A 57671-nucleotide genomic window follows, 5' to 3' on the forward strand; every position below is an offset into this window, starting at 1 on the left:
CTCTATATTTAAGTTAGTATTTGTAGTTCCGTGATTGGCTGCCGAACCTTTCGCAACAACTGCTCTTACAAGATCATTCTGATTGAGAAGAATGGTAAATGGTGCAACAATCACAGATCTGTTTCTGTCTCCTGTTCCTACGCCCCACATTGTACTCGATTTGGCAATCTGTACCCAGGTGACACCGTTGTCGGTAGATCTTTGAACTATAAAATCCAGGGCGGCAACGCAGCTTCCCTCAGTAGCAACTGTAGTACATGTAGTCGAAACCCAGGGATTGTAGCCTACATAACCTGCAATTTCAAAATAGCCTGCAGAAAGAATCCTGAAATTATTGTTGGCAAGCGAAACCTTGTTACCCACATTTACATTCATCGCTCCCGTCGCCGTGCTGCTGAAATTCACAACCTGCGGAGTTCCTGCATTAAAAGCCGCTCTATCCAAAGGCTGGTTACCCGTATTTCCCGTTATAAACATCTGCGGAAAAATTCTCGATCTGATTGTTTCGGAAGTGGCCAGATCCATCCAGCGAACGCCATTCCAAAAATAATAGGTGTTGGCAGTAATTGCAGGATCGGTGGCAGATGCTGTGGTGTTGAAGACCAGCAAACCTGTAGCGGGATTGGCAACCGTAACGATATCTGTGATATTTGATAATGCAACTCTTGGCATCATCATTCCTTTTTTATCATTTGCAGCCCTTGCGCTTACATCAATATCCAGCAAAGCCGAGGCAGCAGGTGTATCAGTTCCGATTCCCACATTTTGTGCGTGCCCAAAAATACTGGCAAGAATAAAAGCGAAGGATACTGTTTTTCTTAAATACATTTTACTGAAGATCATAATCTAATAAAACAATAGTTAAACTTTTCGAAACCGGAACTCTCGCTGCGGTTGTAATTGCAGGGAGCGGGCTACCGGCGGTGTTTTCACCGTGTATTGATGAGGTGTCGTTTACATCAAACGGATTTTGTACCACCATTCTCAATCTTTGTCCGGCAGTAAGATAAACAGGTGTAGAACTTAGAATTGCAGTTTTGAGATTATTGGTCGCCCTTACACCCCAGGCTGTACGGTTTCCGATGATATCAGTCCATGTAGTGCCATTATCGGTTGACCTTTGAAGTTTTAAATTTAAAAAACAACCTCTTTGAGGATTACCAATAGAAGTTCTGTTAGGATTGTAGTTCACAAAACCCGTCACTTCGTAAAGACCTGTAATACTGATTATAAATGCATCGCCTGCTTTTGTGGCAATAGCTCCTGTGTTGGTTACGATATCCCCATCAGCAAAACTTACGGGAATGCCACCGTTGGCAGCACTTGTAGCATTAATGCCTGCATAGGTGAAAGTCTGTGTTGATGTGCTGTTTAAACTTAGAATTCGGTCAGCAAGATAACCGGCAAGTGAAGATGTTACAGAAAGGTCAGTCCAGATGGTTCCGTTCCAGTAGTAGTACTTGTTAGCGATAACATTATTTGGAAATGCACCTGCATCCGCTGTATTGTAAACAAATAATCCTGTAGCCGGAGAAGGAATTGTTGTGGTGTCTCTGTTTCCTGTCAGAGCAACTCTTGGAGGAAGAAAACCTTTTTTATTACCTACGGCAAGATCGTTTGTATTAATTTCCAGAATTGCGGATGGCGCCACCTGACTGGTCTGTATTCCAACCTGCGAAAACAGGGAGGCAGAAAAGAGCGCTGATGAAATAAGGATAAAAATTTTTTTCATAAAAATAAGTTCAAAGAAGCAAACAATATTTCATTAATCAAAAAGCAGGTATCAGTTTTTAATCATAATTTAATTATTGTTAGAGAATCCGTTTTATCATTTTAAGTTAAAAAAAGTAAATTTTCAGCAAGAACTATTCCAAAAGAAACATTATAATTTGTCTGATAAATAAAGAATTAATTCTAAAATCAGTCGTATTTTATGACCATTAAAATGTTTTGAAAACAATTAACAGCGACCATTAAAAACGTAAGTACAAATTTTAATAATAATTAAATATGGATGAAATAATGATAATTCAAAAATAAATTAAGATCTAAGCTCTCTGCGTTCCAACTTTATTATACGAGAAATGTGGCTGTATGGTTTTGACTGTTATTAAAAATAAAATAGTGACCAACAATCTTTATTTTCAGCCAAGAAAATTCAAAATCTAAAAAGCTTTCAGAATAAAAATTCTTAAATTTGTCTGTCTTAAAAATAAAACAATAAACTAACATTATAATGTCAGAAAAATCAACAATCTATTACACACTTACAGATGAGGCTCCAATGCTGGCGACACACTCGTTTTTATCGATTGTAAAAGCGTTTACCAAACCAGCAAATATTGAAATCGCCGTTCCGGATATTTCTTTGGCAGGGAGAATTCTGGCCAACTTTCCAGAGTTTTTGAAAGATGACCAAAAAACCGTTGATGCTTTGGCTCAATTGGGAGAACTGGCAACTCAGCCGGATGCCAACATCATCAAATTACCAAATATTTCTGCTTCTGCACCTCAGTTGGATGCTGCAATCGCTGAATTACAGGCTAAAGGTTTCGCAGTTCCAAATTATCCTGCAGAACCGAAAAATGATGAGGAAAAAGCAATCAAAGCTAAATATGCTAAAGTTTTAGGAAGTGCTGTAAACCCTGTGTTAAGAGAAGGAAATTCTGACAGACGTGCTCCAAAAGCGGTAAAAAACTACGCGAAAGCAAACCCTCACAGAATGGGTAACTGGGCTTCTGACAGCAAAACTGATGTTGCTCACATGAACAGCGGAGATTTCTACGGAACTGAAACTTCGACTACTCTTGAGAATGCTACAAAATATAAAATCGTTTTCAAAGGAAATGACGGCGCTGAAACTTTACTGAAGGATTTCGCAGGTCTTCAGGCTGGAGAAGTGATTGATTCTTCTGTTATGAATTTAAATTCTTTGAAATCTTTCGTACAGGAAGCGATTGAAGAAGCTAAAAACAGAAACGTTCTTCTTTCTGCTCACCTGAAAGCGACGATGATGAAAATCTCTGATCCAATCGTTTTCGGAGCAATCGTTGAGACTTTCTTCAAAGATGTTTTCGCTAAATATGCTGAGACTTTTGATTCATTAGATGTTAATCCAAACAATGGTTTGGCTGACCTTTTTGATAAAATCAAAGGAAATACTCAGGAAGCTGACATTAAAGCTGATATAGAAACTGCTTTGGCAAACGGACCAAGAGTGGCAATGGTAAATTCTGATAAAGGAATTACGAATTTCCACGTTCCTTCAGATATTATTGTTGATGCATCTATGGCTGCTTTGGTAAGAGGCGGCGGTAAAATGTGGAACAAAGAAGGAAACGAAGAAGATACAGTTTGTATTATTCCAGACCGTTCTTACGCAGGTTTCTATCAGTCTGTGATTGATGATATGAAAGCTCACGGAAAACTGGATCCAACTACAATGGGTTCTGTTCCAAACGTTGGTTTGATGGCTCAGAAAGCTGAAGAATACGGATCTCACGATAAAACTTTTCAGGCTACAGCTGAAGGAACAGTTGAAGTTCAGGATGAAAACGGAAATGTTCTCCTTTCGCAAAAAGTGGAGACCGGAGATATTTTCAGAATGTGTCAGACGAAAGATGCTCCGATTCAGGACTGGGTAAAACTTGCTGTAAACAGAGCAAGACTTTCTGATACTCCTGCCATTTTCTGGTTAGATAAAGGAAGAGCGCATGACAGAGAAATGATCAAAAAAGTTGAAAAATATTTAGCTGATCACGATACAAACGGACTTGATATCAAAATTCTTGATGTAAAAGACGCAATGACAGAAACTCTTCAGAGAGCAAGAGAAGGAAAAGACACGATTTCTGTTTCAGGAAACGTATTGAGAGATTATCTTACTGACCTTTTCCCAATTCTTGAACTTGGAACTTCTGCAAAAATGCTTTCTATCGTTCCATTGATGAACGGTGGTGGTTTATTTGAAACAGGTGCAGGAGGTTCTGCTCCAAAGCACGTTGAGCAGTTCATCGAAGAAGGTTATTTAAGATGGGATTCTCTTGGGGAATTCTTAGCATTACAGGCTTCTTTAGAGCATTTGGCACAAACCCAAGGCAATACAAAAGCTCAGGTTTTGGCAGATGCACTGGATGAAGCAAATGCTAAATTCTTAGCGACGGATAAATCTCCTGCAAGAAAAGTCGGACAAATCGATAACAGAGGTTCTCATTTCTATCTGGCAATGTACTGGGCGGAAGCTTTGGCAAACCAAACTGCTGATGCTGAATTGGCTCAACAGTTCGCTCCGGTAGCAGAAGCGATGCAGGAAAGTGAAGATGTAATCAACTCTGAATTGATCGGTGCTCAGGGCAAGCCTCAAAACATCGATGGCTACTTTAAAACTGATACTTATAAAACGTATGAGGCCATGAGACCAAGTACTGTTTTAAATGAAATTATTGACGGGATTTAATTTAATACGAATTATTCGAATTTTATTAAATTTCCCTAAGTATTATAAGACAAAGGAACACGCAGATTTATTTTGCGTGTTCTTTTTATTTTAGAGATAAATTATTTTATTTCTTTACAGTTATCTTTCCTTCTCGTATCAATTAGATACTGAATTTTCCATTCATTATTTACTTTAATCAGTTGAAAACTGTTAGCGCCACAATGTGAAAATTTCCCTTTAATATAAAATGAGTATGGCGTAAAAACACTCGCCAGATTTCCGTCTGTATGAATGCCTTCAACCGAAATTCTTTCATCCAGATCATCTTTTTTCATCTTGGAAATTGATGCAATGAAATCGTTGATGTTTTCAGTTTTCACACCATCTTTTGTAATGGTCTGAAGAACAGCGGTATCTGCAAAAACAGTTTTCAACAATTCAGAATCTGCATTTTTCATGGCTAAAAATAGATTTCTCATTGGTTTTTCTATCTCCGGATTTGAGGTTTGCTGCGCGAATGAGAGGCTTCCAAGAAATAAAGTAAGTGCTAGTATTTTTTTCATTGTGAGTGATTTAAAATTGGTTTAAAATTAATTATTTTTTGATAATGAGAATTAGTCAGAAAATAAGATCTTCAAAAATAAGTTTTGGCTAAAGCCAAATTGATGTATAAAAGTGAAAGCGGGCTAAAGCCCGCTCCTATTGATATTTCTTATGAAATCAAATTGTATTAAATTGTCTTTCTACTTATCAAATTCTTGAAGACGTCATTTTTTTAATATTACAAAAAAAATTATGGTGAGAATATTTACTTGCCCAAAAACATCATAAAATGTTATTTCCCAAATACTTATCTAAATTCACTGGCTCTAAAGTATGCACATCCTTTACTAAAACCCGATGAATTGATTTACTGCTTTTACAAAACTTTTTATGAAAAGAATTGATTAACAACCTTAGCTTAACCTTTGAAATTGGAAGATTTGTAAACTCTTTATAGAACTCTTCACTTTCGCATTTTACATAAATTTTCAGTACAGAATGTTTCTCCTGAAGTCTATAATACAAAATTTCTTTCCAGAAGATTGTTCTTGTATTTGAAAAAGTTATTCCTTTATTGTTCAGAATAATTTCAGGATTTTTTCTGAATTTTCTGGTGAGAAAAATGTTTAATCCAAAACTGAATAATCCTCCAAGAACTATGAATAGAAGAAAGATTGGATTATGATTGCTCTGTTTAAAATACTGCACTCCAACAAACGTTAAAATCGTTGGAATGATAAAGTATTGTGCATAGGAAATCTTACTTTTCTCTACCACCACCTTATCAGGAATATTTGTACGAAAATAATGTCTTGCTATTCTACTGGAATGCCTTTTCTGAAAATAAAAATCTTTTACCATTTCATCACATCCTTCACCACCCCATTTTTTTGAGTGTGTTGCAACAATTCAGATTCAATAAAAGAATTGATCTGTTCTTCTGAACCATCGTTCGGGAAAAGCAAGTGAACATTTGCTCCCGCATCCAAAGTGAAGAATAAAGGCAGATTGGTTTCTCTTCTGAAATTCCAGATTTTGTTGATGACTTCCAAAGTTCCGGTTTTCATTAAAATAAATGCAGGATCGCTCATCATCATCATCGCATGAAGGGTTAAAGCTTCGTGCTCCACCAGTTTGATAAACTCATCCATGTTTCCGGATTTCAAAATTTCTTTCATCGGAACAAAGTTTTCTCTTGCCTCCTGAAATCTTCTTTCTGCGTAAGGATTGGTGTTCATCAAACCATGACCGACCGTTGAAGAAACGCTTTTTACACCTTCATGAATCAGCAGAACCCAATCATTGAAATCTTTAAAGACAGGATGAATTTCGTCATCAGAATATTTCACTGCAAACAGATCTGAACTTCCTTCCACCTCAGCAGATTCACCCCAGACAACCAATCCGTTGTACAAACTTCTGCATGCGCTTCCGCTTCCCAATCTTGCCAAAAATGAAGCTTTTGTAAGGTTGGATGATGGATGCTGGATGCCGGAAGAAAAATGCTCATCTAAACTAATCAGACATTTTGCAATCGCTCCAAAACCTGAAGCTGAACTGGCAATTCCTGAACTGTGAGGAAATGTATTTTCTGTTCTGATGATGTATTTTCCCTTTAAAATCCAGGGCAGATACTGTTCTATATTTTTGAAATATTTTTCGATTTTTTCAGCAAATTTAACTTCTTCATTTCCTGCTAAAAAAGTCTGAACAGAAAATGGTTTGTTTGCGAAAAACTCCATTTCTGTATTGGTTTTACAATGATTTAAAGTAAAACTGATGCTCGGATTGGCCGGAATCTGATCTTTATATTTCCCCCAGTATTTTATCAAAGCAATATTTGACGGACAGCTTTCTGAAACTGTTTTATTCTGTATTTTAAATTCGTTTTTTCCTAAAAAATCGTTTGTTGTCATACCTATTTTTCGTGCTTTTTTATGTAATTATTTAGTGTGGCCTGAATATAAATTACTCCTAAAAAAAATGTCCCGGCCGAATTAATCTCTATTCCTTTCAGTTTTTCGACAATCAGCTTTTGAAGCGAAAAAATGCCCACCAAAAAGCTAACAACATAGCCAATTTGTCCCAGCCAATACATCGTCATCAAAAAATCATCTGGGTTGGAGAATGAGTCGAAAAAATGAATCACACTTACATGTGAACATGAAAGAAAAAAGATCATTAAAATAATCCATACAGTTAGATTACCATTGAATTTAATATTCTTTTTGATAAACCAATACGGAATGTAAAGTCCAAAACTTAGAACTGAATATATGATCAGCAAAAAAATATTTTCTCTTTTGATGTCGTTTTTGAGGATTTCAAATTTTAGAAGATAAGTGATAATTCCATAAAAAATAAGTTTGTAGCCAAACCCTCCCAGCAGACTCATCACCGGATACCATTTTTTTATTCCTGAAGCAGAATCAAAACTGTCATATTGCAATACTAAATATTTGGTTACATAATATTGAAAAACGTGACTTACAACAGTAAAAATCAACCCCAAAAGTAAGAAATGATTTACTTTTTCTTTTGAAATTCTATTGGAAAAATACAGGTAAAAAGCAATAGCAATAAGACTTAAAATAGGAATATAACTCAGTAAATCAGGAAGGATTTTTTGCATCATCAATGATAATTTTAAATTTGATTATAAATTTTAGAATTAAAAACTAATACATCTTTTCAATTATATCCGAGTACTTTTTCATCACAACATTTCTTTTTACCTTCAGAGTTGGTGTAATTTCTCCGCTGCTGATTTCAAATTCTGATGGCAGTAAAGTAAACTTTTTCACTTTTTCATAATCAGAAACCTGATGCTGCAGTTCGTTTATTTTTTCTTTGTAAAAGTCGATAATTTCTTTCTTTTTTACCACTTCTTCCCAATTGGTAAACGGAATATTTTTCTTTTTTAAATAATCCTTCAGAAACTCAAAATTAGGAACAATCAAAGCGGAAACAAACTGTCTTCCTTCTGCAATTAACGTAATCTGACTGATGAAATTATTGTTGGTGAGAAGATTTTCAATCATCTGCGGGGCAATATATTTTCCGTTGGATGTTTTCATTAAATCCTTAATTCTGTCGGTAATGAAAAGATTTCCGTTTTCGTCAAATTTTCCTGCATCACCGGTTTTGAACCAGCCATCCTGCGTGAAAACTTTTGCGGTTTCTTCTGGCCGGTTGTAGTAGCCTTTCATAATTCCGTTTCCTTTAGCCTGAATTTCATCCAGTTCACCAATTCGAAGTTCCACACCTGGCAAAGGTTTTCCGCAACTTCCGTGTTCGAAATTCGCCAGTGGAAAAGCGGTTAAAGTGGCTGTTGTTTCGGTTAATCCGTATCCAACGGTCACATGAATGTCAACCGATTCAAAAAACTGAGTGACCTCCGGCGACAGCGATGCTCCACCACAAGGAATAAACCATAGTCTTCCGCCTAATTTCTCTTTAATTTTACTGAAAACCAACAGATCTGCAACGGTTTCTTTAGCTTTTAAACCAAAAGGAATCGATTTTTCTGTTCTTTTATACTCTGCGGTTTCTTTTCCAACTTCCAAAGCCCAGTTGAAAATTTTCTTTTTTAAAGATGAACCCTCTTCTGCCTTTTCCAAAACTCCAGCATACACTTTCTGTAAAAACCTCGGAACGACGCACATCATCGTAGGTTTTACCTCTGTCAGAGCCTTTGCAATATCTTTCGGATCTTCCAGAAAATACACTCTTGCGCCACCGTACAGACACAGTAAACTCCAGCTTCTTTCAAAAACGTGAGTCAGCGGTAAAAAGGCCAGAGAAACTTCGTCTTCGAAATTTTTAAATTTAAAAAACTCAAAATGAGCATCGCATATTTTAATAAAATTGGCATGGGGTAGCATTACCCCTTTCGGATTTCCCGTGGTTCCGGAGGTGTAAATTATAGTTGCGGTATCGTCCTCATTTTTTTCTGAAAACTCAAATTCGGAAGAAGATTTGGCAATAAAATCTTCCAGATAAAAACTGCTGAATTCTTTTTTAATCCAAACTGCTTTCTTGGATATAATGATGGATTTTAAATCTGTACTTTCTTTCTTTAAAATTTCAAGACAGGAATCATACTGAGCCTGACTGGCAACTAAAACCGATTTGGCCTCAGAATCTTTAAGAATAAATTCCGCCTGCTCGGTATTGTTGGTTGAATAAATCGGAACGGTAATCGCCCCTAACGACAGCACTGCCAGATCAAAAATCATCCATTCTGCAGAATTATCTGCATAAATGGCAACTTTATCATTCTCAGAAATTCCTGATTCTTTTAAAGCATTGGCTGTTTTAAAAATAATTTCGCTGAATTTATTCCAACTCAGTTCTTTCCACTTGCCATCTTTTTTCTTAAAGCCAATTGCCGATTTTAAAGGATGCTTTTCTACATTTTTTTTGATGATTGCCTCTGCAAGATTCATTTATTTTTCAGCTTTTTGTCGTTGATGTAATTGTTGAGATGAAAATCAATACTTTCCGAAACCGGAATAAACTGAAAATCAATCTTTTCTTTAATTTTCTGATTTGAAATGGTAGTGAATGTCGTAATCGACTCAATATTTGTTTTGTTCACAATTTTCAGCGCCGGAATCAGCCATCCAAAAAGAGTATTGACTATTCTACCAAAATTCAGTATTGATTTGGGTAAGATTTTAAGCTCCTTTAAATTTAATTTTGAGCGGATTTGCTTTCCTATTTCGGCGTATCGTTTATTTTCAGAAATTAAAATAAATCTTTGTCCGAAAACTTCTTTATCCATGAGTTCAATGGCGATTTTTGCAACATCTCTTACATCAACATAATTTGCTCCTCCGGAAAACGTAAAATTGTTATTCTCGAAAGTCGGGAAAATATCTCCGCTGCTGTTGCCCCAGTTTCCGCTTCCGATGATCATTCCAGGATTGATGATGATGGTATTTAAACCTTCGGCAGAAGCTCTCCAGACTTCCATTTCGGAAAGGTGTTTTGAGATGGCATAAGCAGAATGTTCGATTTTCGGATTAAAATCTGATTCTTCATCCAGCTCACCTTTTTCGTTAAAACTGTCCAGAACTGCAATCGAACTGACGTGGAGAAATTTCTTCACACCTGAATTTTCGCAGGCGTACAAAAGTTGCTTTGTTCCCTCAATATTTGTATGATAAAGTTCTTTTTCGTCCTGAGGTTTGAAGCTTACTTTCGCAGCACAATGATACACCTCTTCAACATTTTCCAGGGCGGATTGAATTGAGTGAATATCGTTAAAATCTACGTCTACCCATTCAATCTGATCAAAAACAGAATCAGGATTCTCTGTATAAAACTGAAAAGAATGCTTTACTTCACCGATATTGCTCTGAGGTCTTTTGGCTGCACGCACGTTTTTTCCCTTTTTTAAAAGTTCCAAAACGATGACTCTGCCTAAAATTCCTGTTGCTCCTGTTACAAAAACCATGAAACTATATTCCTACTTGATTGTTGACTAAGTTATGATAATATTTTTTACGGTTCAAAAGTTCCTGATGAGTTCCGCTTTCTACAAATTCGCCGTTGTGAAGTACCAGAATCTGGTCTGCATTTTTGATGGTACTCAGGCGGTGCGCAATGATAACCACTGTGCGGCCTTTGAAAAACTCAAAAAGATTCTCCATGATTTCTTTCTCATTTCGGGAATCGAGCGCGCTTGTGGCCTCATCCAGAAGAAAAATATCAGGATTTCTGTAGACAGAGCGGGCAATCAAAATACGCTGCTTCTGCCCTGTGCTTAAGTTTATTCCGTCGTTTCCCACCAAAGTATCAAGACCCTGAGGATACTTCTGTACAAATTTCTGCAAATTTGCAACTTTTACGGCATAAGTCAGCAGATTTTCATCAATATTATCACTTTTAAGCGTGATATTTTTACGGATGGTTTCGGAGAAAATAAAGCCTTCCTGCATCACCGTTCCCGTGGTTTCCCGCCACTCTGAAAGTGGAATCTCTGAGAGATTCTGTTTGCCAAAGATGACTGATCCGCTGTCCGGCTCATAAAACCTCAGCAGAAGTTTGAATAAAGTGGTTTTTCCACTGCCACTTTCGCCAACGACAGCCGTTATTTTACCTTTCGGAATGGTTACATTTAAATTTTTTAAAATCTGAAAATCGCCAAATCCGAAATCTACATTTTCGAGAATAATATCTTCATTGCTCAGCGTTTTTGGGGTTTGTTCAATCGTATCTTCAACAGGTTTGGTGTGCACTTCGGCAATTCTTTCAAGACTTAACTTGGCATCCTGCGTTATCTGAATTACATAAAGAAGCTGGTCGAAAGGTGAATTCATCTGCCCAACGATAAAACTGATGGCCAGCATCATTCCGAGCGTAAGATCACCATCGATCACGGCATAGGCAGAAAATCCGGTGATGAGAATATTTTTGAGCTGAGAAATAAAACCCGATCCAATCATCTGATATTGTGAAAGTTTCAGCGCTTTTTTGTTGCGTTCAAAGAGTTCCTGCTGAATATTTTCCCATTTTGCCTGCTGAAAATTTTCAGACTGATTGATTTTAATTTCAGCCATTCCCAAAACCATTTCATTCAAAATATTCTGATTCTGACTGTTGAGAATAAATTCTTTTTGGTCTAAAACTTTTCTTTTATTTAAAAATATAAAAATCCAGACAACAGAAAGAAAACTGAATGTGAAAAACAGAATCAGGATAATGAGATTGTAAGTCCCCAAAACCACTGAAAAAACCAAAAGGTTGATAAATGAAAAAAGAATCGCCAAAGTGTTGGTAGAGAGAAACGAGCTGATTCTCTGATGATCGAGAATACGCTGCTGAATGTCTCCCACTCTTTTAGACTCAAAATAAGCCACGGGAAGACGGATCAGTTTGGTGATAAAATCGCTGATGAGTCTGATATTTACTTTTGTATTTACTTTCAGCATAATCCAGCTTCGGATAAGATCCATAAAGCTGTTTCCGAGAAAAAGCACAATCTGGGCACCCACAATCATGAGCACAAGATTTTTATCTTTAAATCTAATTGCTTTATCAACAAGATTCTGCGTCAGAAAAGGAAATACAAGCGTTATCACACTGGTAACCAGCAAAGTTAATAACAGAAAAAAAAGGGCTTTGCGGTGAGACTTGAGGTATTGAAACAGAAAACTAAACCCGTTGACCGAACGGTCTTCTTCTTTCTGAAAAAAAGCTTCGGTAGTTTCAAAAAGAAGTGCCTTTCCTTTACCATTTTCCTGAAGCCAGTGTTTTTTAAATTCTTCCTCCGTAAGCTCTGTTTTGCCATATTCGGGGTTGGCAACGGTAATTTTTCCTGAAGATTCCTGCGGCACCAGCACTACGAAATGACTGTTTTCCCAATGAAGGATACAGGGTTTCGGAGCTTCTGACATTAATTGTTCGAAAGTAATTTCCACAGCCAGAGTTTCCAGATGCAGTTCCTCCGACGCTGCCATGAGATCGTGAAAACTCACGCCCGTTCTCGACTGAAATGTGATCAGCCGGAGGTATTCGGGAGAAAAATTTTTACCGAAATATTTGGTTATTATCCTAAGACAGGTCGGGCCGCAGTCCATCGAATCGAGCTGTCTGTAAAAGGTAATTTTTGCCACTTTTTTAGATTAAAACCGCGTTTTCCCTACGCTGAGCTTTGTCACACAGAAGATCAGCTATACTTTTTGAGATAAGATTTCCTTCCGTTAAATTATCAAGCCAAAAAAACTCGCCGGCTGCATTGATTTCGATAAAATAATATTCATCGTCGGGAGAAACAATAATATCGATGGCGCCGTAATCGACGTTGTAAACATCGAGAAGACGGTTGATTTTGGCTTCGATATCAGGTGGCAGGTCGGAAGGCACCCATTTCTGTAAAAGATTGACACCATCTTTCCGCCAGTCTACTTTTGCATCTTCAGATTGCTGAGAATCGATTTCAAAAGTGTAAATATCTTTTCCTACAACAGTTACCCGTAGCTCTTTTTTCTTCTCTATTTTCTTTTGAAACTGCATAGGACAGTAAATCAACCCATCCAGTTCCTCCAAATTATCTTCATTAACAAGATTGGTAAAAACAACGTTTTCCACACCATCTTCGTAGATGGCAAAACCGGTCTGCATCTTGGTAATGACTTCACCGTTTTCTGCGATGAAAGCTCTTGCCTCGTCAGGATTATTGGTAATGCAGGTTTCGGGAATTTTAAAACCTATTTTTGAAGCAATCTTCAGCTGCTCTTCCTTGCTGTCTAATCTTCTGTAAACACTGGGCTTCCCGAGAGAATAACAGTCTAAAGATTCTAAAAACCCAAAAAGTGTATTTCTGATTTCGCCCATAGCTGCACCAAAAAATTTCGTTTCCAGCTCATCTTTCAGGCCATTTCCAATGTTGTAGGCGCGGCGGTACCAAACTGTTGCGATATCATCCAAACGGAATTTTCCGTTGGCATTTTCAAGATATGTTTCCCAGCTTCCATTCTGGTAGATTGTGCTAAGTCTGTTGTTTAAAGGATAAAGATCAACATCGAAACGGATCACTTCAAATCCGTTGGCCTCAATATATTCGGTGACTTTATCAATTGAAAAATTATCTTCTGTGTGAGTTATAATTAAAATTTTATTCTTCATGGTCTTCTATTCTTTTTAAAAGATGGTCAGCAATTGTTTCAGCAATCGGAAATCCCAGTTCTTTCTGCAGCATACCCCATTCTCCCTGCGGATTGACTTCCAGAAAATAATAAAGTCTGTCTGAACTTTTTATCATATCTATAGCGCCAAAATACAATCCCATTTCTTTCATCATCAAAGTCAGTTTCATTTGAATTTCATTGGGAAGCTCATAGACAGACCATACATAATTGTGCTGAGTGATGCGCCAGTCTGTATTTTCACTGTTGTTGATTTTCCCTGCAAAAAACTCACCATCAATATACACAATTCTGAGTTCATACTCTTTTTCAATATACGGCTGAAAAATCATCGGGCTGTAAACGATATCTGAAAGACTTTCAATATTAAAACCGTCGACAATCATCGTGGAAACCATATTTTCGCCAGTCATATTTTTAGACCAAACTCCGTGCAGTTTTGCAATGGCTTTACCGCCGCATTTTTCATTTAAAAACTTCCTGACTTCAGCTTCATCGTTCGAAAAGATCGTTTCCGGAATCTTTAACCCATTTTTTTCTGCTATTTTCAACTGAAGCATTTTGTGGAGATCAATTTTTTTTTCGTTTTCAAAAGGATTGATCCACGGTAAATGTTCGAGAAGTGTAAAAATGTTTGATTTTAAAGTTTCATATTCACTGATAAAAATAGGATGAAAATTTTCATCCAAATCTTCCGGAGGACTTACCTTCCACGATTTCCTGTGCCAGACAGCTTTAATGTCTTGAGAGTGAACGGTATTTCCCAATGAGTCAGTAATAACAAAAGTTTTCGGACTTGTACTGATTTTCTGACTGTGATTGAGCTGGTCAGAATTTAATCTGTAATAAGGAATATTTTTCGACGACAGATAATCAAAAAACAGGTCAACGGTGTAAAAATCCTGAGAGTGTGTGATGCAGAGAATCATAATTGCTGTATTAAAAAGAGGAAACTTAAAGCTAAGTTTCCTCGAATATCAATTTGTCAATATGAATAATATTAAACGGCTTATACCGTAGATTCGTCACCGTCTGAAGGATACTTCATTGTCTGCTGCGTATCGTAAGCAGGTTTAGTAATGCCGTCGCGCAGAGGACTTGTTGCACCTACACTGCTGCTTCCACCTTTTACCTCCTTCGAATCTTTAATCTGATTTTCTAAAAATGAAGCAAAGAACGGTTTTTTTAACTTTTTCTTTTCCATAACACATTTTTTTTATTGATTTGATAAGACTAAGATACAAAAAAATTGTATCGAAAAAGAAAATACAAACAGTTTATGAAAACTTTAACCTAATTTTAAGAAAGGTATATATGTTTAAATTCCTAAAAATTCTTTTATAACCTTGCTGAATTCCAATGGATTATCTGCCTGAACCCAATGCGCTGCATTTTTAATTTTCACAAATTGGGCTTTTGGAAACTGCTGTCTGGTTGAAAATTCATCCTGCGGTAGGATGTAATTGGATTTTTCACCCGCGATAAATAAAGTCTCACCATCAAAAACGCCAAATTTAATAGCGTTGGAGACAAACTGGTTGTATTTTTCTGCCAAAGTTTTCAGATTAAATCTCCAATTGAGTTTTTTTGAATCGCTATTTTCTTCCCAATACAGATTTTTAGCTAAAAACTGAATCGTAGATTTTTCCGGAATGTATTGGCTTAAAACATTTTCCACCTCACCTCTTGATTTAACCTCATCGAAATTTACCGTTTCCAAAGCTTTGATAATTCCCTGATGATGCGGAGGATAGGCTTTTGGTGTAATATCTACAACAATCAGTTTTTCAACTTTTTCAGGATATTTTATAGCGAACTGCATCACGGCTTTTCCGCCCAAAGAGTGTCCTAAAACGTGGGCTTTTTCAATTCCGTAATGATTCATATAGTTGGCAATATCGTCTGCCAAATCATCATGAGACATATTTTCGGAATGAAAACTTCTGCCGTGATTTCTTAAATCGATCAGATGAACAGGTAAAATCTCGCCCAGTTCTTTACCGAAACTTCCCCAGTTATCGAGCATTCCAAATAAACCGTGGAATACTAAAAGCGGTGTTGACGAAAGGTTTTCGCCGAATATTTTTGAATGTAAGATTTGCATATTTAATTTTTTAGGCTGGATGTTGGATGATGTTTGCTGGAAGTTTATCTGAATCCTTAAATAATCAATTTTAAATATTCCTCTTTTATGGTTTTTTTACATTTTTCCCAGTCAAATTCTTTGAAAATCTCAGGACTATTTTGGATATCAGCATCCTCAAAATATGTTAGACTTTTAATCAACATAAAGTGCGAACCGTCCTCATACTTGGTATCATAAAATTTTATCATTTCCTCAAGTGAAAATTCTCTCAGCAAAAAAAACAAATCTATAAAATCTTTTTTGCTTCCCCGACCTGAAATAGCATTGAGCTTCATAGCCGAAATATCTTTTTTAGAAGCCATTCTTACTCCATCTACATCTAAAACATTTTCAAGTAAAGGATATCGGTAGTTTACAAAATCGACTTTGATATTATTGACTGAAACAATTAAAATATTTTTGGTCTTTTGAAGTTTTTCAACCTTACCAAACTTAGTAAGCTCTTCCATAAAAGCATCTTCATCAATAAGGCAATTTCCAAACATATCAATATCTACAGAATCTCTATGCCCAATCTGCAAAGCCAAAGCAGTACCTCCAACCAAAATAAAATCAGAAAAAATTTCTGACTTCATTATATTGTTTAAGAGTTCCAGTAATTCTGGACTAACTGCCTGTGTCTGTAACATCTGAATTCAGTTTTATCAATATTGAAAATTGTGGAAAGAAAAGATAAAGTTACTGCATCAAGACTCCTCAAATTTAATGACACCTCTTTTATTTTATCTAATCCGTAGAATGATTTTAATAAATTCCAATCAGACATTTTTCCATATTCCAAGACTTTTTGAATCATGTGAACATTATGTTTTTCCAAATCAAAAGTCGCCAAATCCACATCCCAAAAGAGATGCGGAGAAAAATCTTTGGTGGTAATTTCAGAATTCATCTATCAAATATAAGCAAATTCTACCACTTCGCCAGTCTTTTCAGATAAGCCTGAACCGTGTTTTCCATACCCATGTATAAAGCTTCGGAAACCAAAGCATGACCAATGGAAACTTCCAGAAGATTAGGAATATTGTCTGCAAAATATTTTAAATTCTCTAAACTTAAATCGTGACCCGCGTTAATTCCCAATCCGAATTTCTCAGCTTCAACAGCTGTTTCTACATAAGGTTTAATTGCTTCCTCTTTATTTTTTGAATAATTCGATGCATAAGCTTCGGTGTACAACTCAATTCTGTCGGCACCTGTTTCTGCAGCAAATTTCACCATTTCAGGATTTGGATCTAAGAAAACAGATGTTCTGACACCAGCATTTTTAAATTCGGCGATAACAGATTTCAGAAAATCCATATTTTTTTCACAGTCCCAACCTGCGTTTGAAGTGATTGCGTCATCTGCATCGGGAACTAAAGTTACCTGCTCAGGTTTGACCTCCAAAACCATATCAATAAAATCTCTGTGCGGATTTCCTTCGATATTAAATTCTGTATGAACAATCGGTTTCAAATCGTACACATCTTTTCTTGTGATGTGCCTTTCATCTGGCCTTGGGTGAATGGTAATTCCGTGAGCACCAAATTCCTGAATTTTAATTGCTGCTTCGGTTACACTTGGAGTTTCGCCACCTCTTGCGTTTCTTAAAGTGGCAATTTTATTAATGTTTACGCTTAGTTTTGTCATATTTTTGCTGGATGATGGATGTGGGAAGCAGGATGTTGGTGCTTCTGATATTCATCATTTTTTTTATTTTATTCTGTATTTCTAATTCTTAACTATTTCGGCAATCCAATCTGCATAATCTGCAGATCAAATTCTTTGGAAGCAACCAACAAATGGTCAAATATATCTGCCTGAATCTGTTCAAACTTTACCCATTTTGAATCATTCGCAAAGCAGTACACTTCCATTGGCAAACCTTGGGTAGTGATCTCCAGCTGTCGAACCATGATCGGACTTTCTTTGTCTACATCAGGATCATTTTCAAGATATTTCTGAGCATAAAACCTGAAAACCCCGATGTTTGTCAGCTGTCTGCCGTTGATGATTTTATCTTTGTGATCGATGGATTCTTTTTCAAGATTGATTTCTGAAGTTTTTTGATTTAAATAATCTGAAATCAAATTGATGTCTTTCAAACGCTCAATTTCTTCATCATTCAAAAATTTAAATGAATTGATATTGAAAACAATCGATTTTTTAATTCTTCGCGTATTCGATTCAGACATGACCTGCAGGTTCTTAATCTCTGTTGTCAGTAAATCATACGTTGGAATTGAGGAAATAGTTTTATCAAAATTTGAAATTTTTGTCGTCAGCAAACTGATATCTAAAATATTTCCTTCAATATTATATTTAGGAATCCCGATCCAGTCGCCGACTTTCAGACTTTTTGAAGTGGCAACGTGAATTCCGGTGACGAAGCCTAAAATAGTATCTCTGAAAACCAATACCAATACTGCAGTTATCGCTCCCAAACTTCCGACAATCGTAGTTCCCTTAATCCCAAAAACCACACAAATGCTGACGATGGTGAAGATAAAAATTCCAAGAATTTTCACGGTTTCGGAAATCGCATTGATGGCCATGACCTTGTAAAAATCCTGTTTGATGGTGAAATAACTCCTGAAACCTGTCAGAGAACGGTACAACATTCCGGCAAGAATCAGCACCAAACCCAGGTTGACTGACCTGTGAATGAAAATGGTTGTATTTTTTAATGCACCCACAAAAATAGACTCATGTAAAGATCCTATTATTGCCAATGCCACAAAATGCGCTACAGAATTGGTGATTCTGGATTGATAGATTGACTTTAAGACAGGGAATTTATTTTCATTTCTGAAAAACCTGAACGTATAGTTAATGATGATTTTAAATATAAAATCAAGCAGAAGAAAAATACCGACAAGCAGGGATATTTTCACAATGATATGAAAAATCCAGTCAAGACCGGTCGGCGAGACCTTACTGATATAAATATACAGGTGCTCGCTCAGTTCCTGAAAAAAACTTTTGGTATCTTTTATCTCATCTTTCATTATCTGCAAAATTACGAAATTATAAAAATCTTTTAAGGCTGTTCAATAAAGGAAAATTCAACAAGAGTAAGGCTAATTGAATGAAATATATTCAGAAATTATAAATATTTTTTAAATTATCTATATTAAATTATTAATTTAGTCACACTAATCCATAAAACTTAACCCTATGAAAAAATTCAACTTATTATTCCTTTTAATCCTTATTCTGTCGCTTGGCTCCTGCCGTTCCGATTCTGAAACAGCTGAAACTCCAACAGCAATCGCCGTGCAAAACGGAAAGGTAAAAGGAAAAATCACATCACAAAACGGAGCAAAAACCATCGGCGGGGCATCTGTTTTTACTTTTGATGAAAAGTATAAAATTTATCACACCACATCAGATTCAGAAGGAAATTTCACGCTTGAAGCTCCGGAAGGAAATCACACCATTTACATCCAAACGGGTAACGGAAGTAACTTCAGAACACAGGCGACGGCAAATATTAAAGCCAACGAAACAGTAAATCTTGAACTGACGCAAACCAAACTGACACAGGTTGCAAAAATTGCCTACGTAAAAGGAACTTTCGATAAAATCGAAGACATCATCCAGACTTTAGGCTACACTGCGACAGAGATTACCAATACAGATCTGGCCAATTTGAACACGTTGGCTCAGTACGACATCGTATTTCTGAATTGCGGATCGAGAAAATTCTCGCAGTTTGCCAATCTTTATCCCGTAATTGAAAACAATCTTGCTGTTTTTGTAGCGAATGGCGGAAGTATATACGCTTCAGACTGGGACGTTTCTTATTTGGTTGGCGGAAATGATAATACCAACAACTGCAATCTTGCCGGAGGTTTCATCCCTGATTCTAAATTGTGTTCTAAAAACATCGGATCATCAGGAATTGTTGCTGGTACTGTAAGCAACACTTCATTGGCAACAGCATTAGGATTCAACACACTGAATCTTGATTTTGATCTGGGAGCATGGCAGAAAATCACCAATTATGATCCTGCTTACTGGGAAGTTTTGGTGAAAGAAACCGCCAGCAATGATCCATTGATGATTAGAACCAATCAGTTTACAGACAATACTTTACCGAATATCCCGATTGGAAATGCTCCGAGTTTGAACTTTGTAACGGTCTGCATCACGCTTTCCAATAATGTTCAGATCAGTGTTTCTGTTCCACAGGTGGCTGTGCCTGCTTTATTAGCTTTGGGTGCGACTTTAGGTTCTTGTTCTGGTGCAGGAAATAGCGGATATATTTACTACACCGCTTTCCATAATCATGCTTCAGGAAATATTGGAAATGCTGCAGGTATTCTTCAGTATGTAATTTTAAATCTTTAAAAAATCGGCTTGGAAATTGATAAACAAAAGTGGCCTGAAAAGGTCACTTTTTTTTATAAAAAATTTAAATTATGGAATACTCTCTCATTGTTTTACTCAGCCTTGTTTTACTTGTTTTAGGTATAGTTGGAACAATTCTTCCCGTTTTGCCCGGACTTGTTTTAAGTCTTGCCGGATTGCTTATTTATAAATACGGTGCAGATGCAGACCTTTCAATGATCTACATTTGGGCATTTGTGATTCTGACTTTAGCTTCTGTTATTTTAAATTATGCCATCCCCGCCAAAGCCACAAAAAAATATGGCGGAACACGCTGGGGAAGCATTGGTTCGGTCATTGGAACTATTGTAGGAATGTTTATCCCAATACCGCTTGGATTTTTGGTGGGAATGTTTGCCGGAGTTTTTATTGGCGAACTTTTGCACGACAGTAAAGACATGACAAAAGCCTGGAAGTCTACCAAAGGAGCTTTCATAGGATTTCTTTACGGAACCGGCTTTAGTTTTGTAGTTGGTGTGGCAATGTTTTTAGTTGTAGTTTTGGATCTTACAAATGTTATTTAAAAAAATGTATTACAAATCAATTATTCTGAGTCTGGGATTTTTAAGTTTAATCAACTGTAATTCTCAAAAAGTAAAAAATGACGACATAAAAGTGCAAGTCGCCGAAAATGGCGATGTGAAAACAACCACCAAAGAAGGTGAAATCATCTATTTTAAAGAAGGCGAAAATAAATTTCTAAAGGAATATCAAATGAATGTGACGTTCAAAGGGATTTCTGAAGACAGCCGCTGTCCGAAAGATGTGCAGTGCATTTGGAGCGGTGTTGCCGTTGCACAGGTTGAAGTGATGGCTACCACTTCCCGACCGATGACTTTAAATATTGCCAGCATCGAAAATAAAGGAAGGAACTATCACAAGTCAGTTGATTTCAATGGCTATACGATCACTCTTGCCGATGTAAATCCGTATCCTGAAACATCTAATTCTAAGTCGATGAAAGGAAATTATAAAATCGGAATTACGATTAAAAAGGCAGTAGAAAACACTACCACGAGATAGGTTTTTTACCTTTTGAAACCAAATATTCATTGATTTTTGAGAAAGGTTTGCTTCCATAAAAGCCTCTGTAAACAGAAAATGGTGAAGGATGCGCAGACTTAATAATAAAATGCTTGGCCGGATTGATTAATTCGGCTTTTTTCTGTGCAAAAGCGCCCCACAAAACGAAAACAACATTCTCTTTTTTATCTGAAATTTCTTTGATGATATAATTTGTAAAGGTTTCCCAACCCAAATCTTTATGAGAATTTGGCGAATGGGCACGAACAGTCAACGTTGCATTAAGCATTAAAACGCCTTGTCTTCCCCAGTCATCAAGTTCTTTGGAAGTTCTGTCGATTCCTAGATCATCTTTTAATTCTGTAAAAATATTTTTGAGTGAAGGCGGAGCAGCAACCTGTTCGGAAACCGAAAAACACAAACCATTCGCCTGAAAATCATTATGATAAGGATCCTGACCGAGAATTACCACTTCAACATCATCAAAAGGCGTGATTTCCAAAGCTCTGAAAATCTGTTTTTTGGGTGGGAAGATTTTTGTGGTGGCGTATTCTTGTTTTACTTTTTCCCAAAGCTGTTCAAAGTACGGTGTGTTTTTTATGGGTGCTAAAATTTCGGTCCAGGTCATATTTGATTTGAGATTTGAAGTTTGAGATTTGAGATTTGAGATTACGGGAGTTATCAGTTTTTGAAATTGCAATTCAGATACCATTATTGTTTGATGCTGAACACCAAATTATCCGGAAAACCATCATCTTCTCTCCCATTTTCCAGAACGAATCCCTTTTTTAAGAGCAAACCTTTAGAATTTTCATTAAATTTATTGGTCATCGCAACAATTTCCTGTAAATGTACATCTGTAAAACCAAAATCTACAACCACTTTCAATGCTTCAGACATCAATCCCTGATAATGAAACTCCGGCAACAGTTCATAGCCAACCTCTGCTGTTTTTCTGTCTTCGGTAAAATTATACAGACAAATGGTACCAATTAAATTCTGTTGATTTTTAAGCGAAATTCCAAAGTAAAAAGATTCATTATTTATCGCTCGTTCCTTGATCATCAGAATAAACTGCAATGCATCAAAATTATTTTTGGGTGCATTTCTAATTACATATTTGTTGGTAATTTTATTGCTGCGGATTTTTAAAATATCTTCAACATGATTTTCGCTGAGGGGTTTTAGATGAAGTCTTTCGGTTTCCAGTTTCATATTTCAAATTTAACTAAATGATTTGAAATTTGAAGTTTGAGATTTGAGATTTGTTATGCATTTTCAAATTCTCAAATTAAACTCATTTTCAAATTAAATTCTCATTTTCAAATTAATTATCTTTGCACTGTGTATATAGACAAAGAAGATTTAGACGAACTGGAGTTTCCGCAACTGCTCGCGGAGATTGCTCCTTTTGCATATTCCCATAAAACGAGAGAAAAAATCCTTGAACTTCGTCCTATGAAAATTGACGAAGCTGAAATTTCATTAAAAAAGACCTCAGAATATCTTTCAAGTTTTGAAAGTTCGAATGCGATTCCTTTTGATGAATACGAAGATATTGAGAACGAGCTCAAACTGATGCTGATCGAAAATTACCGGTTGGAAAACGTTGCTTTCATTAAAATAAAAACGCTGACCGAACAGATCGGAAAACTGCAGAAGTTCTTCCCGACCATGCCAGAAACTTTCCCAAATTTAATTGAGGATGTTTCTGCTTTGGAATTCAAAAAAGAAATCATTGATAAAATTGATAAAGTTTTCAACCGCTTTGGTGAAGTAAAAAGTGAAGCTTCCCCGATTTTAAAAGTGTTGAGAACGGAAATTCAACATGCTAAAAAAGCGATTACGGAAAATTTCAACAGAGCGTTATTCAATTACGGACAGAGTGAATTTCTGGACGATATCAGAGAAACCATTATAGACGACATGAGGGTTTTGGCGGTGAAATCTGCGTACAAGAAAAGAGTTGTTGGTAGAGTTTTAGGCCTTTCAAAAACAGGTTCTATAACGTACATGCAGCCGGATTCTGTGGTGAAGCATTATTTTAAACTTAAAGAAAGCGAAGAAGAGGAGAAAAAGGAAATCGATAAAATCTTGAGGAAACTGACTGCGGAACTGGCAGAATTCCAGCCTCAACTCTGGAGATATCAGATGTATATTTTTGACCTTGACCTCACGAGAGCCAAATCGAAGTTTGCTGAGTTGATCAACGGAGTTTTACCGAAAATAAACCGTCACAAGACTTTAAAACTCAAAGACGCTTTCCATCCTTTGTTGTTTTTGAGAAATAAGATTGAAAATAAAACTATTTATCCTCAAACTTTAGCGTTAACCGAGCACAACAGAATAATCTGTATTTCGGGGCCGAATGCCGGTGGAAAATCGATTACTTTAAAAACGGTTGGATTGCTTCAACTGATGATTCAGAGCGGGATTCTGGTGCCTACGCATCCGAAATCCGAAATGTTTTTCTTTGATAAAATTATGACCGATATTGGTGATAATCAATCCATTGAAAATCATCTTTCGACTTACTCTTCGAGACTGAAGAAAATGGGCGGAATCATCCGTGAAGCGGATGCCAACACACTTTTGCTGATTGATGAATTTGGTACAGGCTCCGATCCTGAATTGGGTGGTGCTTTGGCAGAAAGTTTCCTTGAATTTTTCTACGACAAAAAGAGTTTCGCCATTATCACAACGCATTACACCAACATCAAACTGGTTGTAGAACAGCTTCCGAATGCTCAGAATGCGGCGATGCTTTTCAACGAAGAAACTTTGGAACCGATGTACAAACTGGAAGTGGGCTCTGCCGGAAGTTCGTTTACTTTTGAGGTGGCCGAAAAGAACAAAATTCCGAGGTTTATCATTCATTCTGCGAAGAAAAAAGTGGAACATGATATCGTCAATTTAGATAAAACCATCGTCAAACTTCAGCAGGAAAAATATGAAGTTGAAAAACTGAAAACCGACCTTGCCGAAAGAAAAGAATCGGTGGAAGATAAAAGAGATAATCTTCAGAAACTGAACGAACAGCTGCAGCAAAAACTCTTTAATTTCCAGAAATTATATGAGGATGAGCATCGTAAACTTCAGTTTGGAAGCAAGATTGAAGCCTTCATCGACGGTTATGTAAAAGGCAGATCGAGGAAAGATGTGGTGAAAGATTTTGTGAAGATTCTGGAGCAGGAAAAATTTAGGAAAATCGGTACTGATAAGGATGAAACCAAGAGACTTCAGGTTGTGAAAAGAAAAATTACGCAGCAGTTGAAGAAAGAAGATGTCATCGAAAAAATCACGGAAACCAACGAAAAAATAGAGGAAAAACGCAAATCAGATCGTGAACTGTGGATGAAAATCGGACAGCGCGTGAGAATTACAGGAAGTACAAGCGTGGGAACGATTGAGAAAATTTCGAGGAATAAAGTTACCGTGAATTACGGAACTTTCAAGACTTTGATTAATGCGGATGAGCTGGAAAGGATTTAAATATCAATAATGGAAACGACTTATCAAATCAATTCGAAAGATTATGTAAAACTCATGTTTTCTTTGGCGTATAGAAAACCTATCTTCATGTTTTTATTTCTGTGTGGATTCTTTCTGGTCTACAAGCTAATAGATTTAAATGTAACAGGAGAATTTATGTATTTAGAATCCTCTACAAGATATTTTATCATTATGATGATCATATACATTTTTATAATCAGTCCTCTGATGTTATTTATTAGATTCAGGAATGCTTTTAAAACCAATAAAGTTATTGGTGAAAGGGTAACAACAACTGTCACCAGCGAAACTATTAAAGATATTGGAGAATCTTATACTACAGAAGTAGACTGGAATGTTATTCATAAAATCAGGGAATTAAACAGTTGGTTTTTATTCTACCACAACAATATTTCATTTGGGTTTATGCCTAAAAAAGATCTTTCCAAAGAGCAAATTTTAGAATTGAGAAATTTAATTAAAAACAGCGGCGTGAAGGCTAAGCTTTTAAACAATTAAAACTAAGAGAGGACAACATAACATTGTTCTCTTTTTACTAACTTACATACATGATTTCAGAGATAAAAATATTGTGGATTTTTTATAAAAAACTAATTATTCCCGGATTTTCTTTTTCACTCTTAAGTTCAATTCCTTTTGGTTTTAATTACGACCATTTTACCACAGGATTTTTATTTATTTTTCCTTTATTACATTATCTTATTTACGAAATAAGACTGAAAAATGAATATCTTTTTTATGCAAATTTTGGTTTTTCAAAACGACAGCTTTGGATTTTAACATTGATTTCTGCGGTAAGTTTAAAACTGACAGCAACTTTTATATGAGCAGACTTCATATCGACAGCATTACAAAATCTTTTGGCAACAAAGAAATTTTGAGAGACATTTACTTAAGTCTTGAAACAGGAAAAACAGCCGGACTTTTAGGAAGAAACGGTTGAGGAAAATCAACTTTATTTCAGATTATTTTTGGAAATCTGAAAGGTAAAACTCAATACATAAAATTTAACGAAACAATTTTGCAGAAACAGTCTGACAGAAAAAACAGAATTGCTTATCTGCCGCAACATTCATTCCTGCCGAAGAATGTAAAAATTAAAAAAGTGATTAATTTAGTTTGTAATCAAGAAAATGCTGAAAAGCTATGTGATTTAAATTTAATTCAATCTTTTTTAAATGAAACCCCAAAATCACTGTCAGGCGGCGAACTGAGACTTGTAGAAATCCTTTTGATTATCAATTCAAAAGCAGAATTCATTTTGCTGGATGAGCCTTTCCACAGCCTTTCCCCAAAAATCATTACCGAAATAAGGACAGTGATAAAGAATTAGACCCAAAAAGGATTTCTGATTTCGGATCATCAATATCACGATGTTTTGGAGATTTCCGATAAAAATTTCCTGCTTTCGGATGGAAATTTGAGATTAATCAAAGATTTAACAGAATTGCAAAGGTTTAATTATCTCCCGAAAAATATTTAATTTATATCTTTGAGCTAAATATTCTTTCAAATGACTTTCATCAACAAAGCAGTTTTATCTTTATTCAGTATATTTTCGTTTAGTTTAATCGATGCGCAAAACAAAATTCCGTTTGGAGTTGTAAAGGCACAGGAAGGTTATGCGATGGTGCGTGTACACAAGGAAGATTACCGCAAGATTGTTGATAAAATCAGAATGAAAAAAGGCGACGTTTTCGTTTATGTAAAACCCGCTCCCGGAGAAACCGAATGGATCTGGATCAAATATCCTGAAAAAACTGACGACGAAAAGCCTTTTGTAAGATATGACAGCCTTACAAAAGAAGGTATGGTCAACAAAGACCGTGTTGCTTTCATCGATCAGCTTCCGAAATTTACACCATCAAAATCTAAAAACGGAAGATCATACACATTTACAGATAATTCCAATGAAAAAATTCCGACTGCACAACGTACGAAAGTAGTAATCGACATCTACCCTTCCAACGCGAGCTTTAAAAGACAGGAAAAAGATGCCGACGGAAACATCACTAAAATTGATAAAGCAAAGCCATGGGGCATCGGAAAAACCCTTCCTGAAGGCCTGACAGAAGTAAAATCCATCCGTGTACAGCAGCCCGGAAGAGGAACTGTTTTTGTACGTGATGCAATCAAAAATCTATTTGATCCAACAACCGATTTCGAAAACATTGGTGTAACAGCAATGGATGCTGATCATGTTTACATCTACATGATCAACGGCTCAGGTGAAAACCGTTACACGACTTTCTGGACGGTGAAAGAAGGAAAAGTGATCAGTCAGATTATTTACAACAATCCTGAATAACTGTTGGAATTTTAAACATTAAGATTATTAATTGGTTAAGCTTTTTTAAGGATCAATAAAATTGATTTAAGCGTAATGCTTAATCATTTACCTCGGTAAAACTTAAAAAAAACAGTCAGTTTTGTCCTTAACAGCTTACTATGTCTTAATGGTTCAAATAAAATTCCAACCGCCCACCTTAATATTTTACCTCGTAAACCTTAAAATATCTGCAGTCAGTTTGTTCTTAACAACTTAATCTGTCTTAATGGTTCAAATTTTCTGCAGCTACTTAGAAAAAAGATTACCCTAATTTAAATCAAACTTTATTTGTACTTTTGCCGACGGAAAATCTCAACAAATGATTTTCCGGGAAACTGGTTTTGCTTAGCCGCAAACGAAAAGGGAATCGTGTGAAAATCACGAACTGTCGCGCAACTGTAAGTAACCGAAGTCTTTATAAAAACCACTGTGCACAGGGCATGGGAAGGAATAAAGATGTTACAAGTCAGGAGACCTGCCTGTTTCTTCAAACAAAAAACTTTCGCGATCTGAAGTTTATTGACCAAATGTTATTTCGGGAATTATCCTTCCTGAAAGATTCTTTTTGTTTCAGTAAAGTTCATTTTTCGCACAAATTTATAATGAAATATGACTACAGAAGAAAGAATTGATGCCTCGGAAACCAGAATTTTCAAAGCCGTTTTCCCCAACACAACAAATCATTACGACACGCTTTTCGGTGGAACTGCGATGCAGCTGATGGATGAAGTTGCGTTTATCACAGCCACACGATTTGCAAGAAAACGCGTGGTAACCGTAAGCAGCGACAAAATTGATTTTAAAAAACCTATTCCTGCCGGAACCATCGTGGAATTAATCGGAAAGGTTTCTCACGTTGGAAAAACGAGTATGAAAGTGAATGTTGAGATTTTTACCGAACAGATGTATTCTTACGAAAGGGAAAAAGCGATTACAGGCGATTTTACCTTTGTAGCCATCGACGAATTTAAGAAACCAATTCAAATTTTATAATAGATGAGCGGTAGTTTTTGACTGCCACTTGTCACTTTCAGTCTTTATTTAAAAGGTTTCGGTAGACTTAATTGTTCTTCGAAACCTTTTTCTTTAAATAAAATCTATATTTCCTGCTCTGAAATTTCCACTAAAATATCTATGGGAACGCTTGTAATAATCAGTATTTCATGATTTTGTTCCCGAATTACTACGTCTGCATCAGAAAAACTTCCGTCTGGATTCTTTCTTTTTACTTTTAAATTTTTTGCATCTAAAAATTTTGCCGGAATTGACAGCGTATAGTTGTTTTCGCTTTGATGATAATCAAACTCTTCGCGATTGTATTCTTTTGTCTGCATTGCTTATTTTTTGAAATAGAAACAATCTGCACACCATTTTTTTTACTCTCGCAGATTGTGCGGATTTTGCAGATGAAATTTGATAAAAAAATGCTTCGACAAGCTCAGCATGACATCTCTGATACTAAGCTTTAGATAAAAGGTGTTAGGGCGAGTCCGTCGAAGCCTTCGTGTGTGTGTAAATAAAATTGAGATCAGACTAAAATTAATCAGCTCAATCACCAAAATCAGCGTGAGATTATTTCACAACTATATTGATAAACAAAAATGCTTCGACAGGCTCAGCATGACATCTCTAATACTAAGCTTTAGATAGAAGGTGTTAGGCTGAGCCCGTCGAAGTCTTCGTGTTTTAAATAAAATTGAGATCAGATTAAACTTTTAAGAGAATCAGCTTAATCACCAAAATATGCGTGAGATTATTTCACAACTATATTGATAAACAAAAACGCTTCGACAGGCTCAGCGTGACAATTCTAATCCTAAGCATAACATAAAACGTGTCAGGCTGAGCCCGTCGAAGCCTTCGTGTTTTAAATAAAATTGAGATCAGATTAAACTTTAAAAAGAAAGCAGCTTAATCATCAAAATCTGCGTGAGATTTCCAATTATCTTAAAACCTTCGCCGATTCCAGATTGAGATTCATTAGATGATGAAAGGCCTCTTCCATTTCTTCTGATGCTCTGCAGATGGCATTTTCAAGGATTTTCCTTACCTGAACTTCGGTTACTTTGGCTTCAGTCCAGCTTTTTCCCGAAGTGTGAGAATTTAAAATAAAAGGCATAATTCTGTCAATGGCACAGGCAAAAATAGCGTCCGGCGTTTCTTCCTCTTCAAATTCCAGCCAGAGATTAAAGAATTCTGAACGGAGAGGTTCATCTAAAATTCCGAAAATCTTTTGGGCAGACCGTTTTTCTCTTTCAAATTTTCCCACCATTGCAACCTCATCAAAAATGAAGGTGTCGCCCGCCTCAATTTCTACCAAATCATGGATGGAAAGCATTCTGATGACTCTCAAAAGATCAATATCTGCTCTGTTTTTAGCATAAGGAAATAAGATCTGAGCTAAAATAATGATCTGCCAGGAATGTTCCGCAGTATTTTCTCTTCTGGAATCATCGGCGTTGTAATTTCTTCGCTGAACATTTTTCAAAGCGTCAACAGCGATGATAAAATCGATTTCTTTTTGAATTTTCATCTGTAGATTTTATTTATTTTATTTGTCAGATGTCACCGCCCAATCTTCATAACTGCTTGCTTCTAAAGTTTTTTATGGGCGATTTCATGGTTCAAAAATAATAAAACAGGATGGAAATTTAGTTTTAATTAAAATTAAAAAATTCTTAATTAAAATTTATCAAACTGAAAATCAACAAATTAAATAAAATTATCAATTTATTTTACTACTTTGTATTGCATATTACCATCTTTATTACATATCTTTGTAATGTAAAATCGAAATAGGTTCAACTAGCTAGGAACTGAAAACCGAAAATTATAACCAATTAATTAAAACCTCATTAACAATGAATACCGAAAATACCAAAGCGCAAATGCGAAAAGGGATTCTGGAATTCTGTATTTTAAGCCTTATCAATGTTCGCGAAATGTATGTTTCTGATTTGATAGACGAGCTGAAAAAAGGAAAACTGGATGTAGTGGAAGGAACCCTCTACCCTCTTCTTACAAGACTGAAAAACGGAGAATTTCTCTCCTACAGATGGGAAGAATCTACCGGAGGACCACCAAGAAAGTATTATCAGATCACAGAAAAAGGAAAAACTTTTCTCACTGAACTGCAAAACACGTGGAAGGAATTAACAGATTCTGTCAATCAAATCACTCAAAAACTTTAAAAACAAAAGCTATGAACAAAACACTCTCAATAGGACTCGCAGGTTTTTCTTTTACAATAGAAGAACACGCATATATAAAGCTCAGCGATTATCTGAACGCCCTGAGAAGCTCTATGGAAGCTTCGGAGGCTGATGAAGTAATCCACGATATAGAAATCAGAATTGTAGAAATCTTCAGAGATTCTTTAGGAAAACGTGAAGTGATCAACGATACTGATGTAGAAAGAGTAATCGCCCAAATCGGTTCACCAGAAAAAATCGAAGAACAGGAAGAAGCTTATTATTCTGAAAAAAATACCAAGACCAAAGCGTCCGGAACGATTCATTCAGATAAAAAACAACTGTTCCGTGATCCTGAAAGACAGAAAATAGCAGGTGTATGTGCAGGTCTGGCTCACTATGTTGGGATGGATATCACTGCCATGAGAGCAATCTGGATCGGTGTTTTCATCATTGGCGTTTTTACAGCAGTATCAGCTCCGCTTATTGTAATTCTTTACATTATTTTATGGATTGTTTTACCTCAGGCTGAAACCGCCGCTGATTTCCTGAAAATGAAGGGAAAGCCTATGAACTTCGACAATCTTAAGAATGAGTCTAATAAACTGGTGCAGTTTGCCAACGAATCTACTCAGAGGGTCGGAGAAATCTACATCGAAAACAAACCTCATATTCAGAATGCAGGAAGCGGAATCTGGAATGTTTTCAGATATATTTTAGGATCATTTTTCGCACTGATTGCTTTCGCAATGTTTGCTGGGTCTTTTGTAGTTTTTGCTTTCATCGGGAACGATTCTTTTCCACCGATGAATCACATGAATTATCTTTTTGATGACGGAAATATGGAGTATGTGCTTGCAGCAATGATTGTAATTGGATGTATTATTCCTGCAATACTGTTTGCTCTTTTAAGTATAAAACTGATCTCACCTAAAACAAAGCTCAGAAATATTGGCTGGGTAATTGGCGGACTGTTTTTAATTCTTATTGCACTAAGCACTTATTTCGGAATTAATATGGCTAAAAAAGATATGTTTTGGAAAGGCCATAAGGAAGACACAGAAGAGATTGCTATCAACACGAATTCAGACACATTGTATGTTGACATAAAGCAGATTACAATCCCTCAGAATTTCAAAGGATATGAAGATGACATTTATTCTGATAAAAAGATGGTTTACGAAAAAGACTGGATTCATGTAGATGTTACGAGAAAAGCAAACATCGCCACACCTTATCTTATTATCAAAAAAGAAGCAAAAGGATATAATCTACCTTTAAACATCAGCGTTCCGGTTGAGGTAATCAATAATAAAATTTTGCTTCCAAATTATGTAAAATTCCCTTATGAGCATCGCTTCAGAGACAATTCAGTTGATTATGAACTGGTAATTCCTCAAAATATGATTGTGATCGGTTTGAAAGATTACGGTTTGAATTTTAACGGAGATTTAAACAACAACGGAATCAATGATGACGAAGAAGACAATGACGAAAGCGATGGAAATGACAACGATAATTCTGTGAAAATCGAGAAAAACAAAATCACCATCAACGGTTCTACCATTGAATATACCGAAGGCGATAAAGACAGCGTAATCATCAACGGAAAAAAATATCCTAAGGAAAAAGCGAAGCAGATGATGGATTCTGTGAAAGTGGATCTTGAGAAAATAAAGGATGTAGACATCAAGATGAACGCCAACAAAAAGGAAATCTCTATACAAACCAAATAACCAACCATCGAGAGTGGCAGAAGGTGTGGATGAATAGCCAGGTGTTTGAAGTTCACACTCTTCTTCTCTCAACAAAATCACAAAAAAAATCAACTTTTTGTGTATTATAAACAGAATTTTTCTTAAATTCGTACAAAATTAATTAACCCAAAACAAAAAATATTTACTAATGATACAGGTAGTTTTAGAAATTGCAGTAATGATAGCTGATTTCATCAGCAGTCTGTTTTAAGAGCCATAATATTTCAATATATTTGTAGAGTATAACCATACAGTTGGTTATACTTTTTTGTTTTAAATCTAAATCTTCATGAAAAAGTTATTAGGTAAACTGATTTTAAAAACCATAGGCTGGAAAGTAGTTTTGCAGGGCGATGTCAATGTTCTCAACAGATGCATTCTCGTTGTTGCACCACACACCCACAATTCTGAATATCTATTGGGAAACCTTGCCTACTGGGCATTGGGAAAACCTTTGAAAATCATTATTAAAGACGCTCACACTAAAGCCTGGTACGGTTCTGTTGTAAAAGGATTGGGTGGCATAGGTATCGACAGAAGTCAAAAGAACGATCTTGTTAATTTTGTTGCAAAACAGTTTGAAAAAGATGATTTCAGCCTGGTAATCACTCCGGAAGGCACCAGAAGCTGGGTTCCGAAATGGAGAAAAGGTTTTTATCACATGGCTTTGGCGGCAAAAGTTCCTATCGTTTTAGCGGCCGGAGATTTCAAAAGAAAAACTATGTTTTTGGGCTACACAATTTCTTACGAAAAATTATCTACCCTTCCCTATGAAGAAATCATGCGGGAAATTGAAGATTACTATGTAAAATACGACATCGTCCCAAAAATCCCGGCCAATTGGAATCCGGATATTACGGGAAGCAGACAAGCGGGGAGCTAAAAAGTTGGAAGATGGAAGCAGGAAGATTGAAGTTTGAAGTTTGATATACGATAAAAATGCCAACTGCAAAAAGCCATAAGCCATAAGCCATAAGCCATACGCAAAATTACTCATTACCCATCACTTATTACTCATACAAACATGTATACAAAAGACAAAACCAAAGAAGAAATACTGACATTCATCAACAATTGGGGGAACGAAACGTTTGCCAAATGGATTGGTATCCATTTTACAGATATTGACTTGGAAAATGAAACTTTAACAGCGACTATGCCCGTTTTACCAAGAATTCATCAGCCTTTCGGGATTATGCACGGCGGAGCAACCTGCGTATTAGCAGAAACTATGGGTTCAAGTCTATCCAATATTTTTATTGATGGCGAAAAGTATTTTGGTGTGGGAACCAATATCAATTCCAATCATTTACGAAGCAAAAAAGACGGTATTGTAACTGGTTTTGCAAGATTTATAAGAAAAGGAAAAACAATGCACGTTTCTGAAATTGAAATCAAAGATGAGAAGGGAAATCTGATCAGCCATACTACGATGACGAATAATATTATCAACAGATAAAATTTATTTTAAATTATACTGAAGCTCAATTTTTTGAGCTTTTTTTGTTTCTTGCTGCAACCTTTCTCAAATTTTTCATCTTATATATAATTGAAACCCATAAATTTATACATTATGAAAAAATATTTATTAATTCTGATCAGTGCGCTGTTTATTATTCTGAATTCCTGTCAGGATGATGAGGAAAATGTGGCTGTACAAACACCTGTCAGTTTTTCATTGATTGGAAAAGGAAATTTTTACGGAAGCACTTATGTAACACCGCAAAATTCAGTGATCAGTAGTACAACGGACTGGAATAACTTTCTTGTTCAGGTAAATGCACAAACCAATGTTTCCGACAGTTTTACCGAAACCAACATCAACTTTAATCAGTTTATGCTCATTGTAGTTGTCGATCAGGTTCAAAATAGCGGAGGTCATTCCATTGACATTATGACTGCAACTGAAAGTTCTCAAAATATTACTATCGATGTGGAAAAACTGCTCAATGGCAATGCAACCACTGTGATTACACAGCCTTATCACATTGTAAAAATTCAGAAAAGTACAAAACCTGTGATATTTAATTAAAATTTCCTGCAACCTTTTTATATTTTTCCATCTTTAGAGAAAAGAATATCTATGAAAAATTTACTCTTACTATTTTTAGTTTTACTGACGTTTGTTTTTTCTTGTACAGGCAAAGATGACAATGAGACCTTAGAAAAAAATATTCAATCCTACGATGTCTATGTTGGAGGTGTAGATGAGTTTAATGCATGCTATTGGAAAAACGGTCAGAAAGTACTTTTGTCACAAGGTGAAAATCTTCAGGGAACAAGCATTACAGTCGACCAGGGAAATATTTATATGTTAGCAAATAATATTGCAAAACTGGGAGGAAATCACGTAATACCTGCATGGTATTTCTGGAAAAACGGTACCAGATACAATCTTGCAGAATATCTTAACGTTGCTCCCAACAATATGAATGAAACTGATAATCTCCAGATATGGAATAATATAACTGTAGATAACGGAAATGTTTATTTCTTTGGGGTAATAAAAAACCCTTCTACAACTTCCACATCAAATCAATATCAGATATGCTACTGGAAAAACGGAGTTAAAACCGTATTGGAAAATACAGATTACTACGGTTCTTTTTCAGGATGTTTAAGTGTTTACAACAACGACGTTTACACTGCAACGCGCAGAAATATTACACCTTCCGGCGGAATTTTCACTTGGGAAACTATTCTTCATAAAAATGGAATTTACTCACCTCTTTCAAACAACACGATACCCAAATATTTCCTCAAAGACAATTCAGGAATTTCAATATTTACACAATATTCTAATGGAATTCCGTCTGTAAAAAATATCACTACAAACACTCAATTAACGATTCCCGTTTCTATCACCCAAAATGGAATTAACGATATCATTTTAGACAACTCAGACCGTTACTTTATTGGCAGCACATTTTATTATAAAAACGATGTTTTAAATCAAATCAGTGATTCTAATAATTTTAATACGATTGGTCATTTTGTTTCAAAAGATCAGAATATCTATATGACAAGATACAACACAAACGCTGGCGGAAAAGCAGTTAGATTTTATGTTAACAATACTGAAATGCTGTCTCTTCCGGATGTTTCGCGAGGATGTTTCAACTCAATATTTGTAGATCCAAATTAAATAGATGTCAAAAAATATCTTAAACTGGCAAAAAATCTATCTCGACTATTCCCCAAAACTTTTGGGGATTTGTCGCAGATATATAACAGATCTTCAGGCTGCGGAAGATATTGTGCAGGACAGTTTTATGACGGCAATGCAGAAAGACCATCAGTTAAAGGATGAAAAAGCAATTTTTGGATGGCTCAAAAAAATTGTTGTCAACAATGCTTTACAGATGATCAGAAAGACCAGCAAAGAAACTTTTATTACAACCGAACCATCAGAAATTCCAGATACATTAACCGAAATGACAACTTCTGCACCTGACGACAAAAAACACATTTTAGCATACGACTTTACAAGAGCACAGCTTCTGCAGTCGATCGATAACTTACCTTCGCAGCAAAAATCAGTATTCAATCTTTATTTTATTGAAAATTATTCCCATGCAGAGATTTCACAAATGATGGAAATTCCGGTTAATACTTCAAAATCTCATCTGTTGAGAGCAAAAAAATCGGTGCAGAATTATTTATTGACTCATTTTGTAAGTAAGGAAACGCCAAAAAACAAAATGGCTTTACTCCTTATTTTTTTCGGGTTTGGAAACAGCCTTTGGGGACGGACATTCCAAAGCAAATTTTCAGATTTTGCGATTGTGCCTCAAAAAAGTTTTAATATTCCGTCAGACTCAGCCGTAAATCAGGTGAGTTTTTCTTCAGCCACAAGTTTTTTAACACAAAATCTGATCATTGGAAGTACTGCTGTGATTATAGTTTCAGGAACAGTTGCCTGGTTTAATCAGAAAAATGATTCAACAAAAACATCTCGTGCAAATATTTCAAAACCCATGGTTAAGAACGAAAAACCAAAAATTACAACTTTAGAAACGGAATCCGATAAACAGGTTGAAAACAATCTTATCACAATGGAAACAGTTGCTGACAAAACAGATCAGGAAAAAATTGAGGCTGTAAAAGAGGAAACAAAATCAACTTCGAAAAAGCAAATAATACAGATAAAAGATTCAGCTGAAAAACCTGCTCAGCAAATCGTTGTAGTAAAAAAAGTTATTCAGAGAGACACAGTTTTTATTGAAAGGTAAATTTTTGAATTATGCTCCAAAGATTCCTGATATTCTGCTTTCTGATTACTCTGACTTCCGTTTTTTCGCAGCGTAAAAAACTTGACACGGTCTATGTCTACGAAAAAGTGATCGTTTATGACACTATTTATCTGGAGAAAGCTGTTCGTTTTAAGTTCACAGATATTGATCTTCCAAAAATTTCAACAGGTGACCTGATTTTGAAACAGATATCTTCCGAGAAATCGGATTATAACCCTACAACGCCAGGAAAGTGGAATTTAGGAGTTGAAGCGGGCATTGGACTGAAAAAAAATATCTGGTCCGAAAGTGCTTCAGAAAAAAATCAGTTTGGTGAAAACATCGGGCTTTGGATTTCGGGAAGTTTTTTCAGGTCAAAACTTTCTCTTCAGTTAGCAGCAAATCTTCACCACTGGAACCAGACTTTTAAGCTCGATGCCAATCAGGATGAGACTTTCCTGAATGGTTACTATTTTACTGAAGACAACCAACCTCTTCTGTTTCAAAAATTTAATGATGAACATTTTGAACTGGTTTTAGAGTTGAAAGCAATTTACGAATGGAAAAAAATCCGTCCTTTTGCCGGTGTTTTACTCAATCAAAATTATTATAAAATGAAATTTCTTGTTCCTGAAAACAGAATGCTGGCGAAAGAGGAAAACTTCACAAATAATCAGATCAACATTGGATTTTCCTTAGGATTACAATATCAAATATTCAAAAGATTTTTATTGGAGTTGGAATATCAGCAGTTTAAAATCAATAATCTTTCTTTAAAAAACAATGACTTTCATTTTGACATTTTTAAGACTAACAATACCTTTGCTGAAAGAAAACTGGGTTTAGGAATTTCCTATTTTATTTCTAAATAAAAGTTTTCAAAATGTTTCAATATTATGATTTATTTCAAATTTCCTTTCGACGAAAAACTCTATTCTACCGACGAAAATTTAGATATTAATTCTGTTATTTTTCACAGTTTTACGAATAACCAAAACATAAAAATATCAGGAAAAATCGTTGAAACAGATCAAAATGATTTTGATAGTTTAGATTTAAATTCCGAAATTCTATCTGAAGACAAAACCAATTTCGAAGCAGAAACAAAAGAAGAATATCTTCGAAAACTGGCGGAGGTAATCGGAATCATTAAAGAAAACAATCTTCCCAAACTTGTTCTTTCAAGACGGAAAATAGTAAATAATTTTGATGAAATTGATTTAAAAAGCAGCTTTGTTAATCTCTGTCAAAATTATCCTAATGCTTTCAAATATCTTTTCATCCAAGGAGAAACGTCTTGGATAGGCGGATTTTCCGAGATTTTAGGGAAATTTAATAAGTCAACCCATGAATTTGAAACGATGAGCATTGCAGGAACAATTCCTGTTTCTGAAGAGTGGACAGAAAAGGAAATCGAGGAACAGAAGCCGGTTTCAAACTACATCAGAGAGATTTTGAAAAAGTACTCCGAAAATATAATTGAATCGGAAACTTACGATCATATTTCAGGAAATATTAAACATTTAAAAACAGATTTTAAAATTAAAATCAATCCTGAAAATTTAGATTCGATTATTCAGGAACTTCACCCAACGCCTGCCGTTTGCGGAATTCCTAAAGATTTTTGTGCGGAAATTATTCAAAAAGTAGAGAAATTTCCGAGAGAACTGTACGCCGGTTACATTAAAATTGAAACGGAAGATTACATTCAGTATTTTGTAAATCTGCGCTGTGCGAGGCTGTATAAAAATTCTGTTCATCTCTTTGTTGGCGGCGGAATTACAGCCCAAAGCAACCCTGAAAAAGAATGGAGCGAGACCGAACTGAAATCTGAAGCTGTTCTGAAAAATCTTGTATTTAAATAACATAAAAAGCCTTTCATTTCTGAAAGGCTTTCTGTTTGAATAATAAAATTCAAATTATTTTTTTACACCGATTTTACTCCATGTATTCAGTACGAAAATTATAGCAACACCCAAGATACCGGCGATTGCTGAGAAAACGAATTTAGAATTGTCTTCTTCTGTAAGTTTCAAATTCCAATCAATTGCATAAACGTTGATTGCTGTAAACACAATAAAAACTACTAAAAATACTTTATAAAATTTCTGCATAACTAAAAATGAATATAATTCTGAACCAGCTGTGTAAAGTTGGCGGTGAATAATTTAATTGAAATGGCCAGCAAAATAATACCGAAAACCTTCTGCAAAATCGAGAGCGTTGCCTCTCCCATTTTCTTTTCAAGCCACGGAGCCAATTTCAGCACCAAATATACAAAAATTGTGTTGAGTACAATTCCTAAAATAATGTTAATGTCATGAAATTCTGCACGTAAAGAAAGTGTCGTTGTTAAAGTTCCGGCTCCTGCAACCAAAGGAAACGCAATGGGAACGATCGATGCAGCTTTAGCTTCGGTAGTTTTATTTATTTCGATACCGAGAATCATTTCTAGTGCGATAATAAAAATAACAAATGCTCCCGCCACCGCAAACGAGTTGATATCGACACCAATGAATTTCAGAAGTTTATTCCCGACAAACAGGAAAGAAATCATAATCAAACCCGCAGTGATAGATGCTTTTTTGGAATCAATATGACCAAATTTCTGCTTTAAACTGACAATAATCGGAATGGATCCCAAAATGTCAATCACCGCAAAAAGAACCATGAAACAGGTGATTATTTCCTTGATAGAAAAACCGTCAAAAATTTCATTCATAACCAATTTTTAATAATTTCGCAAAATTATGAATAAAAAATGATTATTTGCTAATTTTAGAATAAATATTGATGATATCTTTATACAGATCATCAAGCGAATGCTCAGAGCGAACCGGCGAATATTTTTCCATCTGAATCCGCTGCTCCAGATTCTGATATTCTTCGGCAACCGAACGGCCTTTGAAATTCTCCAGGAAGGAAACAAAACTACCACCCTGACTTTGGAAATACTCGTTTCTTACTTCAGCGTCAAGCTCTGAAACGGTAGAAAAGAAGGCTTCAAAATTCTGTTCGCTTTTAAGATTGTTCAGATATGAAAAGTAATCTGAGACATCAGTTTTCAGTCTTTCTCTGATTTCAGCTTCGGTTTCTGCTACAGATCCCAATGGTTTTGTGCTTATGCTTTCGGCAACCAATCGCTGCTTTTTTTGCCATTTTCTGAATGCAAAGTAGATCATCAACAATCCAAGAAGTATTGAAGTATTGATGAGTAGAATATTCCAGTTGAACTTTCTCTTTTCTTTTACTTTGAATGCGGTTGTCTGCAAAACAGGACTGTCCACCGTTTCAAGGAAATCGTTGGTGTAGTCGTTCATCTTTTCAACAGTTGTTTTGCTGTCAGCGAGTTGCTCAGCCGTTAGAGCATTTAAAACCAAAGACTTAGATCCGATGTTAATATATTCTTCATTATCGGGATTGAAAAACGAAAACTCTTCAGTTTTAATATTTAAAATACCTGCTTTGTGAGGAATGATAATGTAATTTGCAGAAATATTTCCCGTAAAACCACCTTGTCCCGCAACAAAATTATTGACAATTTTCGGGGCAAAAATTTCGTAGTCATCAGATTTTTCAATTTCAGGCAAATGCATATTCGCCAGATTACCTTCTCCTGAAACCTTTACAGTGACATTGATTGGCTTTTTAGCTTCCACTTTTTCGTCAGTAGATTTATAGACATCCACTTTAAATTTTCCTACTGCATTATTAAAACCTTCAGGAGCGTCTGCAGGAAGTTTTTTTACGTTCAGTTTTACTTTATTGGAAGCAATTTTGTTACTGCCTGAATATGAACTTACCGATGCCGAGACCGCCGGCACTTCCACGTAACCGGCTTCATTAGGGAAAACCATAAACACGGCAAGAATCTGCGTCGGCATATTAGAAATTCCCGAAGGATCGATTTCTGATTTATTAAAATTAATCGGGTGAACATCGAGATTTTCCTCTTTTGGAAGTTTAATATTTTTAACCTTTCTGAGATTATCAATATTTCTGGAATATCCTCTTAAAATGGCAACCGTTGGCTGATCCTGATAGACTTCACGGTCATCAATTTCCATATTGAGATATACATCACTGGATGCTACAGTCTTGGCAGGGACTTTTTTCTCAATATCTTTAATGAAAATATCGAAAGGTTCGGTTTTGTAAATTTTATTGTTGATGTTTACCAGCACAGATCCAATCCTTATTTTACCTTTCTGCTTGGGCTCAAGCGCAATTCTGGTGATAGATTTTGTAGAATTGGTGTTGGTTTCAGGATCCAGAAGCCCGTCCCGGTAAGATGCACTTCCCACCATATTGAATTTTGACAGATCAGGTAACTGCAGACGGCTTTGCTGAACGAGATCGTCACCGTTAAGCTCAAGAACGATGGTAAGATTTATTATATCCCGCCCTTCGTAATCAGATTTGTCTGATTTCATCGTCAAATTGACCTGACCATAAGTAGCTATGGAGGTCAATAATATCAGTATGTAAATAAATTTTTCTGTCATCACCAATCTTTCTCGTTGCTCTCTGGCATCGAATAAGAATTGTCATTTAATATTCTTCTGGCAGTCTGCTTTTCTCTTTCGCCAATATGGTTGAGTAATTTTCTCTGATCCTCTTTAGAAAGTTTACCTTCCGTATTTCCCTTTTTGGCATCTTCAGGATTCTTTCCTTCACCTTCGTTCTGCTGTCCTTTTCCCTGACTTTGATTTTTTTCTTGGCTGTCGCCGTCTTTTCCTTTGTTCTGATCATCGCCGCCGCCCGATTTTCCGGAGCTGCTGCTTTGTTCTTTATCTCTCTGCTCTTTTTTCAGTTTGAGCATTGCAATTTCATAATTCTTACGCGTCGGTTCGCTGTATGGCTTTTGTTTTAAAGAGCTTTTGTAAGCTTTTGCAGCTTTTTCGGCATCATCCAGCTTCATGTAGGCATTTCCCAAATTGTGCAGGGCAGCAGCCTTATCTTCAACATTCTGTGCAAGCTTTTCTGCTTTTGAAAATTCCGCTTTTGCGTCTTCAAACTTTTCACTTTTATAGAATGCGTTTCCAAGATTGTAGTGTGCTGCAAAGTCTTCACTGTTCATCTTTACCGCTTCTGTAAATTTAGATGAGGCACCTTCATAATCTTTAGCCTTAAATTTCACATTGCCATCCCTTACCAATATTCGGTATTCTGTCTGTGCAAAAACCGAGTTTTGAAACAGGAAAACCAAGAGAAACGACAAAAAGAATATTTTAGTATTCATCTATTGCAAAATTATTCGTTTATATGTTAATAAACAGCGTCTTAATTGTTAAAGTTGGGTTAAAGTAATCGGGGCAAATTTAAAATTTTACTACACATTTTAAATAGAAAAATCTCTTTTCGGATTAAAAAATAAAATAATCAGAAATAAAAAGATAGAAACTCCAAGAAAATACTGATAATAATGATTGGCATTCTGTGATTTCACGTACGTTTCAGACTTCCCTCCTTTTTTGTTTAAATCTTCAACAATTCTGTCTGGTGCGTCTTTCATGGAATTTCCGTCAATGTAGCTCCCACCAGTAGATGCAGACATATTGACCAAAGCCTGAGTCTGTCTTTTGGTAACTACCATCTGCCCTGAGTTATCCAGTTTATAACCCATCAGCTGACCGTATTCATACATCGGAACCGGTGCGCCTTCTTCGGTGCCTACCCCAACTGCAGTGATTGAAATTCCTTCACTGTTGGCAAGCCTCACTGCTGCATTGTCATTGCCTTCATTGTCTTCGCCGTCACTTATTAAAACTACTTTTCTGGAGCCTTTGGCAACCGTTTTAAACTTTTCTGAAGTAATCTGCATCGCTTTTAAAAAATCAGTACCCTGAACCCGCATGGCGTTGGTTTCAATTTCGCTTAAATATGTTTCCGCTGCTCCGTAATCGGTTGTTAAAGGCATTACAGAAACGGCATCTCCAGCAAAAACAACAATTCCAACTTTATCATTTTTCATCTTCTGCATCGTATTGATCACAAGATTTTTCGCCTGATCCAGACGGCTCGGTTCAATATCTTCTGCGTTCATTGAATTTGAAATATCGAGAACAAATATTACGTTGCTGAGTTTCTGTTCAGATTTTACAGTTTCAGATCCATTCAACAAATCAATTATTGAAAAAATTAAAAACAAAACCGCCAGCAGATACAAAAATGGAAAGAATTTCACAAAAGACGAATTCTTTTCAAACAAAGCCTCATGAAATTTCGATTCTGCAAAAATTGCCTTTCTCGCTTTTTTCCATCTTAAAAACCGGATCACGATGAAAGACAGCAGCGGCAGAAGCAACAGCAGAAGTAAATACCAGTAATTTCCCAGATCCCAGCTCATCAGTTTAAAAATTTATATAAAACCCATCTCAAAAGTGCATCGAAAAGCAAAATCCCGAGTGCTATCCAAAGAAAAAATCTGAAATGTTCTTCATAATTGTAAGTCTTTGAAGAGTTGACATCAGACTTTTCAAGAAGGTTAATTTCATTGTAGACCGCCTCCAGTTTATCGCCTGAAGTTGCACGGTAATATCTCCCTCCCGTGATTTCAGCAATTTCTCCAAGAGTGCCTTCATCGATGGTTACGGGCATTTCATTGTAAATATATCCAAACTCATCCACTCCGGTGGGCATTAAAGCATAGCCTTCAGTTCCAATACCAATACAATAAACTTTAATGTTGCTCGATTTTGCCAACTCGGCAGCCAAAAGTGGTGGCATCACATTTTGAATATTGCTTACCCCATCTGTCATTAAAATCACGATTTTGCTCTTTGCCTTGCTTTGTCTGAGGTGATTGACAGCAACGGCCAACCCCTCGCCTACCGCCGTTCCGTCTTCCATTTCCCGCTGATTGATGTTTTTGATCTCATGTATCACGGCATCATGATCAAATGTGAGCGGCATTTTCGGAAAAGCTTCCAGTTTATAGGTCACAAGACCAATTCTGTCATTAGGTCTTTTATTAACAAAATCGACAGCGATATTTTTTAAAACAGATAACCTGTCGGGCTCAAAATCTGTTGCCAACATACTCAGGGAAACGTCGACCGCAAGCATAATATCAATTCCTTTGGTCTCATCCTGATCCTGACTGATGGTGAAACTTCTCGGTCTTGCCATTGCGATAATCAGAAAGCTCAGAATAAGGTATTTTGAAATTTTGAGGAGAAAAAGTACGGCTTTAATTCCGCTTCGGCTTTCCATATTTTTGGTGGACGGTACAACGATTCCCTTTCTTTTTTTTCTGCTAAAATCTAAAATGAAAAGAGGCAGAAACGCAAGAAAAAGCAGCAAAAACCACGGACTGTACAATTCGTAATTAAACATCCTTTCTCAGATTTTCAAATTCGATATCTTTCGCAGACTTTTCCACAACGGTTTTTATATCTGAGAAATCTTTCTGCATAGTGGTTTCATCCGGAAATGTTTTGGCAAATTTCACCAAATCTCCACGCAGGAAAACCTCTTCCACTATTTTTTCACTTTCAGGAGAAATTGTGTTATTCTGTTTCATTGCATCAATCAAATCATCCGTAAGCAAAACTTCCGCAGGCAAATGATACTGCGTTGTGATAAAACGTCTTGAAATATCGATTAATTCAACATAAAAAGATCTGAAATCTCCGTTTTCGATGTACTTTTTCTTTTTTAAAACATCCAGTTCCTTCAAAGTGAGATTGGTCGTGATTTTAGGTGAAGATTTTGGTCTTCTTCCATATTTTAAAATAATAATGATCGCAATTATTAAAGCAATAACAGCCAACGCCGCCAAAATGTAAAATTTGTAAAGTTCCCAGTAATCTGCCATCTCAAGGTCAACTTCTTTGTTGCTCATGATGTCGTTGATCACGTCTTCTTTCGTAGCTGTATTCACCACTTCAATTTCATAAGCGGGAGTTCTGTGAATTTCGTCACCCACTTTAAATTCAAGTTCAGGGATGGTAAATTTACCTTCCTCAAATACTGCAAATTCTATTTTTCTTTCGTAAGAATCTTCTGAAACACCGATGCTGTCTTTAATTTCTTCAAAATGAAAAGGCAAAAGTTCGTTTTCGCGGGCAGCACTTACTTTTTGTCCGTTCAGGTATTTGATTCTGATGATCAGCTGATCAGTTTCGCCCAGAGCCAGCATTTTTTTCTGCAGGTTTGAAGTAATCATCTGCGCCAGTGAGAGCGATGAACAAAGTATAGAAAATATGAAAAGTATTTTTTTCAATTGAAATCTAAGTTTTAAAATATCATTAAATTATTTCTTCTGAAAGTACTGATAAAGCAGTTTCGAATATTCCGTTCCGGTGCCGATGTTCATAAAACCTGCAGACGAGTTGGCAAAATTCTCTTCCAGTTGTTTCAGTTTCTGTTTTTGGGCTTCCGCAAAAGTATAACGCCATCTTGCACTCGAAGTATTGACGTAAATTTCTCTTCCGGTTTCCGCATCGTGCAGCAACGCATAACCTACATCGGGAATTTCATTGTCTTTTTCATCAAACACCCGCATTCCCAGAAGCTGATGTTTTTTTGAAGCCACCGCAAGAATTTTTGAATCTAAATCATCCTCAAAATCAGAAAGAAGAAAAACCAATGATTTCCTTTTAAAAACACTCATCATGTAATTTAAAGTCACTTCAATTTTTGATTTTGCAGGCACATAATCTGCCGTCAGAATACTGCTGATCATCGACAGGATGTGCTTTCTACCTTTCTGCGGCGGAATTACTTTATATACTTTATCGGCAAACAGAATCAAACCCACTTTATCGTTATTCCCAGCGGCAGAAAAGCCTAAACTTGCAGCAATTTCTGCTACATACTCTCTTTTGAGCTGATGTTTTGTGCCGTAATTCATTGAGGCTGAAATATCGACCAGAATCATCATCGTCAGTTCCCGTTCCTCTTCCATAACCTTCACAAAAGGTTCCTGAAAACGGGCGGTTTTATTCCAGTCGATTCTACGGATTTCATCGCCAAACTGATATTGTCTAACTTCAGAAAAAGTCATTCCCTGTCCTTTAAAAGCCGAGTGATACTGCCCCATCAGCGAATTCTCCGTCTTCCTTCTGGTACGGATTTCTATCTGTTTAACTTTTTTGACGATGTCTTTTATTTGCATAGGTTGAAAAGAGCCAAGTAAAAAGTAAAAAGAATCAAGTTTAAGAGATTAAACTCATTATCAATTACTTATTATTTATTACTCATAATTTACGGTGCTTGTATTTTAGCTAAAATCCTGTTTACAATTTCCTCGGAAGTGATTTCTTCAGCTTCAGCTTCAAATGTCAGTCCGATTCTGTGTCTTAAAACATCCTGAGCCAAAGCTTTTACATCTTCAGGAATTACAAATGCTCTTCCCTTTAAAAATGCATACGCTCTTGATGCAATAGCCAAATTAATTGACGCTCTTGGAGAGGCTCCGAAACTGATGTAATTTTTCAGTTCCGAAAGTCCATATCTTTCAGGGAAACGGGTTGCGAACACCATATCAAGAATGTATTTCTCAATTTTTTCGTCAAGATATACTTTATTGACAATTTCTTTTGCATCAACAATATTCTGCAGCGAAATCACCTGTTTCACTTCCTGTGACTGAGATGTTGAAACCATTCTCATTACCGATCTTTCGTCCTCAAATTCAGGATAATCAATCGTACACTTCAACATAAAACGGTCGCTTTGCGCTTCGGGTAAAAGATAAGTTCCTTCCTGATCGATTGGGTTTTGAGTAGCCAAAACAAGAAATGGTTTAGGCAGTTTCATCGTCTCATCGCCGATGGTTACCTGCTTTTCCTGCATTACTTCAAGCAAAGCCGACTGCACTTTTGCCGGAGCACGGTTGATCTCATCCGCAAGCACGAAATTGGCAAAAACAGGACCTCTTTTAATGGAAAAATCATTTTCTTTCACATTATAAATCATCGTCCCGACCACATCTGCCGGCAAAAGATCCGGAGTAAACTGAATTCTTGAAAACTGCCCGTGAACAGCGTCTGCCAGCGTTTTTATTGCCAAAGTTTTTGCCAGACCGGGAACACCTTCGAGCAAAACGTGACCGTTACCTAAAAGCCCAACCAAAAGGCGGTCAATCATGTATTGCTGACCGATGATTACTTTATTAATCTCCTGTCTCAGAAGTGTGAAAAAATAATTCTGTTCCTTAACCCTTTCTGTAAGCTGACGGATGTCTTCTGCTTGAAATGTATCTGACATAAGTTTATTAAATAATTGGTAAATTTCTGATAAATACTTGCATTTGCCAACACAACAAATGCCATTATTGAGTTAAAGTTTGTTAAATCTAAAATATTTTCAGTATTAAAAAAGTTTAAACTCAGGCTTAAAATTGTAGCATCCACTTTATTAAACTATTTTTGGAGATTAAAAATTCTGTACGATGAATTATCATTTTCAGGCACACAGACAGGTGAGAAAAAACCTTCTCCATATCCTGCAGGAAACTTCTCACGAAGACCTTCTGCTGATTCCTGATGGTTTTAACAATAATCTTTACTGGAATATTGCCCACACTGTCGCAACACAGCAGCTTCTGCATTATTACCTGAGCGGAAATCCGTTTAGAATAGACAAGTATTGGGTAGAAACCTATAAAAAAGGCACACTTCCCAATCTGAATGTGCAAAAGTCTGAGGTTGAAGATCTAGAATTTTTATTGACAGAAACTTCAAAAATTTTAATGAAAGATTTTGATGCGGACCTTTTTTCAGATTATACCCCTTATACAACGAGTTTTGGTATGGATTTGAAAAGCATCCAGGATGCCATCATCTTCAACAATATGCATGAATCGCTGCACTACGGCTACGCTTTGGCACAGAAGAGGGCGATTTTGGGAGAAAGAGATTAGAAAGAGCCAAGGAAAAAGTTAAAAGAGACAAGTTAAAAGGTAAAAAAACCAAGGCTGATTAAAGGATAACAATAAAAAAAAATGAGATTGCTTCGTTCTCCGCAATGACGATCTCAAATTTCAAATTTTAGATTTCAAATTAAAGAATGAACGACGATTTTATATTCGGGTTGCGTCCCGTACTGGAAGCTATAGAAGCTGGAAAAACAATAGACAAGATATTTGTGCAAAATGCTTTACAGGGAGAAATTTATGCAGAACTGAAAGCTGCTCTGGCAAAAAATAAGATTCGTCCCAACTATGTTCCTGTAGAAAAACTGAACCGTTTCACGAGAAAAAATCATCAGGGAGTGGTGGCATTCATTTCAGATGTGCCTTTCCATAAGATTGAAAATATTATACCTGAATTATTCGAGCAGGGAAAAACGCCTTTCATTTTAATCCTTGACCGATTAACCGATGTGAGAAACTTCGGAGCCATTTGCAGAACCGCAGAATGTGTTGGAATTGATGCGATCGTCATCCCTGAAAAAGGCGGTGCACCGGTTAATTCTGATGCCATCAAAACTTCGGCTGGAGCATTATACAATATTAAAATCTGTAAAGAAAATAATCTGGCTCATGTGGTGGATTTCCTTCAGCAAAGCGGAGTTTCCGTATTTGCAGCATCAGAAAAGGCTCAGAAATTAATCTATGATGTAGATTTCACAGAACCTTGCGCCATTGTTATGGGTAATGAGGAAACCGGAATTTCAAAAGAAGTTCTACATCATGCAGATGAAAAAATAAAACTGCCTATTGAAGGTAAAACGCAGTCTCTCAATGTATCTGTAGCCTGTGGAGCAATTCTGTATGAAGCTGTAAGACAGAAACACATTAAATCAAACCTTTAAATTTTAAATACAATTCATGAACTCGCCTTTATTTAGAGATACAAACATCAATGAACACACGGCGAATTCATCAAAACAATAAATATCTATAAATGAAAAATATAGCAGCATTTGCATTACTGTCCATCGCTTTGGTATCGTGCAAAAAGGAAACCGCAACCATCACCAAAGTAGATCCTAAAACAGGAAAAACAATCACGGTGGAAGTGCCTGCAGATTCTATAAAAAAGGTGGAAGCCAACCCTGCAATCAAAGACTCACTGGGAGTTTTCAAGCAAACCTTTAAACTTAAAAAAGGTGAAACCTATCCGTTGACAACATATCAGCGGGATGTAAGAACGATGACGGATCCTTCAGGAAAAACCATTTCAGGAACTAGCGATTCTACCGATGAGATGAATTTTACGGTAAATGATATTAAGGGTAAAGTTTACGATATCACTATCAATTTAATTTCAAAAAGAAGCTCACAAAATTCTCAGGGAAAAACAATTGCTGTTGACACAAAAGAGGCCGCTCCAAAGGAAGATCAGCTGAAAATGGTCTGGAATATCAACAAAGCTTTGGTAGGAAACAAACTTCAGATGAAAATGGACGATCATGGAAATGTGATTTCGATTACAGGATTTGAGCCTATTTACAAAAAAATCGCTGACGTTGTCGCAAAAATTGTAAAAGATAAAACGCAGGAGCAAGGTGTTGTTGAAAGCTTGAAACAAACCTTTAACGAGAAAGTTTTAAAAGACCAGTTTGAGAAAAACCTAACTGTAATGCCTAAAAAAGGTGTTAAAATCGGTGAAAAGTGGACATTAAGCGAAAGTGCCGACGATGCAGGAAAAGTAAAGGTAACATCGAATTACCAGCTGAAAAGTGTAGGAAACGGCATTGCTGAAATCTCCGTAACCGGCGGAATTCCAAAGAAAACTGAAAAGCAGAAGCAGGGCGACGTTACGCACAGTTTAACCAGCGAACTTTCGCAGGATGGCGTTATTAAATTTGACCAGAACACAGGCTGGATTACGCACCAAAACATCAGTGTAAAAACAACTCAGATAGAAACTATTGCCAATGCAAAAGAGTCACAGTCGATGAAGAGTGTTTCTAATTCTACGGTGATGGTGAATCCGTCTGCAAAATAAATTAATACTTGGGATTCAGGTTTCTACAAGATCTGAATCCTTGAGTTTTAAATCTTAAAAAAATTATTATGAAACATATTCTTGAGTTTATCCTCATTACCATCATATTATTTTTCGTCTGGAATATTTTAAAGAAAATCTTTTTCAACAAATTTTACAAATACACAGGCTTCAGACCTCAGGAAAGAACACCGAAAGAGGAAGTTAAAAACTCAAAGACAAACATTGAGAAAAAAGTAAAATGGGACGCAGAAACTGTGGAATATGAAGAGGTGAAGGAAAGCAAAGATAAGAGGTAATCAATAGACCAATAAAAAAAGATAACAACCATCAGCATGGCAAAAAATAAAAACTTAGTTTACATTGCAATTTCAATCGTTGCATTCTTGGTTTTAGCATTTTTATACTCAACGCCGGTACTCACCGGAAAGCAGCTTTTTCAGCATGATATCGTGCAGTATCGCGGTGGCGCAAAAGAACTCATCGATTACAGGGAAAGTTTCGACAAGGAAACGTACTGGAGCGACTCTATGTTTGGAGGAATGCCAACTTACCAAATGGGAAGCCGCTTTGAAGGCGATATCATCAAAAAAGTAGACAGTTATCTGAATATTTTGCCGAGACCTGTCAACTATATGTTTTTACTGTTCGCAGGATTTTTCCTGTTGGGAATGGTTGCCGTTCGAAACTGGAAATATGCCCTTTTGGGAGCCACATTTTTCGGACTTTCGACCTATTTTTATATCATTATTGCAGCCGGACACAACGGAAAAGTGAATACCATCGAATATTTCGCACCACTTTTAGCCGGAATTCTTTTGGTTTATATTCGCAAAAAATACATTCTTGGCTTCATTGTCACTACCCTTTTCTTCGGATTGCAGGTAGCGGCAAACCACCCACAGATGACCTATTATCTGTTTTTAGGACTTGGATTTTTATTTGTTTCTGAATTGATCAGAGCTTTAATGAAAATAGTGCCAATGAAGCACTTCCTAATCTCATCGGGAATTATTGCCGGAGCATTAGCCATAGGAGTTGGTATGAATTCCCAGCGAATTATGGCAAACTCTGAATACATCAAAGAAACAGTAAGAGGAAAACAGATTTTAAATACAGAAAACCACACCGCAGGAAACTCCGGAATGGACAAAGCAAGCATCCTCAACTGGAGCTATGGAAGGCTGGAAACTTTAAACCTTTTCATCCCAAGATTAATGGGTGGAGCAAGCAATGCTCCGGAAGGCGAGAAAATGATGGGTGAAATTCAGGAGTTGGTACAGCAAAACGTGGGGTCACAAGCTGAGATGGACAGAATTTCTCAGGGATTCGGTTCTACAACCTATTGGGGAGAGCAACCGGGAACGTCAGGACCAGCTTATCAGGGAGCAGTAGTTTGTTTTCTGGCATTGTTAGGATTCTTTTTTGCGCCGAAAAAATACCGTTACTGGGTTTTGGGAGCTACAATTCTAACAATTTTATTGGCTTGGGGAAGCAATTTCATGCCGCTTTCAGATTTCTTTATCGACTATGTGCCGTTTTACAGCAAATTCAGAGCACCGTCGTCTATTTTGGTCGTTGTGGAATTATTATTCCCACTGATTGCAATTATAGGATTGTATAAATTCTTTACAGATTCAAAATTAACAGAAGAATATAAAAAGAAAATCTTACTGTATGTTTCTGGTGGAACTTTAGGTTTACTATTAATCCTTCTGATTTTTGGTAAAGGAATTTTAGGTTTCGCAACAGATACAGAGCAGCAATATTTACCACCATTTTTACTCGATTATTTGGTTTCGGAGCGCTACAAAATGTTCAGCGCAGATGCAATTAAAGCACTAATTTATGTTGGAATCACCGCAGCCGTTTTATTTTTAGGTTTAAAACAGAAACTTAATCAAAACATCGCACTTTTAATCATTGGCGCGGTAAGTTTGTTTGATTTGTGGAGCGTTAACAGAAATTATCTGAATGATAAAAACTACGTTGATGCCATCTTTGCTGAAAACCCTTTCCAGACAGAAGGCACAGATTATTTAGCTGAAAAGGTGGGCGATAACCCTAATTTACAGTCTATTTTAGCAAGCATTCCTGTTAATAAAACCCTGGAAACTATTGCCCAAAAAGATACGAAACACTACAGAGTTTACAATCAGGTTTTGGGTGTGACTGGAGAAACAAATACTTCTTATTTCAGACCTTCTGTCGGTGGTTATCATGCAGTAAGGCTCAGAAGATATGATGATTTGATGAACGCTTACATCACACAGCCGGACAGCGTGAAAACGCCAAAAATCTTAAATTTGCTCAACACAAAGTATATGATTTTCGGTAAACCTTCAGAACCTCAGGTTGTTCCGAATCCTAATGCCAACGGCAATGCATGGTTTGTAAGTAATCTAAAATTTGCCAATAATCCAAACGAAGAAATCGCTTTGGTGGGTGAAATCGACAGCAAGAAAACAGCAGTTATCAATGTTGACGATAAAAAATATTTTAATGGTAAAAATCTGCAACCAGATTCTACTGCAACGATTAATTTAACGAAATACGAGCCCAACGTACTTGAATTTAAATCTTCTTCAAAAACGCCACAGCTGGCAGTTTTCTCGGAAATTTATTATCCGCACGGCTGGAAAGTTTCAGTTGACGGGAAAGAAGTTGATTACGTGAAAGCAGATTATTTACTTCGTGCTGTTCACGTTCCTGCCGGAAGTCACAATATCAAAATGGTTTTCGAGCCGCAAGTCATTGAAAACGGAAAATGGATTTCACTGATTTGCTTTGCCCTGTTTGTGTTATTGAGTGCCGGAGGAATTTATTTTGTTTACCGTAAAAAAGAACAACCAGCCACTATTAGGTAACGTCATTGCGAGGAGGAACGACGAAGCAATCTGTTAATTTTATAAATACTTTTAAAAAGATTGCTTTCCCGAACCGTTGAGACAGGCTTTACTAGCTATCAACCTGCAAAATTTAGAATGGAATTAAAAAAAATCCTTATCATCACTTACTACTGGCCACCTGCGGGAGGTCCGGGTGTTCAGCGTTGGTTAAAGTTTGCGAAATATCTCCCTGATTACGGCTGGAAACCCATCATTTACACTCCTGAAAATCCGAGCTATCCTTTGCTGGATGAAAGTCTGATGAAAGACGTTCCCGCAGATCTGGAAATCGTACGAACCAATATTTGGGAGCCTTATCAGCTGGCTGAAAAGCTCAATAAAAGCAACAAAAAATTCAAAGCCGGACAGTTTGATGTGGGTCAGAATCAGAGCTGGAAATCTAAACTTTCGATTTGGGTGAGAGGAAATTTCTTCATTCCCGACGCGAGAGTTTTCTGGGTAAAACCTTCCACGCAGTTTCTGGAAAAATATCTGAAGGAAAATAACATTGAAACCATCGTTACGACTGGCCCGCCCCACTCGATGCATTTGATTGGTTTAAATTTAAAAAAGAAATTCCCCGAACTGAAATGGATCGCCGATTTCCGCGACCCATGGACGGAAATTTCCTATTATAAACATTTAAAACTGACCAACAGATCAGATAAAAAACACCGTTTTCTTGAAAGCGAAGTTTTCAAAAATGCAGATATCACCTTGGCAACGAGCTACACCGATGCCGAAAACTTCCGTAAAAACGGAGCAAACTCTTTCTGCATCACCAACGGCTTTGACGAAACAGACTCAAACCCAAATACCTTCCAACTCTCAAACTCTAAGAGATGTCATCCTGAGCCTGTCGAAGGACTACAACCCTCAAACCCTCAAACCAAATTCACCCTCAGCTACATCGGTGTTTTGGAACAACTTAGGAATCCGGAAAATCTTTGGAAAGCACTAGATAATTTAGTAAAAACCAGTTCAGATTTCGCTGAGAATTTCAGTTTAAAATTTGTCGGTAGAATTGATGATAAAATTTTAAATACGATTGAAAATTCATTGTTGAAGTGGCATATTTTAAATCTCGGTTATCTTTCCCACGATAAAGCGGTTTCAGAAATGTCGAATTCTAACCTTTTGCTGATGACCAATTTCCCTAATGAATCTTCAAAAGGCATTATTCCGGGGAAAATATTTGAATATTTAGCAACCGGAAAACAGATAATTTCATTTGGACCTGACGACGCTGATGTTGCAAAAATATTAAATGAAACAAAAGCCGGAAAGCATTTCAGCTACAATGATTCCAAAGAAATTGAAGATTTTATTCTGGAAAAATTTGTGTTGTGGAAAAATGGAAACTTTTCAGAAAACACGCAGAATATTGAGCAGTTTTCAAGACGAAATTTAACTAAACAACTTTCAGAAATACTCTGATTTGAGATTGAAATTAAAAAAAGATTTCATTTAAAAAATAATAGTTTTACCAAATCATTTCAGATTAAAATTAAAAAGCTGGCGTGCAATAAGTCAAATGCACGCCAGCTTTTTGAAAATGCAGGCGTGCATTTTTAAATTACCCGCCTGCATTTTATTTTTGATAACTGATGATTTAGTATACATGATGAATAGGATCTAAATTGTCCACTCATCATTAATTACGGCAACAATATAATATTTCCCTTCAAATTCTTCGAAAACGAAGCGCAGGGCATTCCAGTCCATGCCACTGCTTTTTTCAGAGCCGGAAATGTAATTTTCCGTAAAATTAGTTCCCGGATATATTTCCTTCAGATTATTAAGTGAATTTCCGCTTCCAAGGAATTTATTGTAAGCATATTCAGATTTGGTAAAATCTTTTTTAAACACCCAGTTTTTAATATATTGGTCGATGGTCGCTTTGTAAATTTCCCCCGAACCGTCACGGGAGCCCCATGTAAAAATAGTTTTTGTAGGATAATATTTCTCAAAATCTGCCCTTGAAAAATGCTTGTCTTCATTTTTATTCACAAACGCGTACATGGAGAATCTCACCCCTTTCTGAGGATGAATATATTTTGCAAAAACATCGTAAAAGTTGACTTTGAGTGCTTGCAGGATCTCGTCATTGGTCTTCTTTAATGCGACTTCCGTAGAAAATGATTCCTGTTTTGTTTCCGTTCTCTCATTGGATCTTTTAAGGTTATCTGTTGCCGCTGTCGGACTTTTTTCCTGCTTTTTATCACACGCCAAAACGGCAAAAACAGATAGGATTGCAAGAGCTTTTCTCATTTTTAAATTTTTGAAAAAAGTCCAAATGCGATGCCAGTTTTGAGTTGGAGTCCTTCGACAGGCTCAGGATGACAGTCCATAGAGTTGGAGGGTTTTAGGGTTTGAGTGTTTGAGAGTGTTAGGGTTTGAGTGATTTTTGTTCACATCAGAAATAAATATAAAAGATGTCGACATTTTACCTGAATGATTTCTGTTTTCCCAAAGGCTTTTTAGTATTTTTGATGTATGGAAATTTTGGATATTCTCATTATCGGAGCCGGACCGATTGGCTTAAACTGTGCTCTTGAAGCGAAAAAAAACAACCTGAATTATTTGATTATTGAAAAAGGAACGATTGTGAATTCACTTTACAATTATCCTTTGTACATGAAGTTTTTTTCGACCGCCGACAAGCTTGAAATCGCAGAAATCCCTTTCATTTCCGCAGCTCCCAAACCTGGCAGACAGGAAGCTCTCGAATATTATCAGGGAATTGCAAGGCAGAAAAATCTGAACATCAATCTTTATGAAAAAGTGTTGAAAGTTTCCAAAAAAGAAGAATTATTTGAAATAAAAACCTCAAAATCTACATATCAGGCAAAAAACGTCATCATTTCTACCGGATTTTACGACATCCCAAATCTGATGAATATTCCGGGAGAAGATTTGCCTAAAGTGAAGCATTACTATACCGAACCCTACCCTTTTGCACGACAGAAAATTGTGGTGGTGGGCTCGAGCAATTCTTCCGTTGATGCCGCCCTTGAAACCTACAGAAAAGGTGCTGATGTCACAATGATTATCCGCAATCCTGAAATTTCTTCCCACGTGAAATATTGGGTAAAACCTGATATTGAAAACAGAATTTCCGAGGGAAGTATTAAAGCTTATTTCAATGCTGAAATGCTTGAAATAAGGGAACATTCTGTTATTTTCAGGGATGAAAACGGAGATCATATTGAAATTGAAAACAATTTTGTCCTCGCTATGACTGGTTATCTTCCCGATTTTGATTTCCTGAAAAATTCCGGTATTGAACTTAATAGCGACTGTTTAAACCCAGTTTACAATAAAGAAACGATGGAAACAAATGTTCCGAATCTGTATCTTGCCGGCGTAGTTTGTGGCGGTAAAGACACGCATCTTTGGTTTATTGAAAACTCCAGAATTCATGCGGAGATGATTGTGAAAAGTATTCTTTCGAAGTGATTCACAAAATTGGTTCCCGCAGATTGGGCAAATTTTGCAGATTGTTTTTTAAGCCGTTATCTGCTTTATCAGTTTAATCTGCGTGAGTAATCTAAAAATCAACCTTTATTCCCAACACAAAATTCCGTTTTGCAGCAGGATTATAATACCGGTTTCCAAAGGCGTTGGTATCAAAGCCTAAGACGTATTCTTCATTGTAGAGATTCTGGATTTGAAAATATAAATTCAGTCTTGTTTTGTCGATATCTACAGGAAATCTGAACTGGATATTTCCTATTAAATTAGATTCTGACCAAACGGAATTGGCGTCATTCAAAGGAATTTTGGAAGTGTAAAAGTGGGAATAGTCAACAGATAATTTTTTGAAAAAAGTGAAATTCAGTAAGCTGTTAACTGTTGTTTTAGGAACTCCGGTTAAATCATTTCCTGAGAAATCATTTCCGTTTTGCTGATAATTCTTAAATTTAAAATCATAAAAACTTCCTGAAAATCTGAATTTAAAATTGCTGAAAAAACCGTTCTTCAAATCAAAATTTTTAGATTCCATTAAAACCTCAAAACCTTTCTGAACGGTTTCTCCGGAGTTGACGAAAAATTCCTGTCCGCTCTCATTTTGCCTTCTAACGATCGCATCTTTCATCCGAAAATCAAAGTAACTTCCTTCTACAAAAAGCAAATTTCCAAACTGTTTTCTGATACCGGCTTCTTTAGTCCAGCCATATTCCGGACTTAGATTCCGATTAAATTCCTGTGTTGACGAACGGATCTCTTCACTCGTGGGAGCAGAATTTCCTTTTCCTATTTTTCCTCTTACTGAAAAACCTTTTCCGAGAAGATAAGTTATGCCAAGATTGGGGAGCCATTGGTTTTTAAATTGAATCTTCCCGGTTTCCGTACGTGGAAAAAGCCTCTCCCAATCGTAGGAATTTGAATTTAAACTAATGGAAATATCAGTAAATACTTTATCATTAAAATTCAGTTTTTGTGAGAGAAAGTAAAATCCGGAAGTATTTTTCAGCTGATCAAAATTCTGAGGATTCCCCTCAAAACCTCTGTTGTTATCGTAGTTTTTAATTAAAATATCATTGATTCCGCCTTCAAATCCAAAACGGTAAGCCAAAGAAACTTTCTCCCAGTTTTTTTCATAATTAAAATGGGTTCTTAAGGCAAAATTCTTCTCAAAACGGTTTTCAAAATTGGTAATAAACGGATTTTCAAAATCTACATACGAACCCTGAACTAAAATAAAATGAGAGAAATTTTGGTTAAACTGATATTCATTTGACAGTCCGGCCAAAACCATTTTATTTCTGATGCCTGCATCCTGTTCTGAAGCACCGGGAAGCGTTGCTGTTTTTGGTCTTGCCTGTTTTCTGTTGAGATTCATCTGCTCCAAAGTCAGTCCGCCAGGCGTTTGATAATCGAGGTCAGAATACATCAGCATTCCTTTTAAAATTCCTTTTTTTGAATATTGAAAATTGTCTTTTATAAAAATTTGTTTTCGCTGAACTTTCGACTGATCTCTGTAAGAATCTGTCTGATAATAATTCTGAAAAACTTCCAGAAAATGTTTTCCTAACTGCTTTGAGAAATCAAAACTTTGGTTGAATGTGCCGTAGCTTCCCGCTGAAATATTCGCTGAAAGGTTATCCGAAGTCTGCGTTCTTAAAAGGATAGTTCCGCCTGTGACTGCACCGTAATCGCCACTTTCAGGACCTTTGTAAATTTCCATCTTGTCAATTAATTCAGGAGAAATCACATTGAAATAGGTATTTCCCGAAGCATCAGATAAAATAAAATCATCAAGATACACTTTCACGTTGCGAACTCCGAAAGGCGATCTTAAAGTACTTCCACGAAGGGAAATTCTGTAACTTCCCGGCGACCGTTCTTCCATTCTTGCTCCTGCAATCTGGTTGATGGATTCGAGCATTCTTTCCGGCGTATTCTGATTCAGCAAATTTTCTGAAATGACTGACACCGATTTTGTAGAATTAATAAAAGCTGTTGGTTTTTTGTATGCATCGATTTTCACTTCTGAAATGAGATTTGCAGAATCTTTTTTTTGAGAAAATACTATTGATGCGGAAAAAAGAGGGAGAACGAAGTAAAGCTTTTTCATTGCGAATGGCTATGCAAAAATTGTACTCTTTATTAATGAAAGTTTATGTTGTGGTTAAAAAAAATCTTTTTGGTTTATCTGAAAAACCCTGCCAGGGTTTGGA

General features: G+C 36.3%; 57 protein-coding genes, 1 pseudogene and 1 riboswitch (1 of these 59 running past the window's edge). Of the genes and pseudogenes, 26 read left to right on the forward strand and 32 right to left on the reverse strand.

Features of this window, described 5'->3' with window-relative positions; all coding sequences use genetic code 11:
* Together NG809_RS03845 and NG809_RS03850 are read right to left on the reverse strand one after the other, a co-directional pair.
* Nucleotides 1-828, reverse strand: the 5' portion of a protein-coding gene (locus tag NG809_RS03845) for a hypothetical protein (protein WP_262148230.1). It extends 54 nt beyond the left edge of the window; the window shows 828 of its 882 coding nt (coding positions 1-828); it begins with the start codon at nucleotides 826-828; its stop codon lies beyond the left edge, outside the window.
* A gap of 1 nt (nucleotide 829) precedes the next feature.
* The gene (locus NG809_RS03850) at nucleotides 830-1732 is read right to left on the reverse strand and encodes a hypothetical protein (protein WP_262148232.1); all 903 of its coding nucleotides are present in this window, start codon (nucleotides 1730-1732) and stop codon (nucleotides 830-832) included.
* Nucleotides 1733-2236: 504 nt separating this feature from the next.
* On the opposite strand from NG809_RS03850, the gene NG809_RS03855 reads away from it, so the two are divergent.
* On the forward strand, nucleotides 2237-4456 hold the full coding sequence (locus NG809_RS03855; RefSeq protein ID WP_262148234.1) for an NADP-dependent isocitrate dehydrogenase: 2220 nt from the start codon (nucleotides 2237-2239) through the stop codon (nucleotides 4454-4456).
* A 101-nt stretch (nucleotides 4457-4557) separates the two neighbouring features.
* On the opposite strand, the gene NG809_RS03860 is transcribed toward NG809_RS03855, so the two are convergent.
* The 15 genes from NG809_RS03860 to NG809_RS03930 all read right to left on the reverse strand — a co-directional run bounded on the left by NG809_RS03860 (nucleotide 4558) and on the right by NG809_RS03930 (nucleotide 18768).
* On the reverse strand, nucleotides 4558-5001 hold the full coding sequence (locus NG809_RS03860; RefSeq protein WP_262148235.1) for a nuclear transport factor 2 family protein: 444 nt from the start codon (nucleotides 4999-5001) through the stop codon (nucleotides 4558-4560).
* Between the two features lie 262 nt (nucleotides 5002-5263).
* On the reverse strand, nucleotides 5264-5842 hold the full coding sequence (locus NG809_RS03865) for a hypothetical protein (RefSeq protein WP_262148236.1): 579 nt from the start codon (nucleotides 5840-5842) through the stop codon (nucleotides 5264-5266).
* The gene (locus NG809_RS03870; RefSeq protein WP_262148238.1) at nucleotides 5836-6897 is read right to left on the reverse strand and encodes a diphosphomevalonate/mevalonate 3,5-bisphosphate decarboxylase family protein; all 1062 of its coding nucleotides are present in this window, start codon (nucleotides 6895-6897) and stop codon (nucleotides 5836-5838) included. The genes NG809_RS03865 and NG809_RS03870 overlap by 7 nt, the downstream gene beginning before the upstream one ends.
* A 2-nt stretch (nucleotides 6898-6899) precedes the next feature.
* Nucleotides 6900-7616 carry a hypothetical protein gene (locus NG809_RS03875; protein WP_262148239.1) on the reverse strand — a complete coding sequence of 239 codons (717 nt, stop codon included), beginning with the start codon at nucleotides 7614-7616 and terminating at the stop codon, nucleotides 6900-6902.
* Between the two features lie 43 nt (nucleotides 7617-7659).
* The gene (locus NG809_RS03880; protein ID WP_262148241.1) at nucleotides 7660-9429 is read right to left on the reverse strand and encodes an AMP-dependent synthetase/ligase; all 1770 of its coding nucleotides are present in this window, start codon (nucleotides 9427-9429) and stop codon (nucleotides 7660-7662) included.
* Nucleotides 9426-10442, reverse strand: coding sequence for an NAD-dependent epimerase/dehydratase family protein (locus NG809_RS03885; RefSeq protein ID WP_262148243.1), 1017 nt, complete (start codon nucleotides 10440-10442; stop codon nucleotides 9426-9428). Before NG809_RS03885 ends, NG809_RS03880 begins: the two co-directional genes overlap by 4 nt.
* A 4-nt stretch (nucleotides 10443-10446) precedes the next feature.
* Nucleotides 10447-12603: a peptidase domain-containing ABC transporter gene (locus NG809_RS18350; RefSeq protein WP_262148245.1), complete on the reverse strand. Its 2157-nt coding sequence runs from the start codon at nucleotides 12601-12603 to the stop codon at nucleotides 10447-10449.
* Between the two features lie 4 nt (nucleotides 12604-12607).
* Entirely contained in the window at nucleotides 12608-13615 is a 1008-nt protein-coding gene (locus tag NG809_RS03895) for an MvdC/MvdD family ATP grasp protein (RefSeq protein WP_262148247.1), read from the reverse strand.
* Nucleotides 13605-14564, reverse strand: a complete 960-nt coding sequence (locus NG809_RS03900) for an MvdC/MvdD family ATP grasp protein (protein WP_262148249.1) — start codon at nucleotides 14562-14564, stop codon at nucleotides 13605-13607. The genes NG809_RS03895 and NG809_RS03900 overlap by 11 nt, the downstream gene beginning before the upstream one ends.
* Before the next feature lie 80 nt (nucleotides 14565-14644).
* Nucleotides 14645-14839, reverse strand: coding sequence for a microviridin/marinostatin family tricyclic proteinase inhibitor (locus NG809_RS03905; protein ID WP_262148251.1), 195 nt, complete (start codon nucleotides 14837-14839; stop codon nucleotides 14645-14647).
* 114 nt (nucleotides 14840-14953) lie between these two features.
* On the reverse strand, nucleotides 14954-15739 hold the full coding sequence (locus NG809_RS03910; RefSeq protein WP_262148253.1) for an alpha/beta fold hydrolase: 786 nt from the start codon (nucleotides 15737-15739) through the stop codon (nucleotides 14954-14956).
* 56 nt (nucleotides 15740-15795) lie between these two features.
* A complete protein-coding gene (locus tag NG809_RS03915; RefSeq protein WP_262148255.1) occupies nucleotides 15796-16356 on the reverse strand; it encodes a nucleotidyl transferase AbiEii/AbiGii toxin family protein in 561 nt (186 codons plus the stop codon).
* Between the two features lie 8 nt (nucleotides 16357-16364).
* Nucleotides 16365-16670: a DUF6922 domain-containing protein gene (locus NG809_RS03920; protein WP_262148257.1), complete on the reverse strand. Its 306-nt coding sequence runs from the start codon at nucleotides 16668-16670 to the stop codon at nucleotides 16365-16367.
* A gap of 20 nt (nucleotides 16671-16690) precedes the next feature.
* Entirely contained in the window at nucleotides 16691-17410 is a 720-nt protein-coding gene (locus NG809_RS03925) for a pyridoxine 5'-phosphate synthase (RefSeq protein WP_262148259.1), read from the reverse strand.
* Between the two features lie 92 nt (nucleotides 17411-17502).
* Nucleotides 17503-18768 carry a mechanosensitive ion channel family protein gene (locus NG809_RS03930; RefSeq protein WP_262148262.1) on the reverse strand — a complete coding sequence of 422 codons (1266 nt, stop codon included), beginning with the start codon at nucleotides 18766-18768 and terminating at the stop codon, nucleotides 17503-17505.
* A 169-nt stretch (nucleotides 18769-18937) separates the two neighbouring features.
* On the opposite strand from NG809_RS03930, the gene NG809_RS03935 reads away from it, so the two are divergent.
* From NG809_RS03935 to NG809_RS03945, 3 genes are all read left to right on the forward strand, one after another.
* Nucleotides 18938-20113, forward strand: a complete 1176-nt coding sequence (locus tag NG809_RS03935) for a carboxypeptidase-like regulatory domain-containing protein (protein ID WP_262148264.1) — start codon at nucleotides 18938-18940, stop codon at nucleotides 20111-20113.
* A 71-nt stretch (nucleotides 20114-20184) separates the two neighbouring features.
* Nucleotides 20185-20676, forward strand: coding sequence for a DUF456 domain-containing protein (locus NG809_RS03940; protein ID WP_262148266.1), 492 nt, complete (start codon nucleotides 20185-20187; stop codon nucleotides 20674-20676).
* 4 nt (nucleotides 20677-20680) lie between these two features.
* Nucleotides 20681-21175 carry a hypothetical protein gene (locus NG809_RS03945; RefSeq protein WP_262148267.1) on the forward strand — a complete coding sequence of 165 codons (495 nt, stop codon included), beginning with the start codon at nucleotides 20681-20683 and terminating at the stop codon, nucleotides 21173-21175.
* On the opposite strand, the gene NG809_RS03950 is transcribed toward NG809_RS03945, so the two are convergent.
* Both NG809_RS03950 and NG809_RS03955 read right to left on the reverse strand, forming a co-directional pair.
* Nucleotides 21162-21803 (reverse strand): uracil-DNA glycosylase, encoded by a 642-nt coding sequence (locus NG809_RS03950; RefSeq protein WP_262148268.1) that lies wholly within the window; start codon nucleotides 21801-21803, stop codon nucleotides 21162-21164. The genes NG809_RS03945 and NG809_RS03950 overlap by 14 nt on opposite strands.
* 83 nt (nucleotides 21804-21886) lie before the next feature.
* Nucleotides 21887-22390, reverse strand: a complete 504-nt coding sequence (locus NG809_RS03955) for a GNAT family N-acetyltransferase (protein WP_262148269.1) — start codon at nucleotides 22388-22390, stop codon at nucleotides 21887-21889.
* A gap of 129 nt (nucleotides 22391-22519) precedes the next feature.
* Here NG809_RS03955 and NG809_RS03960 point away from each other — a divergent pair, with 129 nt between their 5' ends.
* The 6 genes and pseudogenes from NG809_RS03960 (at nucleotide 22520) to NG809_RS03985 (ending at nucleotide 28010) form a co-directional block, all read left to right on the forward strand.
* On the forward strand, nucleotides 22520-24667 hold the full coding sequence (locus NG809_RS03960; protein WP_262148271.1) for an endonuclease MutS2: 2148 nt from the start codon (nucleotides 22520-22522) through the stop codon (nucleotides 24665-24667).
* A gap of 9 nt (nucleotides 24668-24676) precedes the next feature.
* Complete coding sequence (locus NG809_RS03965; RefSeq protein ID WP_262148272.1) at nucleotides 24677-25186, forward strand: YcxB family protein; 510 nt, start codon at nucleotides 24677-24679, stop codon at nucleotides 25184-25186.
* A gap of 271 nt (nucleotides 25187-25457) precedes the next feature.
* On the forward strand, nucleotides 25458-25631 hold the full coding sequence (locus NG809_RS03970) for a hypothetical protein (protein WP_262148274.1): 174 nt from the start codon (nucleotides 25458-25460) through the stop codon (nucleotides 25629-25631).
* A gap of 12 nt (nucleotides 25632-25643) precedes the next feature.
* Nucleotides 25644-26021, forward strand: a pseudogene (locus NG809_RS03975) (ATP-binding cassette domain-containing protein); the annotation flags it as partial.
* A 180-nt stretch (nucleotides 26022-26201) separates the two neighbouring features.
* Nucleotides 26202-26996 (forward strand): hypothetical protein, encoded by a 795-nt coding sequence (locus tag NG809_RS03980; RefSeq protein ID WP_262148275.1) that lies wholly within the window; start codon nucleotides 26202-26204, stop codon nucleotides 26994-26996.
* 340 nt (nucleotides 26997-27336) lie between these two features.
* Nucleotides 27337-27514: riboswitch (cobalamin riboswitch) on the forward strand.
* A 112-nt stretch (nucleotides 27515-27626) separates the two neighbouring features.
* Nucleotides 27627-28010: an acyl-CoA thioesterase gene (locus tag NG809_RS03985; protein ID WP_056032228.1), complete on the forward strand. Its 384-nt coding sequence runs from the start codon at nucleotides 27627-27629 to the stop codon at nucleotides 28008-28010.
* 104 nt (nucleotides 28011-28114) lie between these two features.
* Here the strand turns inward: NG809_RS03985 and NG809_RS03990 are convergent, their stop codons facing one another.
* Nucleotides 28115-28351: a hypothetical protein gene (locus tag NG809_RS03990; RefSeq protein ID WP_262148276.1), complete on the reverse strand. Its 237-nt coding sequence runs from the start codon at nucleotides 28349-28351 to the stop codon at nucleotides 28115-28117.
* Nucleotides 28352-28959: 608 nt separating this feature from the next.
* The gene (locus NG809_RS03995; RefSeq protein ID WP_262148277.1) at nucleotides 28960-29550 is read right to left on the reverse strand and encodes an HD domain-containing protein; all 591 of its coding nucleotides are present in this window, start codon (nucleotides 29548-29550) and stop codon (nucleotides 28960-28962) included.
* 328 nt (nucleotides 29551-29878) lie between these two features.
* On the opposite strand from NG809_RS03995, the gene NG809_RS04000 reads away from it, so the two are divergent.
* From NG809_RS04000 to NG809_RS04040, 9 genes are all read left to right on the forward strand, one after another.
* Nucleotides 29879-30208, forward strand: a complete 330-nt coding sequence (locus NG809_RS04000; protein ID WP_056032235.1) for a PadR family transcriptional regulator — start codon at nucleotides 29879-29881, stop codon at nucleotides 30206-30208.
* A gap of 11 nt (nucleotides 30209-30219) precedes the next feature.
* Complete coding sequence (locus NG809_RS04005; protein WP_262148278.1) at nucleotides 30220-31944, forward strand: PspC domain-containing protein; 1725 nt, start codon at nucleotides 30220-30222, stop codon at nucleotides 31942-31944.
* A gap of 310 nt (nucleotides 31945-32254) precedes the next feature.
* Complete coding sequence (locus NG809_RS04010; protein WP_262148280.1) at nucleotides 32255-32848, forward strand: 1-acyl-sn-glycerol-3-phosphate acyltransferase; 594 nt, start codon at nucleotides 32255-32257, stop codon at nucleotides 32846-32848.
* 141 nt (nucleotides 32849-32989) lie between these two features.
* Entirely contained in the window at nucleotides 32990-33424 is a 435-nt protein-coding gene (locus tag NG809_RS04015) for a PaaI family thioesterase (RefSeq protein ID WP_262148281.1), read from the forward strand.
* Nucleotides 33425-33538: 114 nt separating this feature from the next.
* The gene (locus tag NG809_RS04020; protein ID WP_262148284.1) at nucleotides 33539-33997 is read left to right on the forward strand and encodes a protease complex subunit PrcB family protein; all 459 of its coding nucleotides are present in this window, start codon (nucleotides 33539-33541) and stop codon (nucleotides 33995-33997) included.
* A gap of 51 nt (nucleotides 33998-34048) precedes the next feature.
* A complete protein-coding gene (locus tag NG809_RS04025; protein ID WP_262148286.1) occupies nucleotides 34049-35110 on the forward strand; it encodes a hypothetical protein in 1062 nt (353 codons plus the stop codon).
* A 4-nt stretch (nucleotides 35111-35114) separates the two neighbouring features.
* Entirely contained in the window at nucleotides 35115-36197 is a 1083-nt protein-coding gene (locus NG809_RS04030; protein ID WP_262148288.1) for an RNA polymerase sigma factor, read from the forward strand.
* 11 nt (nucleotides 36198-36208) lie between these two features.
* On the forward strand, nucleotides 36209-37069 hold the full coding sequence (locus NG809_RS04035) for a hypothetical protein (RefSeq protein ID WP_262148290.1): 861 nt from the start codon (nucleotides 36209-36211) through the stop codon (nucleotides 37067-37069).
* A gap of 24 nt (nucleotides 37070-37093) precedes the next feature.
* On the forward strand, nucleotides 37094-38062 hold the full coding sequence (locus NG809_RS04040) for a chorismate-binding protein (RefSeq protein ID WP_262148292.1): 969 nt from the start codon (nucleotides 37094-37096) through the stop codon (nucleotides 38060-38062).
* 54 nt (nucleotides 38063-38116) lie between these two features.
* Here the strand turns inward: NG809_RS04040 and NG809_RS04045 are convergent, their stop codons facing one another.
* The 9 genes from NG809_RS04045 to NG809_RS04085 form a co-directional block, all read right to left on the reverse strand.
* Entirely contained in the window at nucleotides 38117-38311 is a 195-nt protein-coding gene (locus tag NG809_RS04045; RefSeq protein ID WP_262148294.1) for a hypothetical protein, read from the reverse strand.
* A gap of 2 nt (nucleotides 38312-38313) precedes the next feature.
* Nucleotides 38314-38919, reverse strand: a complete 606-nt coding sequence (locus NG809_RS04050; protein WP_262148296.1) for a MarC family protein — start codon at nucleotides 38917-38919, stop codon at nucleotides 38314-38316.
* Between the two features lie 43 nt (nucleotides 38920-38962).
* Nucleotides 38963-40702, reverse strand: a complete 1740-nt coding sequence (locus NG809_RS04055; RefSeq protein ID WP_262148299.1) for a BatD family protein — start codon at nucleotides 40700-40702, stop codon at nucleotides 38963-38965.
* A complete protein-coding gene (locus NG809_RS04060; protein ID WP_262148301.1) occupies nucleotides 40702-41439 on the reverse strand; it encodes a tetratricopeptide repeat protein in 738 nt (245 codons plus the stop codon). Before NG809_RS04060 ends, NG809_RS04055 begins: the two co-directional genes overlap by 1 nt.
* A gap of 99 nt (nucleotides 41440-41538) precedes the next feature.
* Nucleotides 41539-42546, reverse strand: a complete 1008-nt coding sequence (locus NG809_RS04065) for a vWA domain-containing protein (protein WP_262148303.1) — start codon at nucleotides 42544-42546, stop codon at nucleotides 41539-41541.
* The gene (locus tag NG809_RS04070; RefSeq protein WP_262148305.1) at nucleotides 42546-43535 is read right to left on the reverse strand and encodes a VWA domain-containing protein; all 990 of its coding nucleotides are present in this window, start codon (nucleotides 43533-43535) and stop codon (nucleotides 42546-42548) included. Before NG809_RS04070 ends, NG809_RS04065 begins: the two co-directional genes overlap by 1 nt.
* Entirely contained in the window at nucleotides 43528-44424 is an 897-nt protein-coding gene (locus NG809_RS04075) for a hypothetical protein (RefSeq protein ID WP_396124807.1), read from the reverse strand. The genes NG809_RS04070 and NG809_RS04075 overlap by 8 nt, the downstream gene beginning before the upstream one ends.
* 30 nt (nucleotides 44425-44454) lie before the next feature.
* A complete protein-coding gene (locus NG809_RS04080; RefSeq protein WP_262148307.1) occupies nucleotides 44455-45318 on the reverse strand; it encodes a DUF58 domain-containing protein in 864 nt (287 codons plus the stop codon).
* An 89-nt stretch (nucleotides 45319-45407) separates the two neighbouring features.
* Complete coding sequence (locus tag NG809_RS04085; protein ID WP_262148309.1) at nucleotides 45408-46412, reverse strand: AAA family ATPase; 1005 nt, start codon at nucleotides 46410-46412, stop codon at nucleotides 45408-45410.
* Nucleotides 46413-46596: 184 nt separating this feature from the next.
* Here NG809_RS04085 and NG809_RS04090 point away from each other — a divergent pair, with 184 nt between their 5' ends.
* The 6 genes from NG809_RS04090 to NG809_RS04115 all read left to right on the forward strand — a co-directional run bounded on the left by NG809_RS04090 (nucleotide 46597) and on the right by NG809_RS04115 (nucleotide 53424).
* Nucleotides 46597-47067: a DinB family protein gene (locus NG809_RS04090; protein ID WP_262148310.1), complete on the forward strand. Its 471-nt coding sequence runs from the start codon at nucleotides 46597-46599 to the stop codon at nucleotides 47065-47067.
* Nucleotides 47068-47213: 146 nt separating this feature from the next.
* Nucleotides 47214-47960 (forward strand): 23S rRNA (guanosine(2251)-2'-O)-methyltransferase RlmB, encoded by a 747-nt coding sequence (gene rlmB, locus NG809_RS04095; protein ID WP_262148312.1) that lies wholly within the window; start codon nucleotides 47214-47216, stop codon nucleotides 47958-47960.
* 92 nt (nucleotides 47961-48052) lie between these two features.
* Entirely contained in the window at nucleotides 48053-49099 is a 1047-nt protein-coding gene (locus tag NG809_RS04100) for a DUF6263 family protein (protein ID WP_262148314.1), read from the forward strand.
* 68 nt (nucleotides 49100-49167) lie between these two features.
* Complete coding sequence (locus tag NG809_RS04105; protein WP_263011203.1) at nucleotides 49168-49398, forward strand: hypothetical protein; 231 nt, start codon at nucleotides 49168-49170, stop codon at nucleotides 49396-49398.
* 36 nt (nucleotides 49399-49434) lie between these two features.
* Entirely contained in the window at nucleotides 49435-51966 is a 2532-nt protein-coding gene (locus tag NG809_RS04110; protein ID WP_262148315.1) for a YfhO family protein, read from the forward strand.
* A 117-nt stretch (nucleotides 51967-52083) separates the two neighbouring features.
* A complete protein-coding gene (locus NG809_RS04115) occupies nucleotides 52084-53424 on the forward strand; it encodes a glycosyltransferase family protein (RefSeq protein ID WP_262148316.1) in 1341 nt (446 codons plus the stop codon).
* 198 nt (nucleotides 53425-53622) lie between these two features.
* Here the strand turns inward: NG809_RS04115 and NG809_RS04120 are convergent, their stop codons facing one another.
* A complete protein-coding gene (locus NG809_RS04120) occupies nucleotides 53623-54258 on the reverse strand; it encodes a hypothetical protein (protein ID WP_262148318.1) in 636 nt (211 codons plus the stop codon).
* 225 nt (nucleotides 54259-54483) lie between these two features.
* Between NG809_RS04120 and NG809_RS04125 the strand changes: the two genes are divergently transcribed.
* Nucleotides 54484-55446 carry a YpdA family putative bacillithiol disulfide reductase gene (locus NG809_RS04125; protein WP_262148320.1) on the forward strand — a complete coding sequence of 321 codons (963 nt, stop codon included), beginning with the start codon at nucleotides 54484-54486 and terminating at the stop codon, nucleotides 55444-55446.
* Nucleotides 55447-55537: 91 nt separating this feature from the next.
* Here the strand turns inward: NG809_RS04125 and NG809_RS04130 are convergent, their stop codons facing one another.
* Complete coding sequence (locus NG809_RS04130; protein WP_262148322.1) at nucleotides 55538-57568, reverse strand: TonB-dependent receptor; 2031 nt, start codon at nucleotides 57566-57568, stop codon at nucleotides 55538-55540.
* Nucleotides 57569-57671: the final 103 nt, after the last annotated feature.

It is taken from the genome of Chryseobacterium foetidum (assembly GCF_025457425.1).
Classification (GTDB): domain Bacteria; phylum Bacteroidota; class Bacteroidia; order Flavobacteriales; family Weeksellaceae; genus Chryseobacterium; species Chryseobacterium foetidum.

What these genes read in the sequence shown, in the direction of transcription:
- NG809_RS03850 (WP_262148232.1), bottom strand. Translation starts at nt 1,732, where the DNA reads ATGAAAAAAATTTTTATCCTTATTTCATCAGCGCTCTTTTCTGCCTCC.
- NG809_RS03855 (WP_262148234.1), top strand. Translation starts at nt 2,237, where the DNA reads ATGTCAGAAAAATCAACAATCTATTACACACTTACAGATGAGGCTCCA.
- NG809_RS03860 (WP_262148235.1), bottom strand. Translation starts at nt 5,001, where the DNA reads ATGAAAAAAATACTAGCACTTACTTTATTTCTTGGAAGCCTCTCATTC.
- NG809_RS03865 (WP_262148236.1), bottom strand. Translation starts at nt 5,842, where the DNA reads ATGGTAAAAGATTTTTATTTTCAGAAAAGGCATTCCAGTAGAATAGCA.
- NG809_RS03870 (WP_262148238.1), bottom strand. Translation starts at nt 6,897, where the DNA reads ATGACAACAAACGATTTTTTAGGAAAAAACGAATTTAAAATACAGAAT.
- NG809_RS03875 (WP_262148239.1), bottom strand. Translation starts at nt 7,616, where the DNA reads ATGATGCAAAAAATCCTTCCTGATTTACTGAGTTATATTCCTATTTTA.
- NG809_RS03880 (WP_262148241.1), bottom strand. Translation starts at nt 9,429, where the DNA reads ATGAATCTTGCAGAGGCAATCATCAAAAAAAATGTAGAAAAGCATCCT.
- NG809_RS03885 (WP_262148243.1), bottom strand. Translation starts at nt 10,442, where the DNA reads ATGGTTTTTGTAACAGGAGCAACAGGAATTTTAGGCAGAGTCATCGTT.
- NG809_RS03895 (WP_262148247.1), bottom strand. Translation starts at nt 13,615, where the DNA reads ATGAAGAATAAAATTTTAATTATAACTCACACAGAAGATAATTTTTCA.
- NG809_RS03900 (WP_262148249.1), bottom strand. Translation starts at nt 14,564, where the DNA reads ATGATTCTCTGCATCACACACTCTCAGGATTTTTACACCGTTGACCTG.
- NG809_RS03905 (WP_262148251.1), bottom strand. Translation starts at nt 14,839, where the DNA reads ATGGAAAAGAAAAAGTTAAAAAAACCGTTCTTTGCTTCATTTTTAGAA.
- NG809_RS03910 (WP_262148253.1), bottom strand. Translation starts at nt 15,739, where the DNA reads ATGCAAATCTTACATTCAAAAATATTCGGCGAAAACCTTTCGTCAACA.
- NG809_RS03915 (WP_262148255.1), bottom strand. Translation starts at nt 16,356, where the DNA reads ATGAAGTCAGAAATTTTTTCTGATTTTATTTTGGTTGGAGGTACTGCT.
- NG809_RS03920 (WP_262148257.1), bottom strand. Translation starts at nt 16,670, where the DNA reads ATGAATTCTGAAATTACCACCAAAGATTTTTCTCCGCATCTCTTTTGG.
- NG809_RS03925 (WP_262148259.1), bottom strand. Translation starts at nt 17,410, where the DNA reads ATGACAAAACTAAGCGTAAACATTAATAAAATTGCCACTTTAAGAAAC.
- NG809_RS03930 (WP_262148262.1), bottom strand. Translation starts at nt 18,768, where the DNA reads ATGAAAGATGAGATAAAAGATACCAAAAGTTTTTTTCAGGAACTGAGC.
- NG809_RS03935 (WP_262148264.1), top strand. Translation starts at nt 18,938, where the DNA reads ATGAAAAAATTCAACTTATTATTCCTTTTAATCCTTATTCTGTCGCTT.
- NG809_RS03940 (WP_262148266.1), top strand. Translation starts at nt 20,185, where the DNA reads ATGGAATACTCTCTCATTGTTTTACTCAGCCTTGTTTTACTTGTTTTA.
- NG809_RS03945 (WP_262148267.1), top strand. Translation starts at nt 20,681, where the DNA reads ATGTATTACAAATCAATTATTCTGAGTCTGGGATTTTTAAGTTTAATC.
- NG809_RS03950 (WP_262148268.1), bottom strand. Translation starts at nt 21,803, where the DNA reads ATGACCTGGACCGAAATTTTAGCACCCATAAAAAACACACCGTACTTT.
- NG809_RS03955 (WP_262148269.1), bottom strand. Translation starts at nt 22,390, where the DNA reads ATGAAACTGGAAACCGAAAGACTTCATCTAAAACCCCTCAGCGAAAAT.
- NG809_RS03965 (WP_262148272.1), top strand. Translation starts at nt 24,677, where the DNA reads ATGGAAACGACTTATCAAATCAATTCGAAAGATTATGTAAAACTCATG.
- NG809_RS03980 (WP_262148275.1), top strand. Translation starts at nt 26,202, where the DNA reads ATGACTTTCATCAACAAAGCAGTTTTATCTTTATTCAGTATATTTTCG.
- NG809_RS03985 (WP_056032228.1), top strand. Translation starts at nt 27,627, where the DNA reads ATGACTACAGAAGAAAGAATTGATGCCTCGGAAACCAGAATTTTCAAA.
- NG809_RS03990 (WP_262148276.1), bottom strand. Translation starts at nt 28,351, where the DNA reads ATGCAGACAAAAGAATACAATCGCGAAGAGTTTGATTATCATCAAAGC.
- NG809_RS03995 (WP_262148277.1), bottom strand. Translation starts at nt 29,550, where the DNA reads ATGAAAATTCAAAAAGAAATCGATTTTATCATCGCTGTTGACGCTTTG.
- NG809_RS04000 (WP_056032235.1), top strand. Translation starts at nt 29,879, where the DNA reads ATGAATACCGAAAATACCAAAGCGCAAATGCGAAAAGGGATTCTGGAA.
- NG809_RS04005 (WP_262148278.1), top strand. Translation starts at nt 30,220, where the DNA reads ATGAACAAAACACTCTCAATAGGACTCGCAGGTTTTTCTTTTACAATA.
- NG809_RS04010 (WP_262148280.1), top strand. Translation starts at nt 32,255, where the DNA reads ATGAAAAAGTTATTAGGTAAACTGATTTTAAAAACCATAGGCTGGAAA.
- NG809_RS04015 (WP_262148281.1), top strand. Translation starts at nt 32,990, where the DNA reads ATGTATACAAAAGACAAAACCAAAGAAGAAATACTGACATTCATCAAC.
- NG809_RS04020 (WP_262148284.1), top strand. Translation starts at nt 33,539, where the DNA reads ATGAAAAAATATTTATTAATTCTGATCAGTGCGCTGTTTATTATTCTG.
- NG809_RS04025 (WP_262148286.1), top strand. Translation starts at nt 34,049, where the DNA reads ATGAAAAATTTACTCTTACTATTTTTAGTTTTACTGACGTTTGTTTTT.
- NG809_RS04030 (WP_262148288.1), top strand. Translation starts at nt 35,115, where the DNA reads ATGTCAAAAAATATCTTAAACTGGCAAAAAATCTATCTCGACTATTCC.
- NG809_RS04035 (WP_262148290.1), top strand. Translation starts at nt 36,209, where the DNA reads ATGCTCCAAAGATTCCTGATATTCTGCTTTCTGATTACTCTGACTTCC.
- NG809_RS04040 (WP_262148292.1), top strand. Translation starts at nt 37,094, where the DNA reads ATGATTTATTTCAAATTTCCTTTCGACGAAAAACTCTATTCTACCGAC.
- NG809_RS04045 (WP_262148294.1), bottom strand. Translation starts at nt 38,311, where the DNA reads ATGCAGAAATTTTATAAAGTATTTTTAGTAGTTTTTATTGTGTTTACA.
- NG809_RS04050 (WP_262148296.1), bottom strand. Translation starts at nt 38,919, where the DNA reads ATGAATGAAATTTTTGACGGTTTTTCTATCAAGGAAATAATCACCTGT.
- NG809_RS04055 (WP_262148299.1), bottom strand. Translation starts at nt 40,702, where the DNA reads ATGACAGAAAAATTTATTTACATACTGATATTATTGACCTCCATAGCT.
- NG809_RS04060 (WP_262148301.1), bottom strand. Translation starts at nt 41,439, where the DNA reads ATGAATACTAAAATATTCTTTTTGTCGTTTCTCTTGGTTTTCCTGTTT.
- NG809_RS04065 (WP_262148303.1), bottom strand. Translation starts at nt 42,546, where the DNA reads ATGAGCTGGGATCTGGGAAATTACTGGTATTTACTTCTGCTGTTGCTT.
- NG809_RS04070 (WP_262148305.1), bottom strand. Translation starts at nt 43,535, where the DNA reads ATGTTTAATTACGAATTGTACAGTCCGTGGTTTTTGCTGCTTTTTCTT.
- NG809_RS04080 (WP_262148307.1), bottom strand. Translation starts at nt 45,318, where the DNA reads ATGCAAATAAAAGACATCGTCAAAAAAGTTAAACAGATAGAAATCCGT.
- NG809_RS04085 (WP_262148309.1), bottom strand. Translation starts at nt 46,412, where the DNA reads ATGTCAGATACATTTCAAGCAGAAGACATCCGTCAGCTTACAGAAAGG.
- NG809_RS04090 (WP_262148310.1), top strand. Translation starts at nt 46,597, where the DNA reads ATGAATTATCATTTTCAGGCACACAGACAGGTGAGAAAAAACCTTCTC.
- rlmB (WP_262148312.1), top strand. Translation starts at nt 47,214, where the DNA reads ATGAACGACGATTTTATATTCGGGTTGCGTCCCGTACTGGAAGCTATA.
- NG809_RS04100 (WP_262148314.1), top strand. Translation starts at nt 48,053, where the DNA reads ATGAAAAATATAGCAGCATTTGCATTACTGTCCATCGCTTTGGTATCG.
- NG809_RS04105 (WP_263011203.1), top strand. Translation starts at nt 49,168, where the DNA reads ATGAAACATATTCTTGAGTTTATCCTCATTACCATCATATTATTTTTC.
- NG809_RS04110 (WP_262148315.1), top strand. Translation starts at nt 49,435, where the DNA reads ATGGCAAAAAATAAAAACTTAGTTTACATTGCAATTTCAATCGTTGCA.
- NG809_RS04115 (WP_262148316.1), top strand. Translation starts at nt 52,084, where the DNA reads ATGGAATTAAAAAAAATCCTTATCATCACTTACTACTGGCCACCTGCG.
- NG809_RS04120 (WP_262148318.1), bottom strand. Translation starts at nt 54,258, where the DNA reads ATGAGAAAAGCTCTTGCAATCCTATCTGTTTTTGCCGTTTTGGCGTGT.
- NG809_RS04125 (WP_262148320.1), top strand. Translation starts at nt 54,484, where the DNA reads ATGGAAATTTTGGATATTCTCATTATCGGAGCCGGACCGATTGGCTTA.
- NG809_RS04130 (WP_262148322.1), bottom strand. Translation starts at nt 57,568, where the DNA reads ATGAAAAAGCTTTACTTCGTTCTCCCTCTTTTTTCCGCATCAATAGTA.